The organism is Fulvimonas soli (genome assembly GCF_003148905.1).
GTDB classification, from domain to species: Bacteria; Pseudomonadota; Gammaproteobacteria; order Xanthomonadales; family Rhodanobacteraceae; genus Fulvimonas; species Fulvimonas soli.
In genome coordinates this window covers 53,795-108,203 of sequence record NZ_QGHC01000009.1, presented here as the reverse complement: position 1 = coordinate 108,203, position 54,409 = coordinate 53,795, and the positions used below count along the sequence as shown (strand labels likewise).

The window sequence follows — 54,409 nt, the reverse complement described above, 5'->3', positions numbered from 1 at the left end:
GCGGGCGATCGCGACGCGCTGGCGCTGGCCGCCGGAGAGCTTCACGCCGCGCTCGCCGACCAGCGCGTCGAAGCCGGTGCGGCCCTCGCCGTCGACCAGCTGCGGGATGAACTCGTCGGCGCGCGCCTTGCGCACGGCCTCCAGCACCTCCGCCTCGCCGGCCTCGGGCCGGCCGTAGAGGATGTTGTCGCGGATCGAGCGGTGCAGCAGCGAGGTGTCCTGCGTCACCACGCCGATCTGCGAGCGCAGGCTCTCCTGCGTCACCCGCGCGATGTCCTGGCCGTCGACCAGGATGCGCCCGCCCTCCAGGTCGTACAGCCGCAGCAGCACGTTGACCATGGTGGTCTTGCCCGCGCCGGAGGGACCGACCAGGCCGATCTTCTCGCCCGGCCGCACGTGCAGGTCCAGCCCGGCGATCACGCCGCGAAGCTGGGATGCCGGAGTAGCGCCTCCCTGCGCTACTCCGGCCCGCCGAGTCCGGCGCATGTCCGGACTCGGCTCCGACGGATCGGGCACTTCAATTGCCCGATCCGCGTCAGGCCCTCCATGGCCTGCATCGCCAACCCGCGGCATAGGGCGACCGTAGTGGAAGTGGATGTCCTCGAAGCGCACGTCGCCGCGCGTCACCACCAGCGGCACGGCGTCGGGCCGGTCCTGCACCGCGCGCGGCCGCGCGATGGTGGTGAGGCCGTCCTGCACGGTGCCCACGTTCTCGAAGATGCCGTTGACCACCCACATGATCCAGCCGGACATGTTGTTGATGCGGATCACCAGGCCGGTGGCCAGCGCGATCGCGCCCACCGTGACCCGGCCCTGGCTCCACAGCCACACCGCTAGGCCCGAGGTGCCCACGATCAGGAAGCCGTTGAGGGTGGTGATGGTCGCGTCCATCGCGGTGGTCATGCGCGTCATCCGGCGCACCTTGTCCACCTGCTCGCCCATCGCGTCGGCCACGTAGGCCTCCTCGCGGCGGGTGTGCGCGAACAGCTTGAGGGTGAGGATGTTGCTGTAGCCGTCGACGATGCGGCCCATCAGCTTCGAGCGCGCCTCCGAGGCCTGCCAGGAACGCGCCTTGGTGCGCGGGATGAAGTACGCCAGCGCGCCGACGTAGGCGGCGATCCACGCCACCAGCGGCAGCGCCAGTCAGCCGTCGGCGTGGGCGAACATCACGATGGCGCTGCCGGTGTAGATCAGCACGTACCAGATCGCGTCGACGATCTGCACCGCCGATTCGCGCAGCGAGGCGCCGGTCTGCATGATGCGGTTGGCGATGCGCCCGGCGTAGTCGTTCTGGAAGAAGCCCAGGCTCTGGCGCACCACGTAGCGGTGGTTCTGCCAGCGGATGCGGTTGGTCAGGCTGGGCACGATGGCCTGGTTGACCAAGAGGTCGTGCAGGCCGTTGAGCAGCGGCCGCGCCACCAGCGCCACCAGCCCCATCCACAGCAGCGCGCGGCCGTGCTCGCGGAAGAACGCCGCGCCGGCCACGCCGCGGGTCATGTCCACGATGGAGCCGATGAAGCCGAACAGCGACACCTCCACCACCGCCACGCCGAAGCCCACCACCAGCGCGGCCAGGAACACCGGCCACACCTGGCGCAGATAGAACACGTAGAAGCGCCCGACCGAGGCCGGCGGCATGGCGTCGACCGGCTCCTTGAAGGCGTCGATCAGCGATTCGAACCAGCGGAAGATCATGGGGAAGGTCCGGGAAGGGGGAGCGCCGCGCGGACGCCGGAGCGGAGCAACATGCGGCCGCCGCGGCGCCAATGCAACCGCCGCCGGCAGCGCCGCGAACGCGGGAAGCGGGACGGCTTTCAGGGAAACAGCGAGCCGCCCCGGTCGCGCCGCGAGGCGATGCGGTCGGCCAGCCGCGTCGGCTCCGGCAGCCGGTAGCGCGTGCAGCAGGCCAGCACCAGCTCCGGCGCGCTTTCCAGGCCCACGCGGTGGCCGGGCGAGACGACCAGCGGCCTGACCTTCTCCTTGCTGCGCAGCACGGCGCCGACGACCTTGCCGCGATAGCGCAGCTCGACGCGGTCGCCGCGCCTCGGCCCCACCTCGCCGTGCGTGCCGACCAGGATCTTCTTCGCCACGCCGATCGCCGGCAGCCCGGTGATCACGCCCAGGTGCGCGGCGATGCCCAGCCCGCGCGGGTGGGCGATGCCCTGGCCGTCGACGAAGACCAGGTCCGGCGTCTCCGGCAATGCGCCCAGCGCCTCCAGCACCGCCGGCAGCTCGCGGAAGGACAGCAGGCCCGGGATGTACGGCATGCGCGTGGGCAGGCGCGCCACCCGCTCGGCCAGCGGCGCCAGCGTCCGCGCATCCAGCAGCACCGCCGCGGCGCGGGTGATCGCGCCGCCGTCCTCGAAGCCCACGTCGACGCCGGCGAGGCGGCGCAGCGGCGGGTAGTCGTCCCGCAGCCGCACCGCGGCGGCCAGTTCGAGCTGCAAGGCGCGGGCGCGGGCGACGTCGCCATCCCACGGCGGCGGCACGGGCATGGACGGAGTCGGGTTCATGGTCCGAGCCTGAATGCCAGCGCGGCAAGCGGGCGTCAAGCCGCCGGCAAGCGTTGACCGTCCGCGGGGGCGACCGGATCATGCGCGGATGCGCCTGCTCTCCCGCCTGCTGCCCTTCCTGCTGCTGTGCCTCGTCCTCGCCGCGCACGCGCAGGACGCCGCCGCGCCGCCGCCGTCCGCCACGCCCGAGCAGGCGCTCGACCAGCTGCAATCCCAGCTCGACGGCGTCAAGGCCGCGCTCAAGGGCAAGTCCACCGACGCCGAGCTGGGCGACCTGCGCAACGACGCGCTGGCGGTGCAGGTGCAGGCGGACGCCCTGGTCGCCGAGCTCAAGCCGCGCATGGACAGCCTGGACGCGCGGCTGGCCGTACTGGGCCCGGCGCCGGCGGCCGGCGCGCCGCCGGAGGCGCCCGAGGTGGCCGCGCAGCGCCGCCAGCTGAACAAGGACAAGAGCAACCTGGACGCGCAGATCAAGCAGGCCCAGCTGCTCGGCGAGGAAGGGCTGCAGCTGGCCTCGCAGGTGGCCGCGATGCGCCGCGACCAGTTCCAGGCCAGGCTCGCCTCGCGCACCGCCACGCCCTTCAGCCGGGCGTTCTGGGTCGATCCCGCGCGCGCCCTGCCCGCCGACATCGGCCGGCTGCGCCGCCTGGGCGGCCACTTCGCCGACAGCTGGCGCGACGCCTGGCAGCCGCCCGGCCGGCTGCCGCTGCTGGCCTGCCTGCTGCTGGCCGTCGCCGCGCTGCTCGCGGTGCGGCGGCTGCTCGAGCGCGGGCTGTTCGCGCTGATCAAGCGCACGCTGCCCGAGGGGCACCTGCGCCGCAGCGTGCTCGCCATCGGCGTGGCGCTGGCCGGGGCGGTCGGCGTCGGCCTGGCCGGGCAGCTGGCCTACCTCGGCCTCGACTGGACCGGCACGCTGGGCGACGAGCTGGGCGAGCTGGCCCACGCCGCGATCCGCCTGGTCGTCTTCGCCGCCTACGTCGCCGGGCTCGGGCGCGCGCTGCTCTCGGTCGAGCATCCCTCGTGGCGCCTGCCCACGCTGTCCAACGCCGCCGCCGAACGGATGCGCCCGTTCCCGCTGCTGCTGGCGGTGGCCATCGCGGTGCTCGGCCTGTTCGAGCGCGTCAACACCGCGATCGGCGCCAGCCTGCCCGCCACGGTGACCACCCGCGGGCTGGTCGCGCTGGCGATCAGCGGGCTGTTCGGCGCGGCGCTGCACCGGCTGACGCGGCTGCGCCGCGCGATGCTGGCCCGCGGCGAGGAACCGCCGCCGCGGCCGCTGTGGGTCGGCCTGCTGTTCGGCGCGGCGGTGCTGGGCGTGGTGCTGAGCTGGCTCGGCGTGGTCACCGGCTTCATCGCCTTCGGTTCCTTCGTCGCCACGCAGATGCTGTGGATCGGCGTGGTCGCCGGCACGCTGTACCTGCTGGCGCAGCTGCTGGGCGACCTGCTGGAGACCCTGCTCTCGCCGCGGGGCCGCAGCGGGCAGCGCCTGCAGGCCGCCTTCGAGCTGGCCCCGGCGACGCTGGAGCAGGCCGCGACGGTACTCACCGGCGTGGTCAACGTGCTGCTCTGGCTGGTGGCCATCGTCGCCGTGCTGGCGCCCTACGGCGCCAGCCCGCAGGACCTGCTCGTCCGCGTGACGCAGCTGTTCGGCGGGCTCCGCCTGGGCGAGCTGACCATCCGTCCCGGCACCCTGCTCGGCGCGCTGGCGGTGTTCGTGGCCGGCATGTTCGCGGTGCGCGGGCTCAAGCGCTGGCTGGGCAACCAGCTGCTGCCCAAGACCGAGCTCGACCCGGGCATGCAGAACTCCATCGTCACCCTGCTCGGCTACGCCGGCGGCGTGCTGGTGTTCGCGCTGGCGCTGGCCGCGCTCAACGTGAGCCTGCAGAGCATCGCCTGGATCGCCAGCGCGCTGTCGGTGGGCATCGGCTTCGGCCTGCAGGCGATCGTGCAGAACTTCATCTCCGGCCTGATCCTGCTGGCCGAGCGGCCGGTGAAGGTGGGCGACTGGATCAGCATTCCCGGCGCCGAGGGCGACATCCGCCGCATCAACGTGCGCGCCACCGAGATCCAGCTGGCCGACCGCTCCACCGTGATCGTGCCGAACTCGCAGCTGATCACCCAGAACGTGCGCAACGTGACCCTGGGCCGCGCCCAGGGCCGCGTGCAGTTCCGCCTGCCGATGCCGCTGGACACCGACGCGGACAAGGCGCGGCAGATCATGCTGGACACGCTGCGCGCGCACCCCTCGCTGCTGGAGGCGGCGGGCTGCACGGTGCAGCTGGACAGCGTGGACGGCGGCTCGATGGTGTTCGTGCTGACCGGCTACGTGGGCAACCCGCGCGACGCGGGCAACGTGAAGAGCGACCTGCTGTTCAAGGTGCTGGCGCGGCTGCGCGAGGCCGGCCTGCCGCTGATCCGCCCGCAGGACATGGTGCTGCACCGCCCGCCGGCGCCCGCGGCGGCGCCCGCTCCCGGCGGCGACGGCGGAAGCTGACGGGGCTCGCGCCGGGATTGACGGGACCGTCGCACGCCACGGGCCTACGCTTGGCGGCGACATCCCCACGGGAGGCGAACCATGGACACCCGCAGCACCATCATCCCCTGCCTGCGCTACCGCGACGCGCACGCCGCCATCGACTGGCTGTGCAAGGCCTTCGGCTTCGGGATGCAGGCCGTCTACGACGACGGGGAAGGCGGCGTGGCGCACGCCCAGCTCGCCTTCGGCGGCGGCATGCTGATGCTGGGCAGCGTGCGCGACAACGCCTTCGGCCGCCACATCGCGCAGCCCGACGAGATCGGCGGCCGCCAGACCCAGTCCGCCTACGTGGTGGTGGCCGACTGCAAGGCGCACTACGAGCGCGCCAAGGCCGCCGGCGCGGTGATCGTGGACGACTACGCGGAGAAGGACTACGGCGGCGCCGGCTACAGCTGCCTCGACCCGGAGGGCCACCTGTGGTCGTTCGGCAGCTACGACCCGTGGGCGGACTGAGCGCGGGGCGCGACGATCTGACGCAAGGCCGCCGGGGCGCGCATTTGACCGGCATCAAATCCATGGGAACGGCGCCGGCTAGGCTGGCCGCGGTTTCCACGGAGTGTGCCGCCATGCCCCACCCGCCGACCGACGCCCCGCTGATCGAATGGAACGCCAGCCTGGGCGTGGGCATCGAGGAGATCGACGCCCAGCACCACGTGCTGGTGGACCTGCTCAACCGCCTGCACGGCGCGATGCTGCACCATCGCGCCGGCAGCGAGTCGCGGCTGATCCTCGACGAGCTGGTCGACTACACGCGCATCCACTTCGCGGTGGAGGAAAGCCTGATGCGCCTGTTCGCCTACCCGGACTACGAGGCGCACAAGGCCTCGCACGACCGGCTGGTCGAGGAGGTGATGCGGCTGCGCGCGCGGCTGCTGGACGAGGGGCACCCGGTCACCTTCGAGCTGCTGCACTTCCTCAAGAAGTGGCTGACCATGCACATCCTGGAGGAGGACAAGCTGTACACGCCGTTCTTCCTGAGCCAGGGCGTGCAGGCCCGCGCGCACAAGGCCTCCTGGCTGCGCCGGCTGTGGGGGCGCCGCGACTGACCGCCACGGGGCCGGGCTCAGGGCGCGGCCGCCGGCCCCAGCGCCGCGCCGGGACGCGCCTGCGCGTACATGTCCCACGCGATCCGCTTGAGCAGCGCCTGGCGGTCCTCGCCCTGCACGAACAGGTCGAAGTGCGTGCGGTCGGGGAGGAAGCGGATGTCCGACTTCGCGCCCAGTCCGTCCAGCACCGCCTTGAGCCGGTGCGCGGCGCCGTCCAGGTAGAAGGTGTCGGCGGTGCCCACGTAGAGGTGGATCTTGCCGTCGAGGTCGGGCTTCAGCTCCGGCCAGTGCTCCTTCAGGCGCCGCGCGATGTCGTAGTGCTCGCCCCAGTAGGCGACCACCGCCGGGTCGACCGCGCCGGTGTCGCGGTCGAACATCGGCAGCGGGCGGCCGTCCGGCCCGCGCGGCGAGAACACCCATTCGAACGAGGCCATCTGCCCGCCGTAGGGGCCGAGCACCCGCTCCATCCGCGCGAAGTCCGCGTAGCTGGCCATCACCTTGCCGTGGTCGCGCACCAGCGGGTGCGGCGCGCCGTCCGCGCCGCGGTACACGTTGGCGTGCGGCGCGTACAGGTCCACGCCGGTGAAGTCGTGGAAGTCGCTGGGATCGGGCGAGGTGGACCAGGTGCCGCCGAACACCTTCGGGTAGCGCGTCTGCAGCCACAGCGTGGCCCAGCCGCCGGAGGAATGGCCGGTGAGGAAGCGCCCGGCGGCGCGCGCGTCCATGCGGTACCGCGCCTCCAGCGCCGGGATCAGCTCGGCGGTGAGCGCCTGTCCCCACGGCCCGTTGTTCACCGAGTCGGCGAACTCGTGCGTGCCGGTGGGGCTTGACTGGTCGAGCATCACCCAGATCATCGGCGGCATCTGCCGCTCCGCCATCGCGCCGTAGACCATCGCGGCGCTGCCGGACAGCGTGACCGCATCGGCGCCGTAGCCGTGGGTGAAGTACACCACCGGGTAGGTCGCGTGCGACTTCGGATCGTAGCCCGGCGGCAGCACCACCCAGCCGCGCAGGTGGATCGGCCGGCCCCAGAACGCGCTCAGCGCCGGGCTGACGAAGTCGAGCGGCTGCGTGGCGCGGCGCGCCTCGTCCAGGTGCTTCTTCGTCGCCTCGCTCATGTAGCGCGCCGGGATGTTCCACGGCTGGCGGGCCGGCACGGCATCCACGAGCGCGAGCTCCGGCGCGGCGGCGGCCGGCAGGCGCACCTCCACCACCTTGCTCAGCAGGTCGCCGCCGGAACGGCCGCGGTAGTTGTAGTCGTGGTTGACGTCGAGCACCGCCTGCACCAGGTAGTCGCCGGGCGGCAGCTTGGAGAAGGCCGCGGGAAAGGCCGTGTCGTCGGCGTCCAGCAGCACCTCGCCGCCGGGCGCGAGGCGCGCCACGTCGCGCGCGGCGATCGCCGTGCTGGTCGGCGCGAACGGATTGACGTCGACCGCCTCGACCTTGCCGTCCTTCGCCGCCGCGCGCGCGGCCTTGGCCTCGGTGGCGAACAGCAGCAGGCGGCCGGCGGCGGGCCGCTGCGCGGTCGCCTTGTCCAGCGTGACGCGGAACAGCTGGTGCGCCGACGACGGCGCCTCGCGCGCCCAGGCCGCCGTGGCCAGCAGGGTGGCGCAGAGCAGCGCCGGCGCGCCGCGGAGGATGTGCTTCAACATGGCATGGCTCCTGTCGGGAGGCGTGGGCGACGGCGGCCCGCCGCCGTCACCGTTTCTGCTCGTCCGTCGTCTTTCCGGCCGTCGTTCCCTTGTCGTGCGTCATTCCCGCGCAGGCGGGAATCCAGTGACTCCGGACCGGCAAGAGCCGATGGATTCCCGCTTGCGCGGGAATGACGCACGGCTTTTGCCGGCGCCTGCTTTTGCAGGCGGCCGGTTCCTGCTTCCGCGAGGCCACGCGCCGAGGCGCGCCCGCTGCTCAATGCCCCTCGCCCTTCGCCTCCACCGGCGCCAGGCGCAGGTCCTGGAAGTCGAAGCTGAAGTCGGTGAGCGGCGAGATCGGCTCCATGCGCGCCTCGCGGATATGGCCGTCCGCGTCCAGCGCGAAGCTGAAGAAGGCGTCCGCGTTGAGCGTGCGATCGTCCCAGCGCACGGTGAAGGTGTCGTGCTGCCACGGCTCCATCGTGCCGACCAGCTGCGCGGTCTTGCCGAAGCGCAGGCGCAGCCGGCCGCCCTCCTGGCTCACGACCACGTCGCCGTACCACGGGTCGCGGTAGGTGCCTACGTACCTGGCCAGCGGCAGCGAGGGCTTCGACCTGGCGTCGCGCGCGGCCAGGTGCTTGCGCCAGCTGTCGTCGGCGTTGGCCTCGGCCTTCTTCACCGCCTTGTCGTACACCGCGGCCCAGTCGGTCCGGCTGCCCGGATCGAGGTAGGCGTCGAGCACGCGGTAGGTCACCGCGTTGAAGGCGGCGCCGGACTCGGCATTGGTCAGCACCACCACGCCCAGGTGCTGCTCCGGCACCAGGGTGAGCCGCGAGACCATGCCCGGCCAGCCGCCGGTGTGCCAGACCAGCCGCTGGCCGCGGTAGTCGGACAGGAACCAGCTCTCGCCGTAGCCGTAGAAGTGCGGCATCACCGGCGCCAGCTCCGGGATCGGCGGCTTGCCGACGGCGATCGGGGTGAGCATCGACCACATCTGCCGCTGGCTGTCCTCGGAGAACAGCCGGCGCGGCTTGCCGTCCGCATCGGCGCCGGGTAGCGCGCCGCCGGCGAGCTGCACGTTCATCCACTTGGCCAGGTCGTGCGCGCTGGCGTAGATGCCGCCGGCGCCGGGGTCGTTGGTCCAGGCCATCGGCGGCACCGGCTTCAGGTCCTTGAAGTCGGCCTTGGCGTGGCCCATGGCGTAGTCCATGCCGGGCTTCAAGTAGGTCATGTCCACCAGCGACTCGTCCATGCCCACCGGCTTGAAGATGCGCTCGCGGACGAAGTCGGCGTAGCTCTGGCCGGAGGCCTGCTCGATCACCAGCGTGGCCACCGCGAACAGGATGTTGTCGTAGGCGTAGCCGCTGCGGAAGCCGTTCCTGATCGGCACGTGGCGCAGCCGCTCGACCACTTCCCTGGTGCTGTAGCTGGTCGGCGGCCAGTACAGGAGGTCGCCCGCGCCGAGGCTGAGGCCGCTGCGGTGCGCCAGCAGGTCGCGGATGCGCATCTCGCGGGTGACGTAGGGATCGGCCATCTGGAACCACGGCAGGTGGTCGATCACGCGGTCGTCCATCTTCAGCTTGCCGTCCTCGGCCAGCATCTGCAGCGCCGCGGCGGTGAACGCCTTGGTGTTGGAGGCGATGGCGAACAGCGTGCGCGCGTCCACCTTCTCCGGCTTGCCCAGCTCGCGCAGGCCGAAGCCCTGCTCCAGCACCACCTTGCCGTCCTTGACCACGGCCACGGCGATGCCGGGCACGTCGAAAGTCCGGCGCACCTTCTCCACGTAGGCGTCGAAGTCGGCCAGCCCGGCCGGGCGCGCGGGCTGCGCCTGCGCGCCGGTATCGGGCGCGGGCGCGGCGGTGGGCGCGGACTGCGCGAAGGCGCCGGCGGCGAACGCGAGCAGGACGCCGCCGGCCAGCCGCCGGAGCGGGAATCGCTGGGTCATCGATAGGCTCCCCGTGTCGGAAAATGCGCCACTATCGCGGCAAACCGCGGGAGAGGCCAGTCCCGGAGGTCATCCCCGCGTGGCAAGATCGCCCCGCCCCGCACACGCTCCCAGGCCATGCCCCACGCCACCGACGACCTCTTCGCCGCCCCCGCCGCGCCGCACCCGCGCATCCGCGCCGGCATCGGCGGCTGGAACTACGCGCCCTGGCGCGACAACTTCTACCCGGCCGGGCTGGTGCAGCGGCGCGAGCTGGAATACGCCAGCCGCCGGCTGCGCGCGCTGGAGATCAACAGCACCTACTACCGCGCGCAGACGCCGGCCGTGTACGCCAGGTGGGCGGCGCAGACGCCGGAGGACTTCGTGTTCGCGCTGAAGGCGCCGCGCGCGGTCACCGAGGGCCGCAGGCTGGCCGAGGCCGCACGCGGCGTGCGCGGCTTCCTGTTCGGCGGGCTGGCCGAGTTCGGCGCGCGGCTGGGTCCGGTCAACTGGCAGCTGCCGCCCGTGCGCCCGTTCGAGCGCGACGACCTGGCCGCCTTCCTCGACGCGCTGCCGCGCGAGCTGGACGGACGGCCGCTGCGCCACGTGCTGGAGGTGCGCCACCCGAGCTTCCTGTGCGAAAGCTACGTGGAGCTGGCCCGCGCGCACGGCGTGCCCACGGTGTTCACCGACTCGCCCGACTACCCGTCGCTGGCCGACCTCACCGGCGGTTTCGTCTACGCGCGGCTGATGCGCAGCCGCGCCGACGTCGCCACCGGCTATCCCGCCGCCGAGCTGGACGCCTGGGCGCGGCGCGCGCGCCGCTGGGCGGACGGCGGCGACTGCGACGCACTCCCGCACGTCGCGCCCGCGCGGCCGGACGGCGCGCCGCGCGAGGTGTTCGTGTTCTTCATCAGCGCCGCGAAGGAGCGCAACCCGGCCGCTGCAATGGCATTGCAGGCGCGGGTGGACGCCTGAGCGCCTGTTCACGATCTCCAAGTATCCCCCCATGGAACGTCATCCCAGCGAAAGCAGGAACGACGGAGAGGGAATAGCCGGACCGACGGTAGATCGTGAACAGGCTCCGAGAGCCTGAGCGCCGCGCCTGCCCTACACTGCCGGCCTGCCGTCGACGAGCGCCCGCCATGTCCTCCAAGCGCCTGACCTCCGTCCTCCTGCTGGTGCTGCTGCTCGGCGCCGCCTGGTTCTGGCAGCGCCAGCCGCACGTCGCGCCGACCACGATGGGCGGCGCCGCGACGGCTGCCGCCGGAGCCGGCGCGGCCGCGCCCGCACGCACGGGCACGCGGCCGGACTTCCTGCCGCCCGAGGCCGCCGACACGCTGCGGCTGATCGCGCGGGGCGGCCCGTTCCCGCACCGCCAGGACGGTGCGGTGTTCGGCAACTACGAGGGGCTGCTGCCGGCACGGCCGCGCGGCTACTACCACGAGTACACGGTGGAGACGCCGGGCGCGCGCGACCGCGGCGCGCGGCGCATCATCACCGGCGGCACGCCGCCGCGCGAGTACTACTACACCGGCGACCACTACCGCAGCTTCCGGCGCTTCGAGCCGTAGCGGGCATCGCGGCCGGCGGCCGCCGGCTTGCCGCAGCCCTGTGGGAGCGGCCGCCGGCCGCGATGGCTCCATCCCGAACGAAAACCGCCATACTCGCCGCCCCGACCCGCGGAACCCTCCCATGCAGCCGCTCGACTTCGAACTCGCCCCCGGCCGCGACCACGTCGAACTCAACCAGCTGCTCAAGCTGGTGGGCCTGTGCGACAGCGGCGGCGCCGGCAAGGCGCTCGTCGCCGGCGGCGCGGTGCGGGTGGACGGCCGGGTGGAGCTGCGCAAGACCTGCAAGATCCACGCGGGCCAGCGGGTCGAGCTGGACGGCGTGCTGATCCGCGTGCGCGCGCCGCGCTGACGCTCAGGGCAGCGCGGCCAGCCGCCGCTCCAGCCCCGGATGCCGCGGCAGGCGGATGCGGAACTCGCTCTCCAGCACGTGCAGGATCTGCTCCGGGCGCGCCAGCGTGCAGCGCTCGGTGGCGCCGCCGAGCGGGTGCACCGCGAACTCGCGGTTGCGCAGCGCCAGCCGCGCGTCCGGCGTGCAGCGCGCCGCCGCCAGGGTCTGGACGAACTGCGACTGCGGGTGCGTGGAGACGTAGTGGTTGCTCACCTCGTAGTCGATCCGCTCGCACGGGTGCAGATCGAAGCGGTACAGCGAGCGCCACTCGCCGAGCACCTGCGCCTGCATGCGCCACCCGTCGCCCTGTCGCAGCAGGCGGAACGGCCCGTGCGGCGTGGCCTGCGCCGCGTCCGGCGCCAGGCGCAGCGCGCCGGTGAGGGTCATGCTGCCGAAGCCGACGTCGACCAGCCAGTCCGCGCCGTCCAGCGGCACCCGGAGCAGCATGTGGGTCTGCGCGGTGACCGCGTCCTCCGGCCGGTTCCACAGCACGCGCGCGATCAGCCCGACCGGCGCGAAGCCGACCGCGCGCAGCGCCTCGGCGAACAGCAGGTTGTGCTCGAAGCAGTAGCCGCCACGGCCGCCGTGCACCAGCTTGTCCTCCAGCGCCGCCGGGTCCAGGTCCACCGGCAGGCCGAGCAGCGGGTCGAGGTTCTCGTAGGGGATCGCCATGGCGTGCGCCAGCGCCAGCGCGCGCAGCGTCGCCAGGTCCGGCGCCGCCGGCCCGGCATGGCCGATGCGGTGCAGGTAGGCGTCGAGGTCGAGGGCGAAGCGCATCGGCGGTCCGGCGGGGAAGGCTCCGGCAATCTACCATCGGCGGCGAGGTAACCGCGGCGCGCCCCGCGGCGAACCACCCGGCGAGAGTCATCGGCCCCGCACCGCCGAAGGAGAACGCCATGCCGATCCGCCACCGCCCCGCCTCCCGCCTGTGCGCCGCGCTGCTCGCGGCCCTGGTCGGCGCGTGCAGCGCCGCCTCCGCCGGCCGCAGCGCATCCTTGCCCGACCCGGCGCTGGACCCGCCGCCCGCGAACCCCGGCGAGCAGGTCGCCGTGCTGGCCGGCGGCTGCTTCTGGGGCATGCAGGCGGTGTTCGAGCACGTGAAGGGGGTGCGGCGGGTGTGGGCCGGCTACAGCGGCGGCGACGCGGCCACCGCGAGCTACGAGCGGGTCAGCGACGGCGACACCGGCCATGCCGAGTCGGTGAAGATCCTCTACGACCCGCGCCAGGTCAGCTACGGCCAGCTGCTCAAGGTGTTCTTCGCGGTGGCGCACGATCCCACCCAGCTCAACCGGCAGGGCCCGGACGCGGGCACGCAGTACCGCTCGGCGATCTTCTACGCCGACGGGGCCCAGCGCCGGGTGGCCGCCGCCTACATCGCGCAGCTCGGCGCGGCGCATGCGTTCGACGCGCCGGTCGTGACGCAGCTGGCGCCGCTGAAGGCGTTCTACGTGGCCGAGGCCTACCACCAGGACTACGCGCGGCGGCACCCGGACGACAGCTACATCGTCTACAACGACGCGCCCAAGGTGGCGCGCCTGCAGCGGCTGCTGCCCGCGCTGTACCGGCCGGAGCGGGAGGTGGTGCGGGTCGAGCTGCACTGAACGTCGCCTGGCGGAGCGACCGGACAAGCGCAAACCGCGTGGCTTGAACAGGCTCGTCGCCACCGGCACGTCGGACCGCCGCCTCGTGCCGCCATGGTTTTTTTGCTCGTCATTCCGGCGCAAGAAGCCGGAATCCGGTGACTTGCGACCAGAGCCGGCGTGATCGCCGCTGGATTCCGCCCCGCGCCGGAATGACGACCGTGAGGTTTTCCGCAATGAGCGGGAGTCCCGCAGCAGGGATGGCGGCAAACCGTTGCCCCGCGCCGCGGGAACTCAGCCGGCCGGCGGCACCAGGTGCAGGCGGAACGGGTTGGGATCGGGCCGGCGGCGCAGCATGCGCTCCACCTCCGCCACGCTCACCGGGCGCGAGTACAGGTAGCCCTGCCCCTCCGCACAACCGGCGCGCAGCAGGAAGGCGTGCTGCGCCTCGTTCTCGATGCCCTCGGCGATGGCGTAGAGGCCGAGGTTGCCCGACAGCGCCAGCATGGCCTCCACGATGGCCGCGTCGTTGGCGCTGTCCGGCAGGCCGGCGACGAAGCTCTGGTCGATCTTCAGGCAGGCGATCGCCGGCAGCTTGAGGTAGCTCAGCGAGGAATAGCCGGTGCCGAAGTCGTCGATCGCCACGCCCACGCCCATCTCGTGCAGCGCGCGCATGGTGCGCTGCAGGTCGTCGCCCAGCTGCAGGATCGCGCCCTCGGTGATCTCCAGCAGCAGGCGGTCGGACGGCATGCGCCAGGTGGCGATGCGCTCGCGCACGCCGGCGATGAAGCCGGGATGGCCGAACCAGCTGGCCGAGACGTTCACCGCCACGCGCAGCGGCGGCAGCCCGGCGTCGATCCAGCGGCGCATCTGCGCGCAGGCCGCGTCCAGCACCCACTCGTCGATGTGCCGGATCAGGCCCAGCCGCTCGGCCAGCGGGATGAACTCGCCGGGCAGGATCTCGCCGCGCTCCGGGTGATGCCAGCGCAGCAGCGCCTCCACCGCCACGATGCGCCCGCTGCGCAGCTCCACGCTCGGCTGGTAGACCAGCCGGAACTCGTCCTTCGCCAGCGCGCGGCGCAGCTCCGTCGCCAGCGCCAGCCGGCGCCGCGCGGCGGCCTGCATCATCGGCGAGTACAGCCGCGCGGCGTTGCGCTCCTCGCTCTTGGCCACGTACATCGCCGCGTCGGCGTTGGCGATCAGCATGGTGGCGTCCTCGCCGTCCAGCGGGTAGCCGGCGATGCCGATGCTGGCGCTCAGCACGATCTCGTAGTCGTCCACCCACAGCGGCTCGCTGAGCACGGCGAGCAGGCGCTGCGCCAGCGGCATGGCCTGCTCGCGCGCCTCCAGCCCGGCGACCAGCACGGTGAACTCGTCGCCGCCGATGCGCCCGGCCACGCTGCCGGGCGGCAGCTCGCGCACCATGCGCTCGGCCACCTGCGCCAGCAGGCGGTCGCCCACCGCGTGGCTGTAGCTGTCGTTGACCACCTTGAACGCATCCAGGTCGACGAACAGCACCGCCACCGCGCGCCGCTCGGCGTCGGCCGCGGCGATCGCGCGGGCGCAGCGCCGCTCGAACTCGGCGCGGTTGACCAGGCCGGTCAGCGGGTCGTGCGTGGCCAGGTGCTCCAGCCGCTGCTGGTTGGCCTTCGCCACGCTGATGTTGCTGAACACCGCCACGTAGTGCTGGATGCGCTGCAGGCCGTCGCGGATCGCGCTGATGCCGAGCAGCTCGGGATAGCTGCCGCCGTCGATGCGCCGGCTCAGCACCTCGCCCTGCCAGTGGCCCTGGCGGTCCACCGTCTCCCACACCCCGGCGGGCAGCGGCGAGCCGTCCGGCAGGCTGCGCGTCTCGTCCAGCGGGCGGCCCAGCCGGCTCTGCGGCGGGAAGCCGGTGATGCGGTCGTGCGCGGCGTTGGTCGCCACGATGCGGCGCCCGGCGTCGGCGATGATCACGCCCTCGGCGATGCTGGCCAGCGCCTCGGCGGCGATGCGCCGCTCCTGCTCCATGCTGAAGCGCTCGCTGAGGTCGCGCACGATCACCTGGCGCACCGTCCGCGCGCCCCAGGCGACCATGCTGCTGACCGCCTCGACCGGGCGCGCCGCCCCGTCCGCGCCGCGCAGCATGCCGATGCCGCGCGCGTCCGGCGGCATCTCGAACAGCCGGTCGAACGGCCGGCCGAGCAGCGCCTCGCGCGCGCGGCCGGTCCACTGCGTGGCCATGCGGTTGGCGTCGATGACCACGCCGTCGGCGTCGTCCACCATCAGGATGGCCGCGGGGGCGCTGTCGAACAGCAGGCGGTAGCGCTCCTCGCCGCCGTGGATGTCCTGCAGCGTGCGGCGCGCCATCCACAGCCACAGCAGCGCCGCCAGGCCGAACGCGCCGAGCACGGCCCAGAACAGCAGCTCGCCCAGCCACACCGCGCCGCGGACCACCTCGACCGAGAACAGCTTGGTGCGCGGCTCGACGAAATCGTTGATCGCGCGGATGCGGCCGCGCTGGCGCGCGATCTCGCCGGCGGAAGGCCGCCCGGCGGCCCAGGCGCGCTGCAGCTCGCCGGCGATGCCGTCCAGCTCGGCCAGCGGCGCGTCGGTGGAGCGCCAGGCGTCCAGCGCCTGGCGGATGTGCGGCGCATCCGGGAAGTGCCGCATGATGAAGGTCATGCCGGGCTTGGCCGCCGGCATGACGTTGCCCTGCACGAACACCCGGTCGAGCTCCTCCTGGCGGAAACGGCCGGAGACGATGGCGTCGCGCCCCCAGCGGTCCGCGGCGAGCAGGCCGGCGTTGCGGCGGAAGCCGTCCAGGTCGCGCGCGTCGCCGTCCAGGGCGTAGCCGTCCAGGTCGATCACCGCCTGCTTCTGCGCCTTGGACCAGACGCTCTCGCTGTTGAGGAAGCCGGCGAGCGTGACCTGCACCTGCAGCACGCCCCAGGTCAGCGCCATCACCAGCGCGACCGCCACCGCCAGCGCGTAGGCCAGCGGCAGCAGGCGCCGCGCGGGATGGCGCGGCGGCTTCGGGACGTCAGCCGCGCCGCGCATCGGTGCTCCAGGTTGGGACGGCTGACGCGGTCATTCGCTCGGGATTCCGTGGGGGCGCGCAGTTTAAGCCGCCACCCCGCCCATTGCCCGCCGGCCGCGGCACGTCCTGATGCAGCGGTCGCCCAGCATGATCATGCTCGTGTAGCTGCGCTTGACGCATTCGGCGAGGTGGGCCACCTCCTCGGCCGAGGGCCGGTGGCCCAGCAGCGTGCAGACGATCTCCAGCGCCTCCCACGGGTGGGTGTCGTCGTAGGCGGCGTGCAGCTGCAGCCAGCGCAGGCTCGACGCGCGGATCGCCGGGTCGAAGCTCTCGGTGTACCGGGTGCTCTGGTAGATCATCTGGGCCCACTCCCCCGTCACGCCTTCGATAGCGTAGTTGGTCGCGACCATTCCCGCAGCCAGGCTGTCGTGCGCGCTGACCTCCTCGCACCAGCGCGTCAGCCCGTCGGTGCCGTGCGGCGGGTTCTCGTGCAGCAGCCGGGCGCGCGGCACCCCGGCGCCCTCGGCCCAGTTCAGCCAGTACTCGGCGTGATTCTGCTCGACGCGGATGTTGCGCACCAGCCAGCGCCGCGCCAGGTTGTCGCCGGGGCTGCGCCCGTAGCGGGTCTTGAGCAGGTTCAGCGCCATGAAGCCGGGGAAGCGCTCGATGAACGGCCACAGCCCGGCCATGAAGTTGTAGGTGGACTCCTCGTCGAGCTCCAGCGCCATCATCAGCCGCCAGATCTCGTGGTCGAGCACGCGCTGCCTGGTGCTTGCGCAGTCGGCCACCATGTCCTGCGCCCACTGCGGATAGCTGGCGAGTTCGGTCAGCGGGCCCGTACGCTCGAAACTGGTGTTCATGGGAAATCACTCCGTGGCAAGGGATGTATCGCCGCCGGACGGCGGCGCCCGGTGCCGGACGGCACCGGGACGTCCATAGTGATCACCCGGCGGGGCCGGCGATAGCGGGCCGGCGTCCCCGGCCGGCGACGCCGGAGCCCGGCGCGGCGCGGAAGGCCGGGCATCCATGTGCGACCATCGCGTCCGCCCCGCCCGCTCCGGAGACGCCGTGGACTACGTCTGGATCCTGTTCGACGCCGACGACACCCTGTTCCACTTCGACGCCCGCCAGGGGCTGCGGCTGGCGTTCGCGCACTACGGCGTCGACTTCGGCGAGGACGACTACGCGCGCTACCAGGAGCTCAACCGGCCGCTGTGGGTGGACTACCAGGACGGCCGGATCGGCGCGGCCGAGCTGCAGGCCGCGCGCTTCCGCCCCTGGGCCGAGCGGCTCGGCGTGCCGCCGGGCGAGCTCAACGACGCCTTCCTCGCGGCGATGGCCGACACCTGCGCGCTGCTGCCCGGCGCCGCCGAGCTGCTGCGGGCGCTCGCCGGCAGGGTGCGCATGGGCCTGGTCACCAACGGCTTCACCGCGCTGCAGACGCTGCGGCTGGAGCGCACCGGCCTGAAGCACGCCTTCTTCCCGCTGGTGATCTCCGAGGCGGTGGGCGTGGCCAAGCCCGACGTGCGCATCTTCGAGCACGCCCTCGCGCTGATGGGCCGGCCGCCGCGCGAGCGCGTGCTGATGGTGGGCGACAACCCGCACTCGGACATCCGCGGCGGCCTCGACGCCGGCCTGCGCACCTGCTGGGTCAACGCGCACGGCCACGACGCGCCGGAGGGCATCGCGCCGCACCACCAGGTGGCCTCGCTGGCGGAGCTGCAGGCGCTGCTGCTGGGCTGAGCACGCCCCTGCCGGAAGTCACGCCCCGCGCGGCTAAACCCTGCGCGCGGACGCCGCATCCAAGCCCAGGTCGTCCCACCTGGAGCCCCCCATGCGCAAGACCGCCGCCACCCTGCTGCTGATCGCATTGCCGCTCGCGGCCGCCGCCGCCTCGCCCTGCAAGTACACCGCGCCGCGCAACGCCGACCTCGACGCCGCCGGCCTGAGGAGCGTGCAGCTGAACCTCGGCTCGGCCGACCTGGACATCCAGGGCGTGCCCGGGCTGGCCCGGATCGAGGTGCGCGGCACCGCCTGCGCCTCGGACGCGAAATGGCTGGACGACCTGAAGGTCGCCACCGGCCGCGCCGGCGACCGCGCCACCGTGGACGCGCGCAACGAGAGCGGCAGCCACTACGGCCTGTTCGGCGACAGCTACGCCTACCTCAAGCTGCAGGTGCGCGTGCCGGCCGCGCTCGCCGTCGCCGTGGACAGCGGCTCGGGCGACGTGCGCGCCAGCGACCTCGCCTCGCTCGACTTCAGCTCCGGCTCCGGCGACCTGCAGGCCGACCGCATCGCCGGCGCGCTGGCCCTGCGCCTGGGCTCGGCCGACGCGCGCGCCAGCCAGGTCGGCAGCGTCGAGCTGCGCGGCACCGGCTCCGGCGACGTGCACGTGGACGGCGTGCGCGGCGACGTGCAGGCGGGCCGCTCCGGCTCGGGCGACCTCGGCTTCTTCAACGTGGGCGGCAGCGTGCGGATCGGCGGCACCGGCTCCGGCGACATCTCGCTGCGCCACATCGGCCGCGACGCCGAGGTGGGTAGCACCGGCTCCGGCGACGTCGACGCCGACGACGTCGGCGGCCGGCTGACGGTCCACTCGACCGGCAGCGGCGACGTCTCCTACCACGGCGTCAAGGGCGCGGTCGACGTGCCCAGGCGCGACGACTGACGCGGCCGTGCGGCGCGGGAGCCATGCCGGCTCGCGCGCCGCCGCGCTCAGGCCGCCGGCTGCGGCGAGGCCATCACCATCCACGCCACGCCGAAGCGGTCCACCAGCATGCCGAAGCTGGAGGCGAAGAAGGTGGGGCCCAGCGGCACCTGCACCTGGCCGCCTGCCGCCAGCGCCTCGAACGCCCGCTTCGCCCCGGCGTCGTCCGCCGTGCCGAGCGAGAGCGAGAAGCCCTTGAACTCCGGCTGGCCGCGGCTGAAGCCGTCCGAGGCCAGCACCGTGCTCTGGCCGACCTGGAAGGCCGCGTGCATCACCTTGTCCGCCGGCGGCGTGGAGCCGTCGGGGCACTGCGCTGCGCCGCCCGGCGCCTCGCCGTAGCGCATCAGCATCAGCAGCCGGGCGCCGACCGCCTCGCGGTAGAACGCGATGGCCTGCTCGCAGCGGCCGTCGAAGAACAGGTAAGGCTGGATCTGCATGGGATGTCCTCGTCGATGAAAAGGGGAAGGCCCGCAGCAGGCCTCCGCGGACACGACGAACGCCGGCCGCCGGGATCGACAGGCGCGCTGGCGGATGCGGCGGCGCCATCCCTGCTAGTGTTCCGCCCGGCCCGCCTGGCGCCGATGGACCGCTCCGCCAAGGCACCGACCGCCCGACGCCGCGCAGGACGCCGCGCCGGCGGCGCACCGACCGAAAGCCGATGCACGCTCCCGAACCCGCCGCCCGTCCGTCCCGCCGCGCCTGCGCGCGGCGCGCAGCCGCCCTGCTGGCCGCCCTCGGCCTCGCCGCCGCCGTCCACGCCGGCGCGCCCGACCCGGCGCGCTGGCGGCGCGAGGCGCAGGCGGTGACGATCACCCGCGACGACTGGGGCATCGCCCACGTGCACGGCCGCAGCGACGCCGATGCGGTGTTCGGCATGGCCTACGCGCAGGCCGAGGACGACTTCAACCGCGTCGAGACCAACTACCTCAACGCGCTCGGCTGGCTGGCGCAGGCCGAGGGCGAGTCCGCGCTGTGGTCGGACCTGCGCCGGCGGATGTTCGTCGACGCCGACGAGCTGAAGCGGCTGTACGCGCGGAGCCCCGCCTGGCTGCGCCGGCTGATGGACGCCTGGGCCGACGGCCTCAACGGGTACCTCGCCACCCACCCGGACGTGCACCCGCGCGTGATCGCCCGCTTCGAGCCGTGGATGGCGCTGTCCTTCACCGAGGGCAGCATCGGCGGCGACATCGAGCGCGCCTCGCTCAGGCAGCTTCAGGCCTTCTACGGCCGGCCCGGCGAGCGCGTGGCCTTCGCCGATGCGCCGCCGAGCTGGGCGGAGCCGACCGGCTCCAACGGCATCGCCATCGCGCCGAAGCTCACCGCCGACGGCCACGCGCTGCTGCTGATCAACCCGCACACCTCGTTCTTCTTCCGCAGCGAGCTGCAGATGTCCAGCGACGACGGGCTGGACGTGTACGGCGCGGTGACCTGGGGGCAGTTCTTCGTCTACCAGGGTTTCAACGAGCACGCCGGCTGGATGCACACCTCCACCGGCGCCGACGCGGTGGACGAGTTCGCCGAGACGATCGTGCGCAAGGACGGCAAGCTCTATTACCGCTATGGCCGGGAGCTGCGCCCGGTGACGGTGCGCGAGATCGCGGTGCCCTACCGCGCCGCGGACGGCTCGATGGCGCAGCGGCGCTTCACCACCTACGCCACCCACCACGGCCCGGTCGTGCGCGCGGCCGACGGCAAGTGGATCGCGCTGGCGCTGATGAACAAGCCGGTCGAGGCGCTGCAGCAGAGCTGGTTGCGCACCAAGGCCAGCGACTACGCCGGCTACATGAAGGTGGCCGGGCTCAAGGCCAACTCCTCCAACAACACGCTGTTCGCCGACGACAAGGGCGAGATCGCCTACCTGCACCCGCAGTTCATCCCGCGCCGCGACGACCGCTTCGACTACACCCGGCCGGTGGACGGCAGCGACCCGGCCACCGACTGGCACGGCCTGCACGCGCTGGACGAGCTGCCGCACGTGCTGAACCCGCCCAACGGCTGGGTGTTCAACACCAACGACTGGCCCTACGCCGCCGCCGGCCCGTACAGCCCCAGGCGCGAGGACTACCCGCGCTACATGGACAGCGTGGGCGAGAACCCGCGCGGCCTGCACGCCATCCGCGTGCTGTCCGGGCGTCGCGACTTCACCCTGGCCTCGCTGATCGACGCCGCCTTCGACCCGTACCTGCCCGCCTTCGAGCGGCAGCTGCCGGTGCTGGTCGCCGACTACGACGCCCTGCCCGCCGGCGACCCGCTGAAGAAGAAGCTGGCCGGCCCGGTCGCACTGCTGCGCCACTGGGACTACCGCTGGGGCATCGCCTCCATGCCCACCTCGCTGGCGGTGTTCTGGGGCGACACGCTGTGGGACGAGGTGGACAAGACCGACACCGCGGAGGGCCTGTCGGTGTACGACATCATGGCCGAGAAGGCCGGCGCGCAGGCGCGCCTGAAGGCACTGGCCGAGGCGGTCGACCGGCTGGAGCGGGACTTCGGCAGCTGGGGCGTGCCGTGGGGCGAGATCAACCGCTTCCAGCGCAACGACGGCGCCATCGTGCAGCGCTTCGACGACGCCAGGCCGAGCATCCCGGTGCCGTTCGTCTCCTCGCGCTGGGGCTCGCTGGCCTCCTTCGGCGCGCACCGCTGGCCGGGCACCAAGCGCTACTACGGCACCAGCGGCAACAGCTTCGTGGCGGTGGTGGAATTCGGCCCCAGGGTGCAGGCGCGCGCGATCACCGCCGGCGGCGAGAGCGGCCACCCGGAATCGAGGCACTTCGACGACGAGGCCGAGCGCTACACCACCGGCAACCTGCGCGCGGTGTACTTCTGGCCGGAGCAGCTGAAGGGCCACACCGAGCGGGTCTACCACCCGGGCCAGTAGGCGCCGGCGCGCCGCCCGGGCACGGCGCGGGGACGCGCGGAACCCGCGCCGCGCGCGACGGCGCGGCCGGGCCGCGCACGCGCGTCCCGCAGTCGCTCGCGGCTCAGTGGTGCCGCTTGAAGTACTGCACCGCGCGCTCGTGCTTCTCGGCCGCCTCGCGCGTGCCGAAGGTGCCGAGGTTGCGGCGCTTGCCGGTGGCGGGATCCTTCTTGCGCGAGTACAGCCGGTATTCGCCCGATTTGAGCTTGCGGATCATGGCGCTGCCCTCCTGGCGCGCATCCTCGCAGGCCGGCGGTCACCGCCGGGTGACCGCACGGTGAAAGGTGCGGCAAGCCGCGCCGCCTCGGCCCGCCCGCGCCGCGCCCTCAGTCCCGGCCGGGAATCTTCAGCCCGCGCTGCACGGCCGGCCGCGCCAGGCCGCGCTCGAGCCAGGCGGCCACGTTGGCGTAGCGGCCGAACTCCACCAGCTCGCGCGCCCCGTAGAAGGTGATCAGGTTGTTCACCCAGCCCAGCGTGGCGATGTCGGCGATGGTGTAGTCGCCGCCCATGATCCACTCGCGGCCGTCCAGGCGGCCGTCCAGCACGCCGAGCAGGCGCCTGGACTCGTCGACGTAGCGCTTGAGCGGGCGCTTGTCCTCGTACTCCCTGCCGGCGAACTTGTGGAAGAAGCCGACCTGGCCGAACATCGGCCCGATCGAGGCCATCTGGAAGAACACCCACTGGATGGTTTCCCAGCGCCGCGCCGCGTCGGCCGGGATGAACTGCTTCGTCTTGTCGGCCAGGTACAGCAGGATCGCGCCCGACTCGAACAGGCCCAGCGGCTTCCCGCCCGGGCCGTCCGGGTCGATGATCGCCGGGATCTTGCCGTTGGGGTTGAGCGACAGGAACTCCGGCGTGTGGCTCTCGTCCTGCATGATGTCGACCAGGTGCGGCTCGTATGGCAGCCCGGTCTCCTCCAGCATGATCGACGCCTTCACGCCGTTGGGCGTGTTGAGCGAGTAGAGCTGGATGCGGTCGGGATGGCGGGTGGGCCAGCGGCGGGTGACCGGGAAGGCGGACAGGTCGGACATGCACGGGCTCCGTGGGGAGACGGGAGATGCCGCTAGGTTAGCCCAGGCCCGTGCACGCGGCGGCAAACCGCTGCAAACTCCGCTTCCACGCCGCCAAGGAAGATCCGGATGAACCTGCGCAACCTGGCCCTGCCGCTGATGCTGGCCTCCGCCGGCGCCGCGACCGCGCAGACGCGGACCGACCTGCCCGGCGTCGACGTCACCGCGCCCGCCTACACCTCCACCCACGGCGGCTACCTGATCTCGGGCGACTTCAAGGTCGATCCGCGCATGCCCTACGTCGTGTTCCCGGCGCAGGCGCTGGCGAAGGACGACATCCTCAGCATCGAGCCGGTGCACCTGCAGGACGACGAGTACCTGGTGCTGCAGGAATGCGCCACGGCCGACTGCACGCGGGCGGCGATCGTGCGCGTGTGGAACGCCGACGGCGCCGCCAGCCGCACCACCAACAGCGGCAGCCGGATCTGGATCACCCACGAGAGCAAGTACTTCATCTGGCTCAAGCGGCTGCCGCTCACCAGCGCCCAGTGCGCGACCTGCCGCGGGCACTACTACCAGTTCGTCGAGGTCAGCCCGCCGATGACGCTGATCCCCGAGGGCGAGATGGCCGCGCTGGACAAGGAACGCCTCGACAAGGCCTACGACGAGCCGCCGGTGAAGGTGCAGGGCGAGACGCACGAAGGCTCCACCTACGTCGTCACCTACGAGGGCGGCTCCAAGGTGCGCATCCGCCGCATGCACGGCATGCGCTGAGGGGCGGTGGATCGCCCGCCCCGCCCCCGGCGGCTGGACAGCCAAACGGCCGGACAGGCGCGACCATCGGACGGGCGTCCTTCGCCCAACGGGCGCGGCGTCGAAACCACCCGCCGCGCCACGCGGCGTTCGTCGCGGATTCGAATGAGCGACTTTGCTCCCTCTCCCCTCCGGGGAGAGGGTCGGGGCGAGGGGGCGTTCTTGCCCCAGCCTTCCTTGCCTGACGATAGAAGGCTCGGCCCGAACGAAGCGCCACCGCAGGCCCCGCCCCCTCACCTCGATCCCCTCCCCGGAGGGGAGAGGAGGCAGAGCGGCGCGCGCCACGCCGGCAGGAACGACGCCAGCCGCCGCAGCGGCGACGGCGACTCGTCCTCCGCGGCCAGTCCCGCCGCCACCATGCGCCGGAACGGCCGCAGCCGCGCGCCCGCCTCCAGCGCCAGCCGCCGCAGCGCGCGCGCCGGCGCGCGGTCGTCGGTGTACAGCCCGGCCAGCGCCTGGGTGGCGCGGTACAGCGGCCAGGTGGCCAGCCGGTGCGCGCGCTCGTAGCGCGCCAGCGGCGCGCGTTCCCAGAACGGCCGGCCGGCCGCCAGCTCGGCGCGCAGCTCGCATGCCAGCGTCGCCGCGCCGAGCAGGCCGAAGTTGAAGCCGTGCGCGGTCAGCGGGTGCATGCCCACTGCCGCGTCGCCGAGCAGCGCGAAGCGCTCCGCCGCGAAGCGGCGCGCGTACACGCCGACCAGCGGGTAGGCGCAGCGCGGCCCGGCCACGCGCATCGCGCCCAGGCGGTGGCGGAAGCGCCCGGCCATCTGCGCCTCCAGCGCCGCGTCGTCCAGCGCCAGCAGCGCCTGCATCGGCCCCGGCGGCAGGGTCAGCACCACCGAGGAGGTGTGCGGGTCGTGCAGCGGCAGCAGCGCCAGCGTCTGCCCGCGGCCGAACCACTCCCAGGCGGTGCCCTCGTGCGGCGCGTCGTGGCGCATCCGCAGCACCAGCATGAGCTTGCCGAAGTCGTGCATGTCCGCCGCGATGCCGGCGGCGCGGCGCAGCGCCGAGAAGCGGCTGTCGGCGGCGACCGCCAGCCGCGCCCGCAGGACCTCGCCGCCGTCCAGCGACAGCTCCACGCCCTCGTCGCCGAGGCGCAGCGCGCCCGCCTGCGCGCCGGCGAGCAGGCGCACCTGCGGCAGCGCCGCGGCCTCGGCGTAGGCCGCGCGGCGGATCGCGTGGTTGGACAGCAGCCAGCCCAGCTGCGGCCGGCCGCCGTCCTGGTGGCGGAAGCGCAGGCCGCCGCGCGCGTCGCCGTCGATCACCAGGGCGTCGCGCAGCACGCCGATCTCCTCCGCGCGCAGGTGCCGCCACAGGCCCAGCGTCTCCAGCAGCCGCCGCGAGCGGTGGGTGATGGCGATCTCGCGCCCGTCGTCGGCCGGCTGCGCCAGCGCCGCCTCCGGCTGCCGCTCGACCAGCGCCACGCGCAGCCCGCTGCCGGCCAGCGCGCGCGCGAAGCACAACCCCGCCGGGCCCGCGCCGGCCACCACGATGTCGTAGGACATGCCCCGTTTCCCTGCCGCCAGAATCCGCCGCAGGCTAGCGCCGGCGCCGCGGCGCCACGCTGATCCCGGTCAAATGCGCGACGGAAGAAAATGCGGACGGGACGCGCCCCCTTGTGATCGTCGCACGCGCCCACACGCTCCCCGGATGGCCTCGCGCCATGCCGGGCAGGTCGCGCCCGGCCCCGACGCTCCCCCTTGCAGGAGACCTTGCATGACCAAGACGTATGCCTACGCTGCCCAGTCGGCGACCCAGCCGCTCGCGCCGTTCGTCATCGAGCGCCGCACGCCCGGGCCGCACGACGTGCAGATCGACATCCTCTACTGCGGCGTGTGCCACTCGGACCTGCACACCGCGCGCAACGAGTGGAAGAACACCCTCTACCCCTCCGTGCCCGGCCACGAGATCGTCGGCACCGTCACCGCCGTGGGCGACGCGGTGAGCAGGTTCGAGGTGGGCGACACCGTGGGCGTGGGCTGCATGGTGGACAGCTGCCAGCGCTGCGACGCCTGCGCTGAGAGCCTGGAGCAGTACTGCGAGAACGGCTTCACCGGCACCTACAACGGCCCGGCGCAGGAGGACGGCGGCAACACCTACGGCGGCTATTCCGACAAGATCGTGGTGCACGAGAAGTTCGTGCTGGGCATCAAGCACGACAGGAGCCAGCTCGCCGCGGTGGCCCCGCTGCTGTGCGCCGGCATCACCACCTACTCGCCGCTGCGCCACTGGAACGCCGGCCCCGGCAAGAAGGTGGGCATCGTCGGCCTGGGCGGCCTCGGCCACATGGGCGTGAAGCTGGCCCATGCGATGGGCGCGCACGTGGTGCTGTTCACCACCTCGCCCGGCAAGGAGGCCGACGCCAAGCGCCTGGGCGCCGACGAGGTGGTGATCTCCCGCGACCCGGCGCAGATGGCCAGGCACGCCAGCAGCCTGGACCTGATCGTCAACACCGTGGCCGCGCCGCACGACCTCGACCCGTTCCTCGCCCTGCTCAAGCGCGACGGCACGCTGTGCCTGGTGGGCGCGCCGGAGCATCCGCATCCCTCGCCCACGGTGTTCAACCTGATCATGAAGCGCCGCGCGATCGCCGGCTCGCTGATCGGCGGCATCCGCGAGACGCAGGAGATGCTGGACTTCTGCGCCGAGCACGGCATCGTCTCCGACATCGAGACGATCGCCATGCGCGACATCAACCGGGCCTACGAGCGCATGCTCAAGAGCGACGTGAAGTACCGCTTCGTGATCGACATGGCGACGCTGAAGGAAGAGGCGAAGGCGGCCGCCTGAGGAACCCCGCGCGCGCCGCCAGGGAAGGCGGCCGCGGCTTCCGGCGGACGCGGCGCAGGGCGTCCGTCATTCCCGAGCGATCGCCCATCGCCGCCACCCGGGTGGCCGCAAGGAAACCGCGGGCGCGAGAGCGCCTGCATGGCGCAGCCCCGTCGCGCTCACGCACCTATGCAGGCTCGCCGAACCATCGCGAAGCGGCCCGGGCCGCCTCCTCGGGATCGGGCGCGGCCTCGGCGGCCCAGGCGACCACGCCGTCGGGCCGTACGAGCACGGCGCTCAGGCCCAGCCGGTCCTCCGCGTCGCTGGCGACATGGGCGACCCGGTCGCCCCAGCGTCCCGCCAGCGCCCGCAGCGGCGCGCCGGCGTCGAAGTCCAGCAGCAGGCCCCTGCCCGTCCTGAGGCGCTCGCCGAGCCGGGTCCCGTCGGCCAGCGCGAAGTCGGGCGCGCTGCGCCCCACGAGCGGATGGCTGTCGCCAAGGTCGTAGCGGAGAGCGACGCCCCACACGCGCTCGGCGAAATAGGTCGCGCCGTCGCGCGTGTCGATGAGGTCGCGGACGATGGCCTCGAGCGCGCGCGAGCTCCGGCTCGGCCGCATCAGCGCGACCTGCGCGCGCGACCAGTCGAGCACCTGCGCCCCGACCGGCTGCCGCTCGCCCGCATAGGTGTCGAGCAGGCCGGCCGGTGCGTCGCCGCGGAGGGTGGCGGCGAGCTTCCATCCGAGGTTCATCGCGTCGCCGAGCCCGAGGTTGAGCCCCTGGCCGCCCAGGGGCGAATGGATGTGCGCGGCGTCGCCCGCGAGCAGCACCCGCCCGCGGCGGTAGGCGGTCGCCTGGCAGGCGCGATCCGTCCAGGTCGTCGCTAGCCGCAGGGCCGTCACGCCGGCATCGGCGCCGGAGACGCGGCGCAACACCGCCTGCACGTGCTCGGGCGTGATCGGTCGGGTCCGGTGGAAGGCGCCGTCGTCGAACTCCACCACCGCGATCGTCCCGGGCCGCGCGTAGGTGTACATGCCCGTCGGCGTGTAGTGGCGGCCCGCGCGGAGCTTGTCCGGGTCGGCCAAGTCGACCTCGACGGAATAGCCGGTGAACTCGGGATCGGTGCCGGAGAACTCGAAGCCGCCGGCCTTGCGGACCGTGCTGCGGCCGCCGTCGCAGCCGACCAGCCAGCGCCCGCGGAACGTCCCGCTGTCCGTATGGACGGCCACCTCGTCGTCCGATGGATCGAAGCCCACGACGCCGAGGCCGCGCCTGATCTCGACCCCCAGCGCATCCGCGCGGGCGGCCAGGACGGATTCGAGCCACTGCATGGTGACCGCCATGCTGGTGCCGGCCGGCCCCGGCAGGCGGTACTGCCATTTCGAGGCGTCGATCCTGTCGTGGTAGAACGGGATGCCGGCGAAATGGCCGGCCGCGCGGCGGGGCTGGTCCATCCAGTGCGCCGCGGCCGGTGCGCGGCCGCCCGGGCCGTCCTTCGAAAGCGGCAGCGCCGCCACGGCGTGCAGCAGGCCGCGGCGGTCGAGGGCCTCGATCGTCGGCGCCGACAGGCCGCGCATGCCGAACGGCAGCTCCTTCAAGGGGGAATGCGGGTCCCCTGCCTGCTCCAGCACCAGCACGGCGAGACCCGCGAGGCGCAGCTCACAGGCAAGGAACAAGCCGACCGGGCCGGCTCCGGCGATCACGACGTCATGGACCAAGGCGATACCCTCGAACGGGAGCCGGGCCGGCGGGATACCGGCTCGTCATGGCACGAATCTTACACTCAGTATAAATTTCTGGGCATGAACCTTCCCACGCCAGACCGTCCCGGGCGCCGGGACCGCAAGAAGGCGGCGACGCGCCAGGCGATCTCGGACGTCGCCACGCGCCTGTTCGTCGAGCGCGGCTTCGAAAAGGTCTCGGTCGCCGAGATCGCGCGCGAGGCGGCCGTCGCCCGCAAGACGGTGTTCAACTACTTCCCCCGCAAGGAGGACCTGGTCTTCGACCGCGAGGAGGAAGCGCGCGCCCTGGTGCGCGAGGCGCTCGCCGGCCGCGGCAGGCAGCCGCCGGTCCGCGCCTTCCAGGCGCTGGTGCGCACGCTGGTGGAGAAGCAGCATCCCCTGTTCCGGATCACCGGGCGGCCCATCCGGTTCTGGCGCACCGTCGCGGAGAGTCCGGCGCTCACGACGCGCGCGCGCGAGCTCCAGGTGACGCTCGCCGACGACCTTGCAGGCATGCTGTCCGACGCGGCGGACAGGCCGCCCGCCGACCCCGATGCCCGTCTCGCGGCGGCGATGCTGATGGGCACGCTGGTGGTCGCCTACGGCGAGGCGCTGCGCGCCTTCCGCGAGCGCCGGAAGCCCGCGGCGGCGTTCGTGCGCGTGATGGAACGCGGCTTCGCCGGCGTCAACGCCGCGCTCGCCGGGACGCCATACGCCTGAGGCATCGCCGGCGGATCAATGCGGGCGGCACCTGCCGACGGACGGTCCGAACGGAAGCCTTCGCAAGGGCCTCTGGCCGAGTGCCATCGATAGAAACGCCTCACCATCGCCGCCACGTGCATGGAGCACTCGGGCATGACGCGGACGACAGCGAACCGCCGCCGGGACAGTGGCCCTCGCGCGACCGGCACGCTCCCCCCTGCGTCGGCCGCTCAAAGCTCCCGGCTCATGAACACGCTGTACGGGTCCTCCACGTAGTCGGCGAACGGCCCGCAGCAGGCGAAGCCGAAGCTCTCGTAGAGCCGGTGCGCCGGCGCGAAGGCGGCGGCCGCGCCGGTCTCTAGGCTCACTCGGCGGTAGCCGCGCGCCTTCGCCTCGCCGAGCAGGTGCGCGAGCATGGCGCGCGCCACGCCCTTGCGCAGGTGCGCGGCGGCCGTGCGCATGGACTTGAGCTCGGCGTGGCGCGAGTCGAGCCGCTTCAGCGCACCGCACCCCAGCAGGTCGCCGTCTTCCCAGGCGGTCCAGAAGCTGATTTCCGGGCGGCGCAGGCCGTCGACGTCGAGCGCGTGGATGCTTTCGGGCGGCGAGTGCAACACCATGTTCTGCAGGTGTTCGCGCAGCAACGCGTGCACTGCCGGGTGGGTCGGGTCGTCGGGCCGGATCAGCATGGCGCGGCGCTCAGGCGTGCCCCGCCACCGCGTGCGGCACGTAGTGCCGTTCCAGCTCGGCGACCTCCTCGTCGGCAAGCCCGAGCGACAGCGCCGCCACCGCATCCTCCAGGTGCTGCGGCCTGGACGCGCCGACGATGGGCGCGGTGACGAACGGCTTGCCCAGCATCCAGGCCAGCGCCACCTGCGCCCGTGGCACGCCGCGCGCCGCGGCGACCGCGCCGACCGCCTCCACCACGCGGCGGTCGGCGTCCGGCACGGCGTAGAGGGTCTTGCCGAACGCGTCGGTGCGCAGGCGCTCGGTGCTCTCGTCCCAGGCGCGGGTCAGGCGGCCGCGCGCCAGCGGGCTCCACGGGATCACGCCCACGCCCAGGTCGCGGCACAGCGGCATCATCTCGCGCTCCTCCTCGCGGTAGAGCAGGTTGTAGTGGTTCTGCATGGTGACGAAGCGGGTCCAGCCATGCCGCTCCGCCACGTGCTGCGCCTTGGCGAACTGCCACGCCCACATCGAGGAGGCGCCGAGGTAGCGCGCCTTGCCCGCCTTCACCACGTCGTGCAGCGCCTCCATGGTCTCCTCGACCGGCGTGTGCGGGTCCCAGCGGTGGATCTGGTACAGGTCCACGTAGTCGGTGCCCAGGCGGCGCAGGCTGTGGTCGATCTCGGCGAGGATCGCCTTGCGCGACAGGCCCATGCCGTTCGGCCCCGGGTGCATGCGGTTGAACACCTTGGTCGCCAGCACGATCTCGTCGCGGCGGGCGAAGTCCTTCAGCGCGCGGCCGACGATCTCCTCCGAGCTGCCGTCCGAGTACACGTTGGCGGTGTCGAAGAAATTGATGCCCAGCTCCAGCGCGCGGCGGATGAACGGCCGGCTGGCCGCCTCGTCCAGGGTCCAGGCGTGGTTGCCGCGGCGGGGATCGCCATAGGTCATGCAGCCCAGGCACAGGCGGGACACGTCCAGGCCGGTGCTGCCGAGTTTCACGTAGTCCATGGGGTCGTTCATCGGCCGGGGACGGAGACGCCAGTCTAAATCCGCCGCGCGGCACACGCGCGATGCGGCAATGGACAGCCGACCCCCGCTGCGGCCATGCCGCTTGCAGCGGGCCTTGAACCGCCGCGCCCCATCGTCGAACCTCTCCCGGTCGTCTCTCCGGAAACGCGCCCATGCGCCTGTGGACCCTGCACCCCCGCCACCTCGACCCGCAGGGCCTGGTCGCCCTGTGGCGCGAGGGCCTGCTGGCGCGCGCCGTGCTGCGCGGCGAGACGAAGGGCTACCGGCACCATCCGCAGCTCGAGCGGTTCCGCGCGCATCCCGCGCCCCGGCGCGCCATCGACGCCTACCTGGCCGAGGTCCACGCGGAAGCGGTCCGCCGCGGCTATGCCTTCGACCGCGGCAAGATCGGCCCCGTCCGCGCCGTGCCGGGCATCGCCGCCACCGACGGCCAGCTCGGCTACGAGTGGGAACACCTGCTGCGCAAGCTCGCCGCGCGCAGCCCCGCGCTGTTCGAACGGTGGCGGGACGCGCGTCCCGGCAGCCATCCGCTGTTCGTGCTGCAGCCCGGCCCGGTGGCTGCGTGGGAAAAACGGGCTTAAAGGTGGCGGCCGCCCCCGCATGGCGGCTTGGAACGCCCGTCGCCAGCCCCATGTCTGCCGTGCCGCGATGGGCGCAGTCTCCGCGCCCCGTCGCCCCGTTCCCTTCCCCACGCCGAGGCCCGCCATGCCGGACTATCGCAAGACTCCCGAAGCGCTCGCGCGGCTCACCCCCGAGCAATACCGCGTCACCCAGCAGAACGGCACCGAGCGGCCGTTCCACAACGCCTTCCACGACCACAAGGCGCCGGGCCTGTACGTGGACGTGGTCTCCGGCGAGCCGCTGTTCACCTCGCTGGACAAGTTCGACAGCGGCTGCGGCTGGCCCAGCTTCACCCGCCCGGCGGAGCCGGCCAACGTGGTGGAGCAGCGCGACACCAGCCACGGCATGATCCGCACCGAGGTGCGCTCGGCCCACGGCGACAGCCATCTCGGCCACGTCTTCCCGGACGGCCCGCGCGAGGCCGGCGGCCTGCGCTACTGCATCAATTCCGCCGCGCTGCGCTTCGTCCCGCTGGACGAGCTGGAGCGCGCGGGCTACGGCGACTACCGCAGGCTGTTCGACGACGCCGGCAGGGGAGACGCGCCGTGAGCGACGCCACCGAACGCGCCATCCTCGCCGGCGGCTGCTTCTGGGGCGTGCAGGAGCTGCTGCGCCACATGCCGGGCGTGCTCGCCACCCGCGTGGGCTACAGCGGCGGCGCCACGCCCAACGCCACCTACCGCAACCACGGCGACCACGCCGAGGCGGTGGAAATCGTCTTCGACCCGCAGCGCATCAGCTACCGCGAGCTGCTGGAGTTCTTCTTCCAGATCCACGACCCCACCACGCCGGACCGCCAGGGCAACGACCGCGGCCGCAGCTACCGCTCGGCGGTCTTCTACACCAGCGAGGAACAGAAGCGCATCGCCGAGGACACCATCGCCGACGTCGACGCCTCCGGCCTGTGGCCCGGCAAGGTGGTCACCGAGCTGGCGCCCGCCGGCGACTTCTGGGAAGCCGAGCCGGAGCACCAGGACTACCTGCAGCGCTACCCGGACGGCTACACCTGCCACTTCGTGCGGCCGGGCTGGAAGCTGCCGCGGCGGAGCGAGGCGCACTGAGCGGAGCCGGAGGCCGCCCGCTCCCCGTTCCATGGGGCGCGGGCAACGCCGCGTGCCGGCCTTACGCGCGCGATGCGACGACACCGGCCGGCGCGCCAGCCACGGGCGCGCCCGACGGCTGCGCGCGGATCATGGAACCCAGCGCCAGCGCGCAGGCCAGCAGGCAGGCGGCGAACAGGCTGTGCAGCATCACGGTCTCGAACTTCATGGCGGTTCTCCTCGGGACAGGGAAAGGAAGCGACGCATCCCCTCTCGCACGCTTCGTGCCATCCGTCCCCGGCCGCCGGAAAGCGCGCCACTGCGCCATCCGGAGCGGGCGCGCACGACGCGCCTCCGCGTCCGCGGACACCCGTGCACTGTCCGGACCCGCGGCGGAACGGACAGGCACGGCGCCTCCCCCTTCCGCCACTGGCCAAGGCGACCGGCGCCGATAGACTCGGCCGCATCCGCCGCTCGTCCGCTTGCCGGAGATGACCATGCCGCTGCGCCCCGCCTGGCCCTGGCTGACGCTGCTCGTGCTCGCGCCCGCCGCATCCGGCGCAGCGTCGCCCGGCCTCGCGCCGGCGGCCGCCCGCGCCTACTTCGACGAAGCCCGCCGCCAGTGCCAGGCCGACCATGGCCGCCTGTGGGACCGCTCGCTGTGCGGGCCGATGCTGCTGGTGGCGCCGGCCACCCGGCAGGTGATCGCCAGCCAGGCCGACGCGCAAGGCCGCCTGCGCGCGCAGGACGGCGTGTTCGTCGGCCGCCTGCCGCCGGAGCAGAACCTCGCCAACACCGCGCTCGACTGGGCCGGCGTGCGCTGGAGCGAGATGCTCTGGCCGCTGCCGGACGATGCGCCCATGCGGCGCACGCTGATGGCGCACGAATCCTTCCACCGCATCCAGGACGGCCTCGGCCTGCCCGCGGGCGATGGCGACAACGCGCACCTGGACACGCTGGAAGGCCGCTACGCGCTGCAGCTGGAGTGGCGCGCGCTGGACCGCGCGCTCGCGGCCGCGGACGAGCCGGAACGCCGCGCCGCCGTCGCCGACGCGCTGGCGTTCCGCGCCGCGCGCTACGCGCGCTTCCCCGCCGCCGAACGCAACGAGTCCGCGCTCGAGCGCAGCGAGGGACTGGCCGAATACACCGGCGTGATGGTGGGCAACGACACGCCGGCCGAGCGGCTGGCGATGGCGCGCAAGGACCTCGCGCTGCATGCGGGCGATGCGAGCTTCGTGCGCTCCTTCGCCTACGCCACCGGCCCCGCCTACGGCCTGCTGCTGGACCGCTACGCGCCCGGCTGGCGCCGCACCATCGCGCAACGGGCCGGCGCGCCGGCCGCGCTGCTGGCCGCCGCGCTGCGCATCGACATGGCCGCCGCGCCGATCGATGCGCGCGCCGCACGCTACGGCGGCGCAGCGCTGCTGGCGAGCGAACGCGAGCGCGCCGCCGCGCGCGCGCGCCGGGTCGCCGCCTATGCCGCCCGGCTCGTCGCCGGCCCGGTGCTGCACCTGCCGCTAAAGCACATGAAGGTGCAGTTCAACCCGACCAGCCTGGTGCCGCTGGGCGACGCCGGCACCGTCTACCCGACCATCCACGTCAGCGACGACTGGGGCCTGATCGACGTGGACGGCGGCGCGCTGCTGGCCGGCGACTGGACGCGGCTGACGGTGGCGGCCCCGGCCGGCGAGGCACGCGGCGGCACGCTGCATGGCGAGGGCTGGACCCTGCAACTGGCGCCGGGCTGGCGACTGGCGCCGGGCGAGCGCAAGGGCGACTGGACGATCCGGCGCGAGGCCGGCGAATGATGGCCTTCGCGCCGCGGCGGAAGCCTACAGGCAGCAGGCCCGGCGATGCCCTCCCTGCCACTCCACCGCTGGCAAGGCGCCGCTGCCGGACAAGGCATCCGGCAGCGGCGCTTCGTCCGTGGCGTTCAGCCGCTGCCTTCCGGCTTCGCGCACTGGTCGTTCGGGCAGGCGAAGTCGATCTCGACGGCACCGCCCACCTTCAGGGGGACGTTCGAGCGCGTGTCCACGTCCTTGCCGTCCTTCTGCAGCGTCACCGTGTACATGCCCAGGCGCAGCCCGTCGATGCGGTAACGCCCGCTGTCCTTCACCTCGGCATGACGGCTGCCGCCCGCATTGCTCTTGACCGTCACCGTACCGCCCACCGGCGCCTGGCCGAAGATCGAACCGCTGGTGGACTGCGCGCTTGCCCCCTGCGCGCCCAGGGCGGCAACCGCCGCTATCGCCAGAATCCAGCTTCCCCGAGGCATGCGCCGGACATGCCCTGGCTGCTTCGCTCCTTTCATGAACCCCCTCCGTTCCCGTGATGTGCGGCGCCTCCATGGAAGCGCCGGGACGCCGCGCGACGGCGCGCGGCTTCGGGAGGATAGGCAAACAAGGCGGGTATCGCCACAACTTTGAAACAAGCGTGGGGCGGACCACTCGCCCGCGTCCGTCCCATGCAGGCGTGGTGCATGCCCATTGGGCGTCGCCGGCACAAAAATCCGTGCGCCGGCTCAAGGCCACTGGCCAAGCCTGGCCAGTGGCCCCGCCGCGATCGGCCTTACGGCCTCAAGCCGCTACTGCTTGTCCGCGACTTCCCCGCACTGGCCCGGCGCGCAGTCGAAGTCCACCTTGATGCCGCGCCCCACCACCACCGGCACGTTCGGATGCCTGACGACGGGCCGGCCGTTCTGTTCCAGCGTCACGTCATAGACGCCCACCGGCAGCGCCTTGACGGTGTAGCGGCCCTTGGCGTCGACGGACACCTGGTGCTCGAAGCCAGACGTGGTGTTGTGGACGGTCACGGTGTAGCCCGCCGGCGCCTTGCCGAACACGGTGCCCGAGGTGGCCTGCGCGTCGACCGTGGCGGCTCCCGCCAGCGCGCATGCGCCGACGATGGCTGCGAGCGCCAGGCTCCGGCCCTGGCGGCGCGAGGACGAACGGATGGAGAAGATTCTGTTCATGGGAACTGTGTCCAGTTTGTGGGGGATGCAGAAGCCATGAGCCGGCCAGGGGTTTGGCGTTCCGCTCATGGAGAAGTGCCGGACGGCTCCGTCCGGCGCCAGGCATATGGCCAGGCACCAGCGACGTCCACCGTCCGTGCTCACCCGGCGGGAATGCGTCAATCCGCCGGTTGGCCGCGCGCAGCCTATCCACCACGCATTGGGCCATCGAAGGGCCAAAGGTCATGACCGTGGCGAAAGGCATGGAGCCAGGAAAAGCAATCGAGTGATGCGCGAGCCGCGTTGCTCGCATGCCCACCTCTCACGGAAGCCTGATCCCGCACGTGGGCGATGGACGCGGACCCGCAGATCGACGGGGACGGCCAGGGCACTGCCTTTACCAGCGGCGCCGAGCTCGGCGATTCGAACCTCCTCCTTTCCACCGCTGCCATGCAAGCGGGCCGCGGCACCGCATGGGACGTCGCAGGTGCGACGTATGCTGCCTTGCGGCAATTTAATGAAACTCGTTATCATTCGCATATGTGGCGGCGCCCCGAGCGCGTCCGCCCGCGACAGTTGGCAGGGTCAAGTCCCTGTTCCCGTGTCCCGTCACCAAGGGGTCTCGACCATGCACCACCGTTGCCGCACCTGGCCACGCGCCCGCCTGTTGTGCCTCGCCCTGGCGGCAACCCTGCCGCTGGCCGTCCATGCGCAGTCGGCGACGGCCGACGGCAGCGGCGACGACCACGCGAGGAAGAAGGCCACCACGCTCGACGCGGTCAACGTCAGGGGCCAGCAGGCGCCGGCCTACACCGTGGACCAGAGTTCCGCCGCCACGCGCCTGCCGCTGACCCTGCGGGACACGCCCCAGTCGATCAGCGTGATCACCGCGCAGCGCATGGCCGACCAGGACCTCACCGACGTGCGCGCCGTGCTGGACAACACCACCGGCGTGTCCTCCACCGCCTACGACACCGAGCGCGTGATCTTCTGGTCGCGCGGCTTCATGATCGAGAACATGGCCTACGACGGCGTGCCGGTGGCCTCCAGCCTCAACGCGCAGTCCGCCGACGGTTCGCTGGACACGTCGATCTACGAGCGCATCGAGGTGATCCGCGGCGCCACCGGCCTGCTCAGCGGCGCGGGCAGCCCGTCGGCGATGGTCAACTTCGTGCGCAAGCACGCCGACGGCACCACGCCGCAGGCGGACGTCGCGCTCGACTACGGCTCGTGGAACACCCGGCGCATCAGCGCCGACGGCACCACGCCGCTGAATGCCTCGGGCAGCGTGCGCGCCCGGCTGGTCGCCACGCACGAGGACGGCGACTCCTACCTCGACCGCTACCACAACTGGAAGAACGTGCTCTACGCCGTGGTCGACGCCGACCTCGGCCGGAACACCGTGCTCGGCGCGGGCTACGACTACCAGAAGACCAAGCCGACCGGCGTCACCTGGGGCTCGTTCCCGGACTTCTACGACGACGGCACGCTGATCCGCTGGCCGCGCAGCTTCAGCAGCGCCGCCGACTGGACCTACTGGAACAACACCACGCAGACCGCCTTCGTCCAGCTCAGGCACGACTTCGACAACGGCTGGCAGCTGCACGCGGAAGCCGGCCATCGCAAGACCGACGCGGATTCGGCGCTGTTCTACGTCTACGGCTTCCCCAGCCGCGAGACCGGCGAAGGCGTCACGCCCTACGCCTACAAGAGCTTCCAGCGCGGCCGCCAGAACATGGTGGACCTGTACGCGACCGGCCCCTTCCAGGCGTTCGGGCGCGAGCAGGAACTGGTCATCGGCTTCAACGGATCGGACTATTCCAACGACTATTTCGACTACCCCAACGGTGCCCTGCCCGACCCGGGCAACTTCCTGCAGTGGACGGGACGCTACCCGTATCCGGACTTCGCCCCGCGGCCGGAGTTCGTCTCCGACGCGCGCATCCGGCAGCAGGGCCTGTACGCCGCCGCGCGCCTGTCGCTGGCCGATCCGCTGAAGCTGGTCGTCGGCGCGCGCTACAGCCGCTGGAAGAACGACACCGACGACGCCTTCGCCGGCATCTACCACGAGTCGCAGTCCAAGACGCTGCCGTACGCCGGCGTGATCTACGACATCACGCCGGCGTACTCGGCGTTCGCCAGCTACACCAAGATCTTCGATCCCCAGACGAGCCGCTACGCGGACGGCGGCTATCTCGAACCGATGATCGGCAGCAGCCGCGAGATCGGCATCAAGGGACGGCATTTCGACGGCGCGCTGAACACCTCGCTGACCTTCTTCGACACGCGCATGAGCAACGTGGCCGAGGCGCTGCCCGGCGTGTACCTGCCCGACGGCATCACGCAGGCCTACACCTCGTTCGACGGCACCCGCTCGCGCGGCTACGAGCTGGAGGCCTCGGGCAGGTTCACCGACCACTGGAACGGCACGATCGGCTGGTCGCACTTCAACATCAAGGCACCGGGCGAAGGCGCCATCCACACCGCGCTGCCGCGCGTGCTGGTGCGCGCGTTCACCACCTACCAGCTGCCCGGCGGCTGGAGCCGGCTCACCGTCGGCGGCGGCTTCAACTGGCAGGACGCCAGCAAGGCCCCCGTGGACGGCCCCAGCGGCACGCAGTACGTGCGCCAGTCGTCCGTCCTGCTGCTCGGCGCGATGGCACGCTATGCGTTCAACGACCACGCCTCGCTGCAGGTGAACGGCGACAACCTGCTCAACAGGAAGTACTTCGTGCTCGACGACTACAGCAATTTCTACAACGCGCCGCCGATGAACTTCATGGTGAGCTTCAGCTACAGGTTCTTCTGAGCGCCGGACGGGCCGCTGGGCGCGCCGCATCGCCCGCGTCGTGGCCAGGGTGGGCGACACGCAACCGCCGCGAGAAAGGCGAGGGGCGGCGTGGGGCTGGTCGGGTCGATGGCTTCCGCTCCCGCGTCGGCGCATCGTGTCGATCTGCGCATGCCTCCTTCGTCGTGGGGAATGAGGGATATCCTCGCCCCTTAACCAGGAGAAACCCATGACCAGCAAGAACACGATCTGCCTCTGGTACGACGGCGCCGCCCTGGAAGCCGCGAACTTCTACGCCGAGACCTTCCCGGACAGCGCCGTGGGCGCCGTCCACCGCGCGCCGGGCGACTATCCCGCGGGCAAGCAGGGCGACGTGCTGATGGTCGAGTTCACGGTCATGGGCATCCCGTGCCTGGGCCTGAACGGCGGGCCCGGGATCCAGCACAACGAGGCCTTCTCGTTCCAGGTGGCCACCGACGACCAGGCCGAGACCGACCGCCTGTGGAGCGCCATCATCGACAACGGCGGCCAGGCCAGCGCCTGCGGCTGGTGCAAGGACAAGTGGGGCCTGTCGTGGCAGATCACCCCGCGCGCCCTGATGGCGGCAGTCACCGATCCCGATCCCGCGGTGGCCAAGCGGGCGTTCGAGGCGATGATGGGGATGACCAAGATCGACATCGCTGCGATCGAGGCGGCCCGACGCGGCTGAAGTCGGTCGCTGCGGACAGGGAGCAGGATCGGTCGGAAAGGAGGACCCGCCCCGCTCCCTGCCTACAGGCTTCAACCGCCCGATCAGCCGACGACATCGGAAGGCGGACCGGATGTGCGCCATGTCAGTGCCAGGACCCCGGCATCCCCAGGTCCTACGGCACCTGGAGTCACCACGCGGCACGCGGTCAATGTCCGCGGGAGCGTTCGGTCACCTCGTCCAGAAACGCCGCGATCGCCTGCCGCGCCCGCCGCGCCGAAAGGGGCGAGTAGACGAGACGGGCATGGGGGTCCGTTCCAGCCTCCGGGTTGTCGAACGCATGATGCGTTTGACCATAGAGTTCGAAACGCACGTCGTTGCCAGCCGCATCCATCTCCTCGATGACCGCGGCGATCATCGCCATCGGGGAAACCTGATCCTGCGTACCCTGCAACACAAGCACCGGCACCCGAATGCGGGTATCCATCCCTTCGGCCGCCGTCTTCAGCAACGCGGAACACAGAATGATCCCGGCGACATCGCCGTTGCTGCGCCCGTAATCCAACGCGACCATCCCGCCCGCACTGTAACCCAGGCACAAGACGGGCGTTCCCGCAGGCACTTCCCGCCGCAATCGCTCTACGCAGGCGGCCAGCCCTTTCACGCCAAGCTCCCTATGCGCGATCAACCGCTGCACCATGGGCCCGACCTGGTCCGGGCTATCCGGGCTGAAGCCGTCGCCATAAAGGTCGGCAATCGCCACGGTGCAGCCAAGCGTGACAAGATGGCCGGCGTGATCGCGCGCAAGCGGGCTTTGCCCCCGCCAGTCCGGCAGCAGCGCCACGGCGGCCTTTGGAATCGCGCCTGGGGCCCTGAGCAGCAGGCCGACGTAGCGCTGCGCGCCAACCGCGTACTCGAAGGTGGTTTCGATAACGTCCATCCGTCGTTTCCTTCCGTCCGCCGTCGCCGCGCGCCAGTCAGATGAAGTGGGCCTCGCTCGATTCGCGGGGAATCAGGCGATCGGCTGCGATCATACGCCGGGACCGACGCAGGGCATGCCGCTACCTGGCTTCCGCCGGACGGATCCCTGTGCTTGTGACGAGCGGCAAGGGTCCGCTCGCTCACGCAAGCCATCGGGCAACTTTCCGAACCGGACTTCTTCCTTGGCTTCTACACCATGGGCAACTTCAACCCCTGCTCGCGTGCGCACTCAATGGCGATGTCGTAACCGGCATCCGCATGCCGCATCACCCCCGTGCCCGGGTCGTTCCAAAGTACCCGCGCAATCCGCCTGTCCGCCGCCTCGCTGCCGTCGCACACGATCACCACGCCGGCATGCTGGCTGTAGCCCATGCCGACGCCGCCGCCGTGGTGCAGTGACACCCACGTCGCGCCGCCGGCCACGTTGAGCATGGCGTTGAGCAGCGGCCAGTCGGACACGGCGTCGCTGCCGTCCTTCATCGCCTCGGTCTCGCGGTTGGGGCTGGCGACGGAGCCGGAGTCGAGATGGTCGCGGCCGATCACCACCGGTGCCTTCAGCTCGCCCTTGCGCACCATCTCGTTGAAGGCCAGGCCCAGCTTGTGGCGCTGGCCCAGGCCCACCCAGCAGATGCGCGCGGGCAGGCCCTGGAAGCTGATGCGCCGCTCGGCCATGTCCAGCCAGTGGTGCAGGTGCGGATCGTCGGGGATCAGCTCCTTCACCTTGGCGTCGGTCTTGAGGATGTCCTCCGGGTCGCCGGACAGCGCCACCCAGCGGAACGGCCCCACGCCACGGCAGAACAGCGGGCGCACGAAGGCGGGCACGAAGCCGGGGAAGTCGAAGGCGTTGGTGCAGCCCTCGTCCTTGGCCATCTGGCGGATGTTGTTGCCGTAGTCGAAGGTGGGGATGCCCTGGGCGTGGAAGGCGAGCATGGCTTCCACGTGCCGGCGCATGGACTGCTTGGCGGCCCTGGCGGTGCCCGCCGGGTCGCTCTTGCGGCGCTCGAACCATTGCTCCGCCGTCCAGCCCTGCGGCAGGTAGCCGTTCACCGGGTCGTGCGCGCTGGTCTGGTCGGTGACGGCATCCGGACGCACGCCGCGCCTGACCAGCTCCGGCAGCACGTCGGCGGCATTGCCGAGCAGCGCGATGGACCTGGCCTCGCCGGCCGCGGTGTACCTGGCGATGCGCGCCAGCGCGTCGTCCAGGTCGGTGGCCTGCTCGTCCACGTAGCGGGTCTTGAGGCGGAAGTCGATGCGGCTCTGCTGGCATTCGACGTTGAGGCTGCACGCGCCAGCAAGGCTCGCCGCCAGCGGCTGCGCGCCGCCCATGCCGCCCAGGCCCGCGGTGAGTATCCACCTGCCCCTGAGATTGCCGCCGTAGTGCTGGCGGCCCATCTCCACGAAGGTCTCGTAGGTACCCTGCACGATGCCCTGCGAGCCGATGTAGATCCACGAGCCGGCGGTCATCTGGCCGTACATCATCAGGCCCTTGCGGTCCAGCTCGTCGAAGTGCTCCCAGTTGGCCCAGGCCGGCACCAGGTTGGAGTTGGCGATCAGCACGCGCGGCGCGTCCGGGTGGGTGGGGAACACGCCCACCGGCTTGCCGGACTGCACCAGCAGGGTCTCGTCGTCGTTGAGCTCGCGCAGCGCGCGCAGGATGGCGTCGAAGCATTCCCAGTTGCGCGCGGCGCGGCCGATGCCGCCGTACACCACCAGCTCGGCCGGGTTCTCCGCCACCTCGGGGTCGAGGTTGTTCTGGATCATGCGGAACGGCGCCTCGGTGAGCCAGCTCTTGCAGCTGAGTTGCGTGCCGCGCGGCGCGCGGATGGTGCGGGTGGTGTCGATGCGGGTGGGTGCGTTCATGGCGAGGGCCCGGCGTGCAGGGAAAAGCCGATTGTGGCGAGGCGCCCCCGCGCCGGCAAATCGCACTGCGGCAAAGCGCGCGGCCTCCGGCACTCGGCCATTCGGCCGAGCCATGCGGCACTGGCAACATGCCGCGGGCCCGGCGATGCTGCGGGCATGCCAGCCCTCCGCCGATCGATGGGAAAGCCCCTGCTCGCCGCCCTGCTCGCGCTGGCGGCCCTCGCCGCGCAGGCTCGCCCCGGCGCAACCGTCAGCGCGCGTTGCGAGGTGTGGCAGCGCGAGCTGTCGTTCGCCCGCACGGTGGAGCGGCACGACGCCGCGGCCTTCGCCGAGCACGTGGACGCCGACGCGGTGTTCGATGCCAACACCGCGCATCCCCTGCGCGGGCGTGCGGCGATCCTGCGCCGCTGGGCGCCGATCATCGCCGGCAAGGCGGTGCGGCTGCGCTGGTATCCGGCCTGGGTGGTGCTGGCCGGCGACCCGGCCACGGCGCTGTCCAGCGGGCCCGCGCTGGTGGAGGACCTCACGCCCGGCGCCCGCCCGCGCTACCTGCTGCTCTCGTTCAGCACGGTCTGGCACCGTGGCGCGGACGGCGCGTGGCGGGTGATGTTCGACGGCGGCTCCGACGGCCATCCGGCCAGCGCGCAGGAAGTGGCGGACTTCGAGGCCGGCCGCCGCGCGGACTGCGCGCCGGAGCTGGCCGCGCTGGCGCTGCGCCGCTGACGCGCCTCCACTTGGGTTCCACGCCCCGCGGGCGCATCATGCGCGGCGACCGCCCCGCTGCGAGGTGACGCGATGACGAGCAAGGTGCTGGGGATCGACCTGCGCGACGCCGGCCGCGACGGCGTCTACCGCATCGTGCCGGACGATCCGCCCACGCTGGTCGCCGACGCCGCGCGCGCCGGCCTGCGCCTGCTGCGCGTGGACCTTGCCGGCTGCCGCGACAAGGCCGACCTGCTGCGGCGCCTGGCGCGGGCCTTCGAGCTGCCCGCGCACTTCGGCGGCAACTGGGACGCGCTGGCCGACAGCCTGCGCGACCTGGCCTGGCTGCCGGCGCCGGGCTACGTGCTGCTGCTGGACCGCGCGAACGACCTGCGCGACGGCTCGCGCGAAACCTACGCCACGCTGCGCAGGCTGCTGGACGCGACGACCAGGGAATGGCATGCGCGCGGCGTGCCGTTCTTCGTGTTCATGGAGTTTCCCGACGGCGAGACGCTGGACGCCGCGATCGACGCCTGAGGAAGCGGGCCGGGCGCACCGTCCCCGCATCCCGCCGGCCCGTCCCGGCTTGACCCGGGAAGCCCGACACGGCGCGATGCTTCCGCGAGCGATGCCCGAACGGTGGCCCTGTCTTCCTGGCGAACGGCGTCGATAGCGCGGCGCGAAGCTCCCGATGGCGACGTCCTCGGGAAGGAGGAGACGCATCCCTTCCCCACACCGCGGCATCGATGTCCGAAAACGGCGAGTCGGCCCATGCCGCTGGTGCTAGCCTGCACGCATGTCCCCGCCCAGCCTCCTCTCCCCGCCCGACCCGCGCGTGTGCGAACAGGCCCGCCTGAGCCGCGACGCGCGCTTCGACGGGCTGTTCTTCACCGCGGTCACCAGCACGCGCATCTACTGCCGCCCGGTGTGCCCGGCGCCCTCGCCCAAGGCCGCCAACGTGCGCTACTACGCCAGCGCCGCGGCGGCGGAGGCGGCCGGCTTCCGCCCCTGCCTGCGCTGCCGGCCGGAGCTTGCGCCCGGCAACGCGGCCTGGCAGCGCGGCGGGCACGTGGTGGCGCGCGCGCTGCAGCTGATCGACGCGGGCGCGCTGGCCGAAGGCTCGCTGGAAGGGCTCGCCACGCGGCTGGACGTGGGCGCGCGCCACCTGCGCCGCCTGTTCGTGGAGCACGTGGGCGCGCCGCCGATCGCGGTGCACACCACGCGGCGCCTGCTGTTCGCGCGCCAGCTGCTCGCCGAGACCGCGCTGCCGGTGACCGAGGTGGCGCTGGCCGCGGGCTTCGGCAGCCTGCGCCGCTTCAACGCCGCGTTCGCGCAGGCCAACCGCATGCCGCCGCGCGAGCTGCGCCGGCAGCCGCGCGCGCCCGAGGGCGCGCCGCTGGTGCTGCGCCTGGCCTACCGGCCGCCATACGACTTCCCCTCCCTGCTCGCCTTCCTGCGCAACCGCGCGCTGCCGGGCGTGGAATGCGTGGACGAGGCGAGCTACGCGCGCGTGTTCGGCCCGGCCGGCGCGCCGGGCTGGCTGCGCCTGGGCGCGTGGCCGGACGGCGCGCCGGCGCTGCGGCTGGAACTGCACGGCGCGCCGCCCGCGCAGATCCTGCCGCTGGTGCACCGCCTGCGCCGCATGTTCGACCTGGACGCCGACCCGCAGGCGATCGCCGCCACGCTGGCGCGCGCGCCGCGGCTGAAACCGCTGCTGCGCCGCCACCCCGGCCAGCGCCTGCCGGGCGGCTGGGACGGCTTCGAGATCGCCGTGCGCGCGGTGCTCGGCCAGCAGGTGAGCGTGGCCGCGGCGCGCACGCTGGCCTCGCGCGTGGTCGCCCGCTACGGCGAGCCGCTGGCCGCGCCCGCGCCGCCGGGCCTGGAACGGCTGTTCCCCTTGCCCGAGCGGCTGGCCGAGGCGGACCTGCGCGAGGTCGGCGTGACCGGCGCGCGCGCCGACACCATCCGCGGCATCGCGCGGGCGCTGCTGGACGGGCGCATCGACTTCCGCGCCGAGCAGCCGCTGGACGAGTTCGTGGCGCGCTGGGTGGCGCTGCCGGGCATCGGCGAGTGGACCGCGCACTACATGGCGATGCGCGCGCTCAGCCACCCGGACGCCTTCCCCGCCGCCGACCTGATCCTGCGCCGCGCCGCCGCGGGCGACGGCGGCGAGCTGAGCACCCGCGCGCTGCTCGCGCTGGCCGAGGACTGGCGGCCGTGGCGCGCCTACGCGGTGATGCACCTGTGGCGCAGCACGACCGCGGCGCCGAAGCCGGCCGGCACGACCGCGGCGAAACGCGGCACGAAGCGGAGCGCACGATGACGGACGAGACGATCCACTACGACGAACTGCCCACGCCGATCGGCCGGCTGCTGCTGGTCGCCGACGCGCAGGGCCTGCGCGAGGTGTGGTTCGAGAACGGGCGGCACCGGCGCGCGCCGGCGCCGTCGTGGGTGCGCTCGCGCGCGGCGCTGGCCTTCGCGCGGACGCAGCTGGAGGAATACTTCGCCGGCACGCGGCAGGCGTTCGAGCTGCCGCTGCATCCCGTCGGCACACCGTTCCAGCTTGCGGTGTGGGCGGAACTGGCGCGCATTCCCTACGGCGCCACCGTCAGCTACGCCGAGCTGGCGCGGCGCATCGGCCAGCCGCAGGCGGTGCGCGCGGTGGGCGCGGCGAACGGGCGCAACCCGCTGCCGATCGTGCTGCCCTGCCACCGCGTGATCGGCAGCGACGGCAGCCTCACCGGCTTCGGCGGCGGCCTGCCGACCAAGCGCTTCCTGCTCGCGCTGGAAGACCGCGTGGCGCGCGGCGACCTGTTCGGCCTGCCGGCGGCCGGCGGCGGCACGCGGCGCTGAACGCGGCGGCCGCGGCTGGCACGGACGTCAGCCGCCGTCGTGGCCGGAGTCCGCCCGGCGGCCCGGCGGCGGCACCACCTGTGGCGCCACCGCGTCCTGGTAGCGGTCCATCGCGTCCTGCTGGCGGACGCGGTAGCGGTCGCGCTGCGCCCGGTCGGCCTGGTCCAGCAGACGCTGCTGCGCGGCGTTGCTCGCGCTCGGGCGCTTGGCCGTGTCGGCGCGCTGCTGCCGCAGCTGTTCCTCCAGCTGGTTCTTCTGCATCTGGTCGCGCAGCTGCTGCTGGCGCGAGGTCTGCTGGTAGGTGGTCGGCGAGGCCGGCGGCACGATGGTCACGGCGGCGGGCCGCGACGGCTTGGCCTGCCACGCGCCCGCGCCGCCCGCCGCGCAGGCCAGCAGCGCGAGCAGGGCCGGCCGCACGAGGGCGCGTGGAGAGAGCGAGGCTGTAACGGTCATGGACAGTGCGCGATGATGGATGGCTCGTGATTCATCGTAAGAGCACGTGCATGAAAATCCTGTTTCGCCTGCTGGCCTGCGCCGCGCTCGCGTTCGGCGCCGGCTGCGCGACGCGCCCGGCCGTTACGCCCGCCGCTTCCGCCGGTCCCGCGCCGCTGCTGCTGGTCTCCATCGACGCCTTCCGCGCGGACTACCTGCAGCGCGGCCTCACTCCCACGCTCGCCATGCTCGCCGCCGACGGCGTGCGCGCCGAGGGCATGCAGCCCTCGTTCCCCTCGCTCACCTTCCCCAACCACTACACTCTGGTCACCGGCCTGCGCCCGGACCACCACGGCATCGTCAACAACACCATGCTCGACCCGGTGCTGGGCAGGTTCTCGCTGGACGACCGCCAGGCGGTGAGCGACGGCCGCTGGTGGGCCGGCGGCACGCCGATCTGGGAGACCGCCGACGCGCACGGGCTGCGCACCGCCACCATGTTCTGGCCGGGCGCGGAGGCGGACATCCACGGCCGCCACCCGGACTACTGGCGGCCGTACGACGGCAAGATCCCCCCGCAGCAGCGCGTGGCGCAGGTGCTGGCCTGGCTGGACCTGCCGCCGGCCGAGCGCCCGCGCTTCATCACCCTGTACTTCGACGACGTCGACCACGCCGGCCACGCCTACGGCCCCGACGCGCCGCAGGTGGACGCCGCGCTGCGCACGGTGGACGCGGCGATGGCGCAGCTGGTGCAGGGCCTGCGCGCACGCGGGCTGCTCGACCGCATCAACCTGATCGTGCTGGCCGACCACGGCATGGCGGCGGTGCCGGCGGACCACAGCATCGCGATCGAGAAGCTGATCCCGCTGGACCAGGTGCAGGTGGTGAGCACCGGCGTGCTGGCCGGCTTCAACCCCGCGCCCGGCCACGACTTCGCCGCGATCGAGCGGCGCATGGAACAGCCGCAGCGGCACATGCAATGCTGGGACAAGACCCGCGTGCCGGCGCGCCTCGAGTACGGCCGCAACCCGCGCGTGCCGCAGCTGCTGTGCCTGGCCGACGTGGGCTGGCGCATCACCACGCCCGACTTCCTGGCCGCGAAGGCGCGCAAGCACGAGTCGCTGAGCCTGGGCGAGCACGGCTACGACAACGCCGACCCGCGCATGCGGGCGCTGTTCCTGGCGCACGGCCCGGCCTTCCGCGAGGGCGCGGTGGTGCCCGTGTTCCCCAACGTGGACGTGTATCCGCTGATGACCCATCTGCTCGGCCTGCCGGCGGCGGCCAACGACGGCGACTTCGGTGCGGCGGAGGCGATGCTGAAGTCCGGGGCGCGTTGATCGCGGCCGGAGGCCGCTCCCACAAGGTCGCGGCAACCCTGTGGGAGCGGCCCCCGGCCGCGATGCCCGCCGCAAGGCACCGCGCCCTTGAGAGCCGCGTCCCCACCGGCGAAAGTACGCCCCATGTCCATCGAGCTGCGCCACCTGCGCTACTTCATCGCCGTCGCCGACGAGCTGCACTTCGGTCGCGCGGCTGAGCGGCTGGGCATGTCGCAGCCGCCGCTCAGCCAGCAGATCCGCCAGCTGGAGCAGCGGCTGGGCGTGCGCCTGCTGGTGCGCAGCAACCGCCGCGTGGCGCTGACCGGGGCCGGCCGCGCGTTCCTGGAGGAAGCCCGCGCGATCCTGGCCCGGCTCGACCACGCGGTCGACCTGGCGCAGCGCGCCGCGCGCGGCGAGACCGGCGAGCTGCGCATCGGCTTCACCCGCTCCACGCCGCTGTCCGGGCACATCCCGCGCGCCATCCTCGCCTTCCGCCGCGAGGCGCCGGCCGTGCAGCTGGAGCTGGAGGAGCTGAACTCGCTGCAGCAGATCGACGCGCTGCTCGAACGGCGGCTGGACGTCGGCATCCTGCGCGGGCGCGCGCTGCCCGAGCCGCTGGCCTCGCGGCGGCTGTTCCGCGACCCGCTGGTGGCGGTGCTGCGCGAGGGCCATCCCGCGCTGCGGGAGCTGGGCGCGCGCCGCCGGCTGCGCACCGGCGCGCTGGCGCAGGAGCCGTTCGTGCTGTTCGCGCGCACCGCCGGCGCCGGCATCCACGACCACGTGATCGCGCTGTGCCGCCACGCCGGCTTCGCGCCGCGCGTGGCGCAGGAGGCGCGCGAGGCGTCCACCATCGTCGGCCTGGTGGCGGCCGGGCTGGGCGTGTCGATCCTGCCCGCCTCGTGCGAGCGCATCCGCGTGCCCGGCGTGCGCTTCGTGCCGCTGGCCGACCCGGCGTCCATGTCGGAAATCCACGTGGTGCACCGGCGCGACGAGCGCTCGCCGCTGGTGGCGCGCTTCGTGCGGCTGCTGCTGGCGGCCGCGCGGGACGAGGGCGCCGGCTAAGCCATCGGACTTGGCCGGCGGCGTGGAAGGCACGGGCTTCTCGACCGTGCGGGGCCGCCGAACAGCGGACCATGGGTTCCCGCCTGCGCGGGAATGACGACGAGGTTCTTGGCGGCCGGGCTTTTATCACCCATCACTCGCCAAGGCGTCATTCCCGCGCAAGCGGGAATCCGGTGCCGTCACCGCGCCCCGATCCCTGCGACACCGGCCAGGCCCCTTCGGCATGGCCGCCCATGCGGAAGCCTGCAGCGGGCAGGCCGGACCGCGCTCAGCCCAGGTACCGCCCCAGCTCCACCAGGTTCCCGTCCGGATCGCGCAGGTACACCGACTCGATCGGCCCGCGGGCGCCGGTACGGCGCACCGGCCCTTCCTCCACCGCCACGCCGCAGGCGGCCAGGTGGGCGAGGATCTCCGCCGCCGGCGTGGCCGTGACCAGGCACAGGTCCGCCGAGCCGGGCACGGGCCGCTTCGCCTTGGGCTCGAACTCGCGCCCGTGCGGATGCAGGTTGATCTTCTGCCGGCCGAAGGCGAGCGCGCGGCGGCCCTCGCCGAAGCTCACCGCGCGCATGCCCAGCACGCGCCCGTAGAACGCGCAGGTGGCCTCCACGTCGGCGACGGTGAGCACCAGGTGGTCGATGGACTGCACCTCGATCACGGCATCGCTCCCTTGCTCATCGGCGCCGGCGGCGTCGTCACGCCGGCCAGCGGCGGGACGCGGTACAGCCGCCAGGCGACCAGCAGCCCGGCCAGCACCAGCGCGCCGACGAAGGCGGCCACGCCGCCCCAGCCCCACGCGGCATAGAACAGCCCGCCGCCGGCGCCGGCCACGCTGGAGCCCATGTAGTAGGCGAACAGGTACAGCGACGAGGCCTGCGCCCTGGCCGCGCCGGCGCGGCGGCCGACCCAGCTGCTGACGATGGAGTGCCCGCCGAAGAAGCCGAAGGTCACCGCCACCACGCCCAGCGCCACCAGCGGCAGCGGCCGCAGCGCGGTGAGCGCGACGCCGGCCAGCATCAGCGCGAACGCGGTCCACAGCACCCTGCGCCGGCCCAGCCGGCCGGCCAGGTGCCCCATCCACGCGGAGCTGAAGGTGCCGACCAGGTACACCGCGAAGATCAGCCCCACCGCCGCCTGGCTCAGCTCGTACGGCGGCGCCAGCAGGCGGTAGCCGAGGTAGTTGTAGACGGCGACGAAGGCGCCCAGCAGCAGGAAGCCCTCGGCGAACAGCCACGGCAGCGCGGCGTCGCGGAACAGGCCGGCGAAGCGCGCGGCCAGCGCGCGCGGGCGCAGCGGCTGCGGCGCGAAGCGCCGCGACGGCGGCAGCGCGCGCCAGAACACCAGCGCGGCGGCGAGGCCGATCGCCCCGACCGCGGCGATGCCGACGCGCCAGCCGAACCCGTCCGCCAGCACGCCGGACACCAGCCGGCCGCCCATGCCGCCGATCGCGCTGCCGCTGATGTACAGGCCCATGCCCAGGCCGATCGACTCGGCGTGCATCTCCTCGCCGAGGTAGGTCATCGCCACCGCCGGCAGCCCGCTCAGCGCCAGGCCGAGCAGCGTGCGCAGCGCCAGCAGCGCGAGCCAGCCCGGCGCCAGCGCGCTGAGCAGCACCAGCAGCGCGGAGGCCAGCAGCGAGGCCACCATCACCGGCTTGCGCCCCAGCGCGTCGGAGACGCCGCCGGCGAACAGCATCGCCACCGCCAGCACGCCGGTGGTCAGCGACAGCGACAGCGCGCTCTGCGCCGCGCTCACGCCGTACTCGCGGCTGAACTCGGGCATCAGCGGCTGCACGCAGTACAGCAGGCCGAAGGTGGCCAGCCCGGCGGCGAACATCGCCAGGTTGGTGCGGCGGAACGCGGGCGTGCCGTGGCGGATGCCCTCGCGCGCCGCCGCGGCCCGGATGGGTTGGGAACCGTCCATAGGACTGCCCGGCCAGTTGCGATGGCGCCAAGCATAGGCCCGCGCATCGAGACGATCGATAATGCGGAGGCTCCGCTTCGATATGCGCGGCGTATCAATTCATCCGCGCGCCCGGCCGCGACGCCGGCCCTCGCCTGCGCGGCCGTCCCGGCTTCGCGCGGGACACCCGGGCGGAGTGCGCGGCCGCGCCTCGCGCTCGAGATGGCCCAGGCACAGGGACACGAGCTGTCCGCGCAGGAGGACCGGCACCGGTTCGCACCGGCGTGGACTAGACGCCCGGCGCCAGCTTCGACGCCATCTGTACCCGGCGGTCCAGCCGCCGGCCGTCGGCGACGAACGTGCCGTCGCCCACGGCGTGCAGCATGCGCTTCTCCCGCCGATCCCTGTCGAGCCAGGCGGCCACGGCCTCCAGCACGACGATGCCGTGCCTGCCGATCAGGTCCACGACCTTGCACTCGATGTTGCCCAGGCACTCCCCGATCAGCGGCGCGCCGACCGCCTTCCCGGCCACGGGAGTGAGCCTGAAGCGGGCGAACTTGTCCGTGTCCGCCCCGGAGCAGGTGCCGATGCCGACCACCTTGTCCAGCAGGTCGACGGTGGGAATGGCGATCACGCACTCCCGGGTCTTCCTGAGCGCCTTGAAGGAGTAGTTCCACGCTCCCGTGACGAGGGCGAAGCGCGGCGTGAAATCCAGCACCATCGTCCAGGAGATCGTCATGATGTTGGGCTTGCCGCCGTCGCGGGTCGTCACCAGGACGACCGGGCCGGGTTCCATCAGGGTGAAGGCCTTGCTCAGCTTCAATGGTTTCATGGGAAGGCTCGTCGCGGAGGCGTGGACCGCCATGGCGACGCCGGGCAGGCCCGGCCGTGCCATGGAAGCAGGCCCGCCGCCCGGTGCGGCGGCGCGGGCCCGGCTGTTGCAGCACGGCCCTAATGTACCGCCGACGACGGGCATTGCCCCCGTGGCGCATCCGCTGCGGCGGCACACGGCGTGTCATCGCGCCTTCGGCATCGACCGCAAGGCAAGGCGCCGCCACCGCGGCAGCGAATCGCATGGCGCGGATTCGACGACCCGCGCGCCGCCGCCGCCGGGCGCCTCAGGCGCCGCGATCGCCGCGCAGCGCGCGCACCGACTCCTCGTGCCCGGCCGCCTCGCGCCCGCTCACCCAGCCGAACAGCGCGATGCCCGCCACGATGGCCAGCGCGCCCAGCGCGGCGAAGCCGTGCGGCCAGGGCTCGCCGAGGAACAGCGCGCCGAGCAGCGTGGCGAACAGCAGCTCGGCCGCCTGCATCGCCTCCACCGCGGCCAGCGCGGTGGGCTGCGCGCGCACCCTGTCGGTGGCGCGGAAGAACAGCACTGTGGCGATGGTGCCCGAGGACAGCGCCACGCCGCCGGCCAGCAGCGCCTCGCGCCAGCCGGGCGGCCCCACCGCGAACCACGCCGCGACGGCCAGCGGCAGCCACAGCGCCCAGCTGCACAGCGTCATGCCGAACACCCGCTGCGTCGCGTTGAGGCGGCAGCCGCAACCCTCCAGGTGCAGCAGCAGCTTGCGGTTGCCGAGCGGATAGGCGAACGCGGCCAGCACCACCGCGCCGACCGCCAGCCAGTCGCCCGCGCGCAAGTGGCCCTGCGCGTGGCCCCACTGCAGCGCGAACACGCCGGCCACGATCAGCGCGCCGATCGCCAGCGTGGGCCAGGCCAGCCGGGCGCGCGCGTCGCGGTAGATCAGCGGCGCCAGCAGCGGCCCGGCCAGCACGGTGGTCTGGAAGCTGCCGGCCACCAGCCACGACGGCCCGCTGCCGGCCGCCCAGGTCAGCGGCACGCCGAACAGCACGAAGCCCACGGCGCTCCATGCGAGCCACGCGCGCGGATGCCGGCGCAGCTCGCGCGGCAGCTCGCCCAGGCCGCCCTGCAGCGGCAGCACCACGGCCAGCAGCGGCAGGGTGAACAGGTAGCGCAGGATCACCGCCCACGCCCAGTGCCCGCCGCCGGCGACCAGGCCGCGGTTGAGCACGTAGGTGAGCGTGAAGAACAGCGCCGAGCAGAGCGCGAGCCCCACGGCGGAGAGCGGACTGGAACGCATGCGGGGAAGCGGCCGGAACGGAACGCGCAGTGTGGCAAATCCCGCGGCGCTTGCGCAGCCCGCGCGTGCGCGTCCGCTTCCGCGCGGCCGTGGCAGGATGGACGACGTTGCCGCCGTGCATCGAGAGGAGTCCCCATGCGCACCCGGCGCCCGCTGTCCGTCCTGCTCGCCCTGGCCCTGGCCGGCTGCGGCCGCCGCGCCGGCGATGCTCCCGCCGCCCCGCCGGGCGCCGCCGCGCACCGCGAGGCGGCGGCCTACGTCGACGAGCGCCACGGCTTCCGCATCGCGCTGCCCGCCGACGCCGAGGTCCGCCACGACTTCCGCCGCGGCTACTTCGACGACGCCGGCTGGAAGAGCTACGCCGCGCCCGGCAGCCGGGGCGAGGCGCTGCTCGCGCTGGTCGTGCCGGGCTCCAACGGGATCACCGCGGCCGAGCTGCGCATCGGCGCCAGCGCGCAGCCGTCCGAAGTGGCGCGGTGCACCGCGCCGCCGGCCGGGGCCGGCGGCGAAACCGGCCATGTGCGCGTCGGCGACGGCGATTTCGTGCGCTTCCACGCCGCCGACGCGGCGATGAGCCACTACCTCGACGTGGAGGCGTACCGCGCCGTGCACGCCGGCCGCTGCTACGCGATCGACCTGTGGATCGCCGGCACCGACCCGCAGGTCTACGAGCCGCCCGCCACGCCGCCGTTCGACCGGCGCCAGGCGCTGCAGCGCATGCGCGGCTGGCTAGGTGGTTTCCGCTTCACGCGCTGAGCGCGCCAGCCAGCCGCGGATCGCGTCCAGCACCGGGCCGGGCGCCTCCAGGTTGGCGTGATGGCCGGCGCCGGGCACCACCTGCAGCCGCGCGCCGCGGATGCCGGCGGCCAGCGCCTCGGACAGGGCCAGCACCTCGGGCTGGTCCTCGCCGCCCACCAGCAGCAGCGTGGGCGCGGCGATCCCGTCGAGCCGCTCCAGCGCGGAAGGCTGCGGCACGCGCTGGTCCTGCGCGGCGCGCGTCCAGTAGCTCGCCTCGCGGCGGAACAGCCGCTCCGTCATCGCCTCGACGCGGCGGCGCACGCCGGGATCGACCTGATCCGGCGCGCGGCGCGGCCCGTCGGTGAAGGCGCGCAGCGAGCTGTCGACTAGGCCGGCGACGTCGAAGGCGCCGAGCGCCTGCAGGAAGGCGCGCGCCGCCGGCGTGGCGCTGGCGAAGCGGCCCCAGTAGCCCGCGCCGACGAGGACCAGCGCGCTCACCCGCCGCGGATGCGCCAGCGCGAAGTCCAGCGCGGTCGCCGCGCCGCCCGAGCAGGCGAGCAGCGCCGTGCGCCCGACGCCGCAGGCGTCCAGCACCGCGGCGAGGTCCTCGTGGTGCGCGTATGGCCCCGGCGCGATGCCGGAGCGGCCGAAGCCGCGCGCGTCGTAGCGCAGCACGCGATGGCTGCGCGCCAGCGCGGCGAACTCGGCGTCCCACTGGCCACTGTCGACCAGGAAGCCGTGCAGCATGGCGATCGGCTCGCCCTGCCCGGCCTGCTCGACGTACAGGCACGCTCCCTCGACCTCGACGTGGCGTTGCGTGATGGCGGTCATGTCCGGTTCCTCGAAAGGAAAAGCGGGGAACTCCCGCCGGCGCGGCCAGGCCGCACCGGCGGGAGAGACTCAGCGGTCGGCCTTGAAGGCGCGCGCCTCGACGCGGCCCACCCACACCGGCGGCGCGTAGCCCGCCGGCTTGCTGCCCACCGCCGCGCCGCCATGGATGCGCGTCTGCTGCGCGTCGCCGAAGAACCAGTACGGGAACGGCGTCTCCGGTGCGCTGGCGGCGTCGAGCTTCGCGCGCAGCTCGGCGGGAATCTCGAAGGACAGCGCGGCGAGATTGTCGTCGAGCTGCGCCAGCTTGGTCGCGCCGACGATCACCGAGCCCACGGCCGGCCGCGTGGCGACCCAGTTCAGCGCCACCTGCGCCATCGGCCGGCCGATCGCCCCGGCCACCTCCTCCAGCGCGGCGACGATGCCCCAGTTGCGCTCGGTGAAGCGGCGGAAGCCCGGCAGGTCGCCGATCTTGGCCAGCCGCCCCTCGCCCGTGCCGCCGCCCTCGCTCGGCCGGTACTTGCCGGAGAGCAGGCCCATCGCCAGCGGGCTCCACGCGGTGATGCCCATGCCCAGCTCGAGCGCCAGCGGCACGAACTCGTGCTCGATGTTGCGCTCGGCCAGCGAGTATTCCAGCTGCAGGCCGACCAGCGGCGACAGCGCGTGCGCCTCGGCGAAGGTCTGCGCCCGCGCGGCGTACCAGGCCGGCACGTCGGACAGGCCGGCGTAGCGGATCTTGCCCGCGCGCACCAGGTCGTCCAGCGTGCGCACCACTTCCTCCGCCGGGGTGAGGCGGTCCCAGGTGTGCAGCAGGTACAGGTCGATGTAGTCGGTGCGCAGGCGGCGCAGCGAGCCCTCCACCGCGCGCATGATGTTCTTGCGGCCGTTGCCGCCGGCGTTGGGGTCGCCGGGCTGCGCGTTGTAGGTGAACTTGGTGGCGAGCACCACGCGGTCGCGCGTGCCGCTCTGCTCGATGAACCTGCCCAGCAGGCGCTCGCTGCTGCCTTC

The 54,409-nt window shown here is 73.0% G+C and carries 51 protein-coding genes and 2 pseudogenes (2 of these 53 cut by a window edge); 26 read left to right on the top strand and 27 right to left on the bottom strand.

Features of this window, described 5'->3' with window-relative positions; translation table 11 throughout:
• From C7456_RS17760 to nfi, 3 genes and pseudogenes are all read right to left on the bottom strand, one after another.
• Positions 1-429: pseudogene (locus C7456_RS17760) on the bottom strand (ABC transporter ATP-binding protein) (its annotated part extends 300 nt beyond the left edge of the window); the annotation flags it as partial.
• A gap of 147 nt (positions 430-576) precedes the next feature.
• Positions 577-1,695 (bottom strand): annotated as a pseudogene (locus C7456_RS17755) (ABC transporter transmembrane domain-containing protein); the annotation flags it as partial.
• A 119-nt stretch (positions 1,696-1,814) separates the two neighbouring features.
• Positions 1,815-2,513, bottom strand: a complete 699-nt coding sequence (nfi, locus tag C7456_RS12925; protein ID WP_211306323.1) for a deoxyribonuclease V — start codon at positions 2,511-2,513, stop codon at positions 1,815-1,817.
• An 88-nt stretch (positions 2,514-2,601) separates the two neighbouring features.
• Here nfi and C7456_RS12920 point away from each other — a divergent pair, with 88 nt between their 5' ends.
• From C7456_RS12920 to C7456_RS12910, 3 genes are all read left to right on the top strand, one after another.
• Positions 2,602-5,007, top strand: coding sequence for a DUF3772 domain-containing protein (locus tag C7456_RS12920; protein ID WP_245889863.1), 2,406 nt, complete (start codon positions 2,602-2,604; stop codon positions 5,005-5,007).
• An 81-nt stretch (positions 5,008-5,088) separates the two neighbouring features.
• A complete protein-coding gene (locus tag C7456_RS12915; protein WP_109724200.1) occupies positions 5,089-5,502 on the top strand; it encodes a VOC family protein in 414 nt (137 codons plus the stop codon).
• 113 nt (positions 5,503-5,615) lie between these two features.
• The gene (locus tag C7456_RS12910; RefSeq protein ID WP_109724199.1) at positions 5,616-6,095 is read left to right on the top strand and encodes a bacteriohemerythrin; all 480 of its coding nucleotides are present in this window, start codon (positions 5,616-5,618) and stop codon (positions 6,093-6,095) included.
• Positions 6,096-6,112: 17 nt separating this feature from the next.
• Here the strand turns inward: C7456_RS12910 and C7456_RS12905 are convergent, their stop codons facing one another.
• On the bottom strand, positions 6,113-7,747 hold the full coding sequence (locus C7456_RS12905; RefSeq protein ID WP_109724197.1) for an alpha/beta hydrolase: 1,635 nt from the start codon (positions 7,745-7,747) through the stop codon (positions 6,113-6,115).
• A 256-nt stretch (positions 7,748-8,003) separates the two neighbouring features.
• Positions 8,004-9,671, bottom strand: coding sequence for a serine hydrolase (locus tag C7456_RS12900; protein ID WP_109724196.1), 1,668 nt, complete (start codon positions 9,669-9,671; stop codon positions 8,004-8,006).
• Between the two features lie 117 nt (positions 9,672-9,788).
• Between C7456_RS12900 and C7456_RS12895 the strand changes: the two genes are divergently transcribed.
• From C7456_RS12895 to C7456_RS12885, 3 genes are all read left to right on the top strand, one after another.
• Complete coding sequence (locus tag C7456_RS12895) at positions 9,789-10,628, top strand: DUF72 domain-containing protein (RefSeq protein ID WP_109724194.1); 840 nt, start codon at positions 9,789-9,791, stop codon at positions 10,626-10,628.
• A gap of 167 nt (positions 10,629-10,795) precedes the next feature.
• Positions 10,796-11,224 (top strand): guanyl-specific ribonuclease, encoded by a 429-nt coding sequence (locus C7456_RS12890; RefSeq protein WP_109724193.1) that lies wholly within the window; start codon positions 10,796-10,798, stop codon positions 11,222-11,224.
• A gap of 121 nt (positions 11,225-11,345) precedes the next feature.
• Positions 11,346-11,573: an RNA-binding S4 domain-containing protein gene (locus tag C7456_RS12885; RefSeq protein ID WP_109724192.1), complete on the top strand. Its 228-nt coding sequence runs from the start codon at positions 11,346-11,348 to the stop codon at positions 11,571-11,573.
• A gap of 3 nt (positions 11,574-11,576) precedes the next feature.
• Here the strand turns inward: C7456_RS12885 and C7456_RS12880 are convergent, their stop codons facing one another.
• Positions 11,577-12,389: an arylamine N-acetyltransferase family protein gene (locus C7456_RS12880; RefSeq protein ID WP_109724191.1), complete on the bottom strand. Its 813-nt coding sequence runs from the start codon at positions 12,387-12,389 to the stop codon at positions 11,577-11,579.
• 119 nt (positions 12,390-12,508) lie between these two features.
• Here C7456_RS12880 and msrA (C7456_RS12875) point away from each other — a divergent pair, with 119 nt between their 5' ends.
• Entirely contained in the window at positions 12,509-13,213 is a 705-nt protein-coding gene (gene msrA, locus C7456_RS12875) for a peptide-methionine (S)-S-oxide reductase MsrA (protein WP_109724190.1), read from the top strand.
• Positions 13,214-13,486: 273 nt separating this feature from the next.
• Here the strand turns inward: msrA (C7456_RS12875) and C7456_RS12870 are convergent, their stop codons facing one another.
• Both C7456_RS12870 and C7456_RS12865 read right to left on the bottom strand, forming a co-directional pair.
• Complete coding sequence (locus C7456_RS12870) at positions 13,487-16,231, bottom strand: putative bifunctional diguanylate cyclase/phosphodiesterase (RefSeq protein ID WP_109724188.1); 2,745 nt, start codon at positions 16,229-16,231, stop codon at positions 13,487-13,489.
• Positions 16,232-16,294: 63 nt separating this feature from the next.
• Positions 16,295-17,071: an iron-containing redox enzyme family protein gene (locus C7456_RS12865; RefSeq protein ID WP_109724187.1), complete on the bottom strand. Its 777-nt coding sequence runs from the start codon at positions 17,069-17,071 to the stop codon at positions 16,295-16,297.
• A 208-nt stretch (positions 17,072-17,279) separates the two neighbouring features.
• Here C7456_RS12865 and yjjG point away from each other — a divergent pair, with 208 nt between their 5' ends.
• Positions 17,280-17,954 (top strand): pyrimidine 5'-nucleotidase, encoded by a 675-nt coding sequence (gene yjjG, locus C7456_RS12860; RefSeq protein WP_211306322.1) that lies wholly within the window; start codon positions 17,280-17,282, stop codon positions 17,952-17,954.
• Positions 17,955-18,045: 91 nt separating this feature from the next.
• The gene (locus tag C7456_RS12855; protein ID WP_109724183.1) at positions 18,046-18,879 is read left to right on the top strand and encodes a DUF4097 family beta strand repeat-containing protein; all 834 of its coding nucleotides are present in this window, start codon (positions 18,046-18,048) and stop codon (positions 18,877-18,879) included.
• Positions 18,880-18,926: 47 nt separating this feature from the next.
• Here the strand turns inward: C7456_RS12855 and C7456_RS12850 are convergent, their stop codons facing one another.
• Positions 18,927-19,355 (bottom strand): VOC family protein, encoded by a 429-nt coding sequence (locus C7456_RS12850; RefSeq protein ID WP_109724181.1) that lies wholly within the window; start codon positions 19,353-19,355, stop codon positions 18,927-18,929.
• Positions 19,356-19,576: 221 nt separating this feature from the next.
• Here C7456_RS12850 and C7456_RS12845 point away from each other — a divergent pair, with 221 nt between their 5' ends.
• Complete coding sequence (locus C7456_RS12845) at positions 19,577-21,793, top strand: penicillin acylase family protein (RefSeq protein WP_109724180.1); 2,217 nt, start codon at positions 19,577-19,579, stop codon at positions 21,791-21,793.
• A 103-nt stretch (positions 21,794-21,896) separates the two neighbouring features.
• On the opposite strand, the gene C7456_RS12840 is transcribed toward C7456_RS12845, so the two are convergent.
• Both C7456_RS12840 and C7456_RS12835 read right to left on the bottom strand, forming a co-directional pair.
• Entirely contained in the window at positions 21,897-22,049 is a 153-nt protein-coding gene (locus tag C7456_RS12840) for a hypothetical protein (RefSeq protein WP_109724178.1), read from the bottom strand.
• Between the two features lie 109 nt (positions 22,050-22,158).
• Positions 22,159-22,863 carry a glutathione S-transferase N-terminal domain-containing protein gene (locus C7456_RS12835; RefSeq protein ID WP_109724177.1) on the bottom strand — a complete coding sequence of 235 codons (705 nt, stop codon included), beginning with the start codon at positions 22,861-22,863 and terminating at the stop codon, positions 22,159-22,161.
• 108 nt (positions 22,864-22,971) lie between these two features.
• Between C7456_RS12835 and C7456_RS12830 the strand changes: the two genes are divergently transcribed.
• Positions 22,972-23,616, top strand: coding sequence for a hypothetical protein (locus tag C7456_RS12830; protein ID WP_109724175.1), 645 nt, complete (start codon positions 22,972-22,974; stop codon positions 23,614-23,616).
• Positions 23,617-23,888: 272 nt separating this feature from the next.
• On the opposite strand, the gene ubiM is transcribed toward C7456_RS12830, so the two are convergent.
• Positions 23,889-25,157, bottom strand: a complete 1,269-nt coding sequence (gene ubiM / locus C7456_RS12825) for a 5-demethoxyubiquinol-8 5-hydroxylase UbiM (RefSeq protein ID WP_109724174.1) — start codon at positions 25,155-25,157, stop codon at positions 23,889-23,891.
• Between the two features lie 211 nt (positions 25,158-25,368).
• Here ubiM and C7456_RS12820 point away from each other — a divergent pair, with 211 nt between their 5' ends.
• Complete coding sequence (locus tag C7456_RS12820; RefSeq protein ID WP_109724172.1) at positions 25,369-26,442, top strand: NAD(P)-dependent alcohol dehydrogenase; 1,074 nt, start codon at positions 25,369-25,371, stop codon at positions 26,440-26,442.
• Positions 26,443-26,608: 166 nt separating this feature from the next.
• Here C7456_RS12820 and C7456_RS12815 read toward each other — a convergent pair whose 3' ends face one another.
• Entirely contained in the window at positions 26,609-28,135 is a 1,527-nt protein-coding gene (locus C7456_RS12815) for an FAD-dependent monooxygenase (protein WP_109724171.1), read from the bottom strand.
• On the opposite strand from C7456_RS12815, the gene C7456_RS12810 reads away from it, so the two are divergent.
• A complete protein-coding gene (locus tag C7456_RS12810; protein ID WP_245889862.1) occupies positions 28,127-28,858 on the top strand; it encodes a TetR/AcrR family transcriptional regulator in 732 nt (243 codons plus the stop codon). The two genes, C7456_RS12815 and C7456_RS12810, sit on opposite strands and share 9 nt — an antisense overlap.
• 212 nt (positions 28,859-29,070) lie before the next feature.
• Here C7456_RS12810 and C7456_RS12805 read toward each other — a convergent pair whose 3' ends face one another.
• Both C7456_RS12805 and C7456_RS12800 read right to left on the bottom strand, forming a co-directional pair.
• Positions 29,071-29,526, bottom strand: a complete 456-nt coding sequence (locus tag C7456_RS12805) for a GNAT family N-acetyltransferase (RefSeq protein ID WP_109724168.1) — start codon at positions 29,524-29,526, stop codon at positions 29,071-29,073.
• Positions 29,527-29,536: 10 nt separating this feature from the next.
• A complete protein-coding gene (locus C7456_RS12800; protein ID WP_109724245.1) occupies positions 29,537-30,514 on the bottom strand; it encodes an aldo/keto reductase in 978 nt (325 codons plus the stop codon).
• Positions 30,515-30,687: 173 nt separating this feature from the next.
• Here C7456_RS12800 and C7456_RS12795 point away from each other — a divergent pair, with 173 nt between their 5' ends.
• The 3 genes from C7456_RS12795 to msrA (C7456_RS12785) all read left to right on the top strand — a co-directional run bounded on the left by C7456_RS12795 (position 30,688) and on the right by msrA (C7456_RS12785) (position 32,217).
• Positions 30,688-31,116, top strand: a complete 429-nt coding sequence (locus C7456_RS12795; protein ID WP_109724166.1) for a pyrimidine dimer DNA glycosylase/endonuclease V — start codon at positions 30,688-30,690, stop codon at positions 31,114-31,116.
• A 124-nt stretch (positions 31,117-31,240) separates the two neighbouring features.
• Entirely contained in the window at positions 31,241-31,705 is a 465-nt protein-coding gene (msrB, locus tag C7456_RS12790; protein WP_109724165.1) for a peptide-methionine (R)-S-oxide reductase MsrB, read from the top strand.
• Entirely contained in the window at positions 31,702-32,217 is a 516-nt protein-coding gene (gene msrA, locus C7456_RS12785; RefSeq protein WP_109724163.1) for a peptide-methionine (S)-S-oxide reductase MsrA, read from the top strand. Before msrB ends, msrA (C7456_RS12785) begins: the two co-directional genes overlap by 4 nt.
• A 61-nt stretch (positions 32,218-32,278) precedes the next feature.
• On the opposite strand, the gene C7456_RS17215 is transcribed toward msrA (C7456_RS12785), so the two are convergent.
• Positions 32,279-32,425, bottom strand: coding sequence for a hypothetical protein (locus C7456_RS17215; protein WP_170120219.1), 147 nt, complete (start codon positions 32,423-32,425; stop codon positions 32,279-32,281).
• Positions 32,426-32,693: 268 nt separating this feature from the next.
• Between C7456_RS17215 and C7456_RS12780 the strand changes: the two genes are divergently transcribed.
• The gene (locus tag C7456_RS12780; protein ID WP_245889861.1) at positions 32,694-34,004 is read left to right on the top strand and encodes a hypothetical protein; all 1,311 of its coding nucleotides are present in this window, start codon (positions 32,694-32,696) and stop codon (positions 34,002-34,004) included.
• 125 nt (positions 34,005-34,129) lie between these two features.
• Here the strand turns inward: C7456_RS12780 and C7456_RS12775 are convergent, their stop codons facing one another.
• The gene (locus C7456_RS12775; RefSeq protein WP_245889860.1) at positions 34,130-34,507 is read right to left on the bottom strand and encodes a carboxypeptidase-like regulatory domain-containing protein; all 378 of its coding nucleotides are present in this window, start codon (positions 34,505-34,507) and stop codon (positions 34,130-34,132) included.
• Positions 34,508-34,780: 273 nt separating this feature from the next.
• Positions 34,781-35,167 carry a carboxypeptidase-like regulatory domain-containing protein gene (locus C7456_RS12770; protein ID WP_109724160.1) on the bottom strand — a complete coding sequence of 129 codons (387 nt, stop codon included), beginning with the start codon at positions 35,165-35,167 and terminating at the stop codon, positions 34,781-34,783.
• A gap of 607 nt (positions 35,168-35,774) precedes the next feature.
• On the opposite strand from C7456_RS12770, the gene C7456_RS12765 reads away from it, so the two are divergent.
• A complete protein-coding gene (locus C7456_RS12765; protein WP_109724159.1) occupies positions 35,775-37,955 on the top strand; it encodes a TonB-dependent siderophore receptor in 2,181 nt (726 codons plus the stop codon).
• A gap of 208 nt (positions 37,956-38,163) precedes the next feature.
• Complete coding sequence (locus C7456_RS12760; protein WP_109724157.1) at positions 38,164-38,643, top strand: VOC family protein; 480 nt, start codon at positions 38,164-38,166, stop codon at positions 38,641-38,643.
• Positions 38,644-38,830: 187 nt separating this feature from the next.
• Here C7456_RS12760 and C7456_RS12755 read toward each other — a convergent pair whose 3' ends face one another.
• Both C7456_RS12755 and hutU read right to left on the bottom strand, forming a co-directional pair.
• Positions 38,831-39,562 carry a dienelactone hydrolase family protein gene (locus C7456_RS12755; protein WP_109724156.1) on the bottom strand — a complete coding sequence of 244 codons (732 nt, stop codon included), beginning with the start codon at positions 39,560-39,562 and terminating at the stop codon, positions 38,831-38,833.
• A 230-nt stretch (positions 39,563-39,792) separates the two neighbouring features.
• The gene (gene hutU / locus C7456_RS12750) at positions 39,793-41,463 is read right to left on the bottom strand and encodes a urocanate hydratase (RefSeq protein ID WP_109724154.1); all 1,671 of its coding nucleotides are present in this window, start codon (positions 41,461-41,463) and stop codon (positions 39,793-39,795) included.
• 177 nt (positions 41,464-41,640) lie between these two features.
• On the opposite strand from hutU, the gene C7456_RS12745 reads away from it, so the two are divergent.
• The 4 genes from C7456_RS12745 to C7456_RS12730 all read left to right on the top strand — a co-directional run bounded on the left by C7456_RS12745 (position 41,641) and on the right by C7456_RS12730 (position 45,021).
• A complete protein-coding gene (locus tag C7456_RS12745) occupies positions 41,641-42,186 on the top strand; it encodes a YybH family protein (protein ID WP_245889859.1) in 546 nt (181 codons plus the stop codon).
• A 72-nt stretch (positions 42,187-42,258) separates the two neighbouring features.
• Positions 42,259-42,702 (top strand): barstar family protein, encoded by a 444-nt coding sequence (locus tag C7456_RS12740; protein WP_109724153.1) that lies wholly within the window; start codon positions 42,259-42,261, stop codon positions 42,700-42,702.
• Positions 42,703-42,961: 259 nt separating this feature from the next.
• Positions 42,962-44,488 (top strand): DNA-3-methyladenine glycosylase 2 family protein, encoded by a 1,527-nt coding sequence (locus C7456_RS12735; protein WP_109724152.1) that lies wholly within the window; start codon positions 42,962-42,964, stop codon positions 44,486-44,488.
• A complete protein-coding gene (locus C7456_RS12730) occupies positions 44,485-45,021 on the top strand; it encodes a methylated-DNA--[protein]-cysteine S-methyltransferase (protein ID WP_109724240.1) in 537 nt (178 codons plus the stop codon). Before C7456_RS12735 ends, C7456_RS12730 begins: the two co-directional genes overlap by 4 nt.
• Positions 45,022-45,048: 27 nt before the next feature.
• Here C7456_RS12730 and C7456_RS12725 read toward each other — a convergent pair whose 3' ends face one another.
• Positions 45,049-45,474 (bottom strand): hypothetical protein, encoded by a 426-nt coding sequence (locus tag C7456_RS12725; RefSeq protein ID WP_139942887.1) that lies wholly within the window; start codon positions 45,472-45,474, stop codon positions 45,049-45,051.
• 50 nt (positions 45,475-45,524) lie between these two features.
• Between C7456_RS12725 and C7456_RS12720 the strand changes: the two genes are divergently transcribed.
• The gene (locus C7456_RS12720; protein WP_109724148.1) at positions 45,525-46,790 is read left to right on the top strand and encodes an alkaline phosphatase family protein; all 1,266 of its coding nucleotides are present in this window, start codon (positions 45,525-45,527) and stop codon (positions 46,788-46,790) included.
• A 123-nt stretch (positions 46,791-46,913) separates the two neighbouring features.
• Positions 46,914-47,831, top strand: a complete 918-nt coding sequence (locus C7456_RS12715; protein ID WP_109724147.1) for a LysR substrate-binding domain-containing protein — start codon at positions 46,914-46,916, stop codon at positions 47,829-47,831.
• 268 nt (positions 47,832-48,099) lie between these two features.
• On the opposite strand, the gene C7456_RS12710 is transcribed toward C7456_RS12715, so the two are convergent.
• From C7456_RS12710 to C7456_RS12695, 4 genes are all read right to left on the bottom strand, one after another.
• Entirely contained in the window at positions 48,100-48,483 is a 384-nt protein-coding gene (locus C7456_RS12710; RefSeq protein ID WP_109724239.1) for a VOC family protein, read from the bottom strand.
• The gene (locus C7456_RS12705) at positions 48,483-49,751 is read right to left on the bottom strand and encodes an MFS transporter (RefSeq protein WP_109724146.1); all 1,269 of its coding nucleotides are present in this window, start codon (positions 49,749-49,751) and stop codon (positions 48,483-48,485) included. The genes C7456_RS12710 and C7456_RS12705 overlap by 1 nt, the downstream gene beginning before the upstream one ends.
• A gap of 268 nt (positions 49,752-50,019) precedes the next feature.
• Positions 50,020-50,562: a flavin reductase family protein gene (locus C7456_RS12700; protein WP_109724145.1), complete on the bottom strand. Its 543-nt coding sequence runs from the start codon at positions 50,560-50,562 to the stop codon at positions 50,020-50,022.
• A gap of 286 nt (positions 50,563-50,848) precedes the next feature.
• Positions 50,849-51,835 (bottom strand): multidrug resistance efflux transporter family protein, encoded by a 987-nt coding sequence (locus tag C7456_RS12695; protein ID WP_109724144.1) that lies wholly within the window; start codon positions 51,833-51,835, stop codon positions 50,849-50,851.
• Between the two features lie 135 nt (positions 51,836-51,970).
• On the opposite strand from C7456_RS12695, the gene C7456_RS12690 reads away from it, so the two are divergent.
• A complete protein-coding gene (locus tag C7456_RS12690) occupies positions 51,971-52,591 on the top strand; it encodes a hypothetical protein (protein ID WP_109724143.1) in 621 nt (206 codons plus the stop codon).
• Here the strand turns inward: C7456_RS12690 and C7456_RS12685 are convergent.
• Together C7456_RS12685 and C7456_RS12680 are read right to left on the bottom strand one after the other, a co-directional pair.
• Positions 52,565-53,404, bottom strand: a complete 840-nt coding sequence (locus C7456_RS12685) for an alpha/beta fold hydrolase (protein ID WP_109724142.1) — start codon at positions 53,402-53,404, stop codon at positions 52,565-52,567. The genes C7456_RS12690 and C7456_RS12685 overlap by 27 nt on opposite strands.
• A gap of 69 nt (positions 53,405-53,473) precedes the next feature.
• A protein-coding gene (locus tag C7456_RS12680) for an aldo/keto reductase (protein WP_109724140.1) crosses the window boundary here: on the bottom strand, positions 53,474-54,409 show its 3' portion. The gene runs 183 nt beyond the window's last position; 936 of the gene's 1,119 nt are visible here — the last part of the coding sequence; its start codon lies off the right edge, out of view; it ends in the stop codon at positions 53,474-53,476.

Coding starts and splice junctions, on each gene's coding strand:
- nfi (WP_211306323.1), bottom strand. CDS start 2,513: ATGAACCCGACTCCGTCCATGCCCGTGCCGCCGCCGTGGGATGGCGAC.
- C7456_RS12920 (WP_245889863.1), top strand. CDS start 2,602: ATGCGCCTGCTCTCCCGCCTGCTGCCCTTCCTGCTGCTGTGCCTCGTC.
- C7456_RS12915 (WP_109724200.1), top strand. CDS start 5,089: ATGGACACCCGCAGCACCATCATCCCCTGCCTGCGCTACCGCGACGCG.
- C7456_RS12910 (WP_109724199.1), top strand. CDS start 5,616: ATGCCCCACCCGCCGACCGACGCCCCGCTGATCGAATGGAACGCCAGC.
- C7456_RS12905 (WP_109724197.1), bottom strand. CDS start 7,747: ATGTTGAAGCACATCCTCCGCGGCGCGCCGGCGCTGCTCTGCGCCACC.
- C7456_RS12900 (WP_109724196.1), bottom strand. CDS start 9,671: ATGACCCAGCGATTCCCGCTCCGGCGGCTGGCCGGCGGCGTCCTGCTC.
- C7456_RS12895 (WP_109724194.1), top strand. CDS start 9,789: ATGCCCCACGCCACCGACGACCTCTTCGCCGCCCCCGCCGCGCCGCAC.
- C7456_RS12890 (WP_109724193.1), top strand. CDS start 10,796: ATGTCCTCCAAGCGCCTGACCTCCGTCCTCCTGCTGGTGCTGCTGCTC.
- C7456_RS12885 (WP_109724192.1), top strand. CDS start 11,346: ATGCAGCCGCTCGACTTCGAACTCGCCCCCGGCCGCGACCACGTCGAA.
- C7456_RS12880 (WP_109724191.1), bottom strand. CDS start 12,389: ATGCGCTTCGCCCTCGACCTCGACGCCTACCTGCACCGCATCGGCCAT.
- msrA (WP_109724190.1), top strand. CDS start 12,509: ATGCCGATCCGCCACCGCCCCGCCTCCCGCCTGTGCGCCGCGCTGCTC.
- C7456_RS12870 (WP_109724188.1), bottom strand. CDS start 16,231: ATGCGCGGCGCGGCTGACGTCCCGAAGCCGCCGCGCCATCCCGCGCGG.
- C7456_RS12865 (WP_109724187.1), bottom strand. CDS start 17,071: ATGAACACCAGTTTCGAGCGTACGGGCCCGCTGACCGAACTCGCCAGC.
- C7456_RS12855 (WP_109724183.1), top strand. CDS start 18,046: ATGCGCAAGACCGCCGCCACCCTGCTGCTGATCGCATTGCCGCTCGCG.
- C7456_RS12850 (WP_109724181.1), bottom strand. CDS start 19,355: ATGCAGATCCAGCCTTACCTGTTCTTCGACGGCCGCTGCGAGCAGGCC.
- C7456_RS12845 (WP_109724180.1), top strand. CDS start 19,577: ATGCACGCTCCCGAACCCGCCGCCCGTCCGTCCCGCCGCGCCTGCGCG.
- C7456_RS12840 (WP_109724178.1), bottom strand. CDS start 22,049: ATGATCCGCAAGCTCAAATCGGGCGAATACCGGCTGTACTCGCGCAAG.
- C7456_RS12835 (WP_109724177.1), bottom strand. CDS start 22,863: ATGTCCGACCTGTCCGCCTTCCCGGTCACCCGCCGCTGGCCCACCCGC.
- C7456_RS12830 (WP_109724175.1), top strand. CDS start 22,972: ATGAACCTGCGCAACCTGGCCCTGCCGCTGATGCTGGCCTCCGCCGGC.
- ubiM (WP_109724174.1), bottom strand. CDS start 25,157: ATGTCCTACGACATCGTGGTGGCCGGCGCGGGCCCGGCGGGGTTGTGC.
- C7456_RS12820 (WP_109724172.1), top strand. CDS start 25,369: ATGACCAAGACGTATGCCTACGCTGCCCAGTCGGCGACCCAGCCGCTC.
- C7456_RS12810 (WP_245889862.1), top strand. CDS start 28,127: ATGGACCAAGGCGATACCCTCGAACGGGAGCCGGGCCGGCGGGATACC.
- C7456_RS12805 (WP_109724168.1), bottom strand. CDS start 29,526: ATGCTGATCCGGCCCGACGACCCGACCCACCCGGCAGTGCACGCGTTG.
- C7456_RS12800 (WP_109724245.1), bottom strand. CDS start 30,514: ATGGACTACGTGAAACTCGGCAGCACCGGCCTGGACGTGTCCCGCCTG.
- C7456_RS12795 (WP_109724166.1), top strand. CDS start 30,688: ATGCGCCTGTGGACCCTGCACCCCCGCCACCTCGACCCGCAGGGCCTG.
- msrB (WP_109724165.1), top strand. CDS start 31,241: ATGCCGGACTATCGCAAGACTCCCGAAGCGCTCGCGCGGCTCACCCCC.
- C7456_RS17215 (WP_170120219.1), bottom strand. CDS start 32,425: ATGAAGTTCGAGACCGTGATGCTGCACAGCCTGTTCGCCGCCTGCCTG.
- C7456_RS12780 (WP_245889861.1), top strand. CDS start 32,694: ATGCCGCTGCGCCCCGCCTGGCCCTGGCTGACGCTGCTCGTGCTCGCG.
- C7456_RS12775 (WP_245889860.1), bottom strand. CDS start 34,507: ATGAAAGGAGCGAAGCAGCCAGGGCATGTCCGGCGCATGCCTCGGGGA.
- C7456_RS12770 (WP_109724160.1), bottom strand. CDS start 35,167: ATGAACAGAATCTTCTCCATCCGTTCGTCCTCGCGCCGCCAGGGCCGG.
- C7456_RS12765 (WP_109724159.1), top strand. CDS start 35,775: ATGCACCACCGTTGCCGCACCTGGCCACGCGCCCGCCTGTTGTGCCTC.
- C7456_RS12760 (WP_109724157.1), top strand. CDS start 38,164: ATGACCAGCAAGAACACGATCTGCCTCTGGTACGACGGCGCCGCCCTG.
- C7456_RS12755 (WP_109724156.1), bottom strand. CDS start 39,562: ATGGACGTTATCGAAACCACCTTCGAGTACGCGGTTGGCGCGCAGCGC.
- hutU (WP_109724154.1), bottom strand. CDS start 41,463: ATGAACGCACCCACCCGCATCGACACCACCCGCACCATCCGCGCGCCG.
- C7456_RS12745 (WP_245889859.1), top strand. CDS start 41,641: ATGGGAAAGCCCCTGCTCGCCGCCCTGCTCGCGCTGGCGGCCCTCGCC.
- C7456_RS12740 (WP_109724153.1), top strand. CDS start 42,259: ATGACGAGCAAGGTGCTGGGGATCGACCTGCGCGACGCCGGCCGCGAC.
- C7456_RS12735 (WP_109724152.1), top strand. CDS start 42,962: ATGTCCCCGCCCAGCCTCCTCTCCCCGCCCGACCCGCGCGTGTGCGAA.
- C7456_RS12730 (WP_109724240.1), top strand. CDS start 44,485: ATGACGGACGAGACGATCCACTACGACGAACTGCCCACGCCGATCGGC.
- C7456_RS12725 (WP_139942887.1), bottom strand. CDS start 45,474: ATGACCGTTACAGCCTCGCTCTCTCCACGCGCCCTCGTGCGGCCGGCC.
- C7456_RS12720 (WP_109724148.1), top strand. CDS start 45,525: ATGAAAATCCTGTTTCGCCTGCTGGCCTGCGCCGCGCTCGCGTTCGGC.
- C7456_RS12715 (WP_109724147.1), top strand. CDS start 46,914: ATGTCCATCGAGCTGCGCCACCTGCGCTACTTCATCGCCGTCGCCGAC.
- C7456_RS12705 (WP_109724146.1), bottom strand. CDS start 49,751: ATGGACGGTTCCCAACCCATCCGGGCCGCGGCGGCGCGCGAGGGCATC.
- C7456_RS12700 (WP_109724145.1), bottom strand. CDS start 50,562: ATGAAACCATTGAAGCTGAGCAAGGCCTTCACCCTGATGGAACCCGGC.
- C7456_RS12695 (WP_109724144.1), bottom strand. CDS start 51,835: ATGCGTTCCAGTCCGCTCTCCGCCGTGGGGCTCGCGCTCTGCTCGGCG.
- C7456_RS12690 (WP_109724143.1), top strand. CDS start 51,971: ATGCGCACCCGGCGCCCGCTGTCCGTCCTGCTCGCCCTGGCCCTGGCC.
- C7456_RS12685 (WP_109724142.1), bottom strand. CDS start 53,404: ATGACCGCCATCACGCAACGCCACGTCGAGGTCGAGGGAGCGTGCCTG.